This is a genomic window from Streptococcus sp. HCA-5024 (assembly GCF_037890265.1).
Lineage (GTDB): Bacteria > Bacillota > Bacilli > Lactobacillales > Streptococcaceae > Streptococcus > Streptococcus lingualis.
Window position 1 is genome coordinate 343,093 of the sequence record NZ_JBBKBR010000001.1, and the last position, 57,671, is coordinate 400,763.

A 57,671-nucleotide genomic window follows, 5' to 3' on the forward strand; every position below is an offset into this window, starting at 1 on the left:
GAACAGGTGAAACACAATCCACAGCGACCTGCTAGTGTCATTTTAAAAGCTATGCACCACTAGCTCCTGATTTCCCGGAAAGTTCTTGGTTTTCAACCTCGAAACTTAGAGAATCAATCTCTGGACGACTTGTATTTTTAGACATAAGGTTGCCTCCTTCCTTCTTTTAGATGATCATCATTACAGTAACTAGTATAAACTCTAGTATTGGCTAAGTAATGAGTAAATCGTGCAAGTTTCTTATTTTCGAGAAAAATTTTTATAGTGCCCAATTAAAAAGTAGGTCAAGCATACCAGATAAAGCTTGGAGCTTTTATCACAAGAAAAAGACTCCGAAGAGTCTTCGCATTACTTATGCAATTCTTTATTACTCAATGTATGAAAAATCCCCCACAGAAGAATATTTACAATGATAAACAGCAATATTTCCACTAAATTAAAGTCAATCAAATTCCGTGACCGCATTGCCACCATAGCTTGGGAGTAGGGATAGATTAAAGATAATTTATCTGATACAAAAATCATCATAAATCCTATGAAAGTACCAATAGCACCAATTCCCACAGATTTACTGAAAACACGAGTTTTAGCTGTTACAAAAAACTGCACTGCCATCATACTAATTGTTCCAAAAATCCCCAATAAATCCCACTTGAGATAGGTGAACAAATTAGAAATTTCTAAATGAGCTAGGTGAGCACTGACATAAAAAATACCAAACAAGAACAACTGTAAAACAGCAATAAACAAGATAATTACTATTTCTTTTGCCAATAATAATTTCCCAAGACTGACATTATTAGCTCTGAGAAATTCAATATTTTTTCTATCAAACTCTTTTCCTAACATCATGGCTACATAAAGGCTGACCAAAATCGGAAAGAAAAGCTGGCTATAATAGAAGGTCAATTGTCCCCATAAAACAGGCACTTTTTCACTTTCTGCAACCATAGAATAAGCTGCACCTAAGTAAATACCAAGACCAATCAGGCTACAAAAAGCTAAGAAGAAAATACCAATCATCAACATGGAAAATTTTTGGGTTTTCCGCCATTCTACTGATAGATAAGACATCATAGCTTGCCTCCTTTCTTTTCAACTAGATAGAGAGATAAGAAGAGATAGATTAGGGCTATTGGCAAATATGTAAAGAGTTTAAATCCTAGGTTTGTCGCCAAAACATAACTCACTTGACTGGCGACTTTCTGGTAATCCACCAGAGACAGATATGCTATACCACCAAATGGGAAAATCAGCTGTAGAAAAGCTGTTGCATGACCAAATCCAACTCCAAGAAATCCTCCGAAAATCCCTAATGCCATTATCAATGCCTGCTTTTTCAGTAAAAACTGCAAAGTCAAAAACAGACAGGTTAAGACAAAAGAGGCTAGCAAGAAAATGACGATTTGCCAGAGGATTAGGCTAACAGGCATTTCTAGACCAGATAAGATTGCAATCAACTGGACTACTACTCCCTCCAAAAAAGCGAGAAAGGTCAAAACGAACATAGTCAGGCCAAGCTTACTCAGAAAGATATGACGTACATTTTCACCATTTGCCAAAAGCAGTTTGAAAGTGTTGCCCTCCTTCTCGTTCTTGACAATCCGCGATACAAAGAGAGCAATCACAATAGGAAGAATCAAGCCATTTACTTCTTTTATCATATAGAAAATTAGGCTAATCTGGTGCATGTTTGGGTTACTTAGGTAGCGTGTAGCGGCTGCGATTGCCCAAGCAAATCCGACTCCCATAACTAGTATGCTAATGAGGAAGGATTTGGTTCGTTTTGCCTTGAGCAATTCAATAGACAAATTATTCAACATAAGACTCACTCCTTGGTTAAGTTAAGGAAGATAGATTCCAAGGTTTCTTGTTCTTGCTTCACTTCATAAATTGGAACTTTCTCGACTATTAAATCTCGTAACAAACTAGAAATCTGCTGATCGGCAAGGTTAGTCAGCTTGAGTTTATCCTCTTGTATCTCTAACATCTTGCACGGATAACCAAATAACACTTGGCTAATGACTTCACGTCGATCTCTAAAATCCCCACGCACTTCCAGCCATTTATTGGACTGAATTTTACGAATTTCTCCCTCGTAAACCAGTTGACCATGATTGATAATCCCCACACGGTCAGCGATATGCTCAACTTCAGAAAGGATATGGGTAGAGATGAAGACAGTAATGCCCTGTTCTTTTGCCAACTTGATAATCAGTTCCCGAATTTCATGAATCCCTGCTGGGTCTAGCCCGTTTGTTGGCTCATCCAGTATCAACAAACGTGGTTTCTTGACTAAGGCAAAGGCTAAAGCCAAACGCTGTTTCATACCCAGGGAATAATCTTTAACCAATTTTTTCTTGTTTTTTGGTTGATCTAACCCCACAATTTTCAAGGTTTCCTGAATATTTTTCTTATCAAATCCAAGGATTTTTTGGAAGACCAAGAGATTTTCATAGCCTGTCAAATTAGGATAATAAGACGGTTCTTCAATCATAGAGCCAATCTGATTAAGATACTGCTTGTCCGTACCTATGGGTTGACCGAACACTTCAATCTCCCCAGCTGTACGAGAAATCAAAGACAAAATCATCTTCATGGTGGTTGTTTTCCCAGCTCCATTTGGACCTAGAAAACCATAAATCTCACCTTGTTGAACCGATAAGGAACTAAGGTTAACTACCTGAGTGTCCTTAAATCCCTTTTGTAAGTTTTTTATCTGTAAAACATTACTAATCATTATGAACTTCCTCCTCAACGAGATTCATTTGTTGTTTAGCCATTTGGAAATACCTCACTGATTAAAATTTATTTGAGAAGTATCTCTATCTAGGTTATGTCTTTATTATAGACATGCTAGATTAATTTTAAACTAAGCTAACCTTAATTTTACATTAAGATTAAAGCATCTTTCTTTTTTCACTCTTTTAAATGGTATAATATAGATAAGCGAGGTAAGATTATGAATTTCGAACAACAGCTTCTGAATAAGCACATCCTTATCATTGATGACGATAAAATTTTAAACTCTTCCATAAGAGATATTCTCACTGCCTACGGATTTTCCAATCTAACATCAGCCTATGATATAGAATCTAGTTTGGACATGATTGAAACAGAGCAGTTCGACCTTTTCCTTTTGGACGTTATGCTCCCCGATGGTGATGGCTACACATTAGCAAAACATATCCGAAAAAAAGGCGATACACCTATCCTCTTTCTGACTGCCAAAAATAATCCTGAAGATGAGGTAGCTGGTTTCAATGCTGGTGGTGATGATTATGTCATGAAACCCTTCATTCCAAAAAATCTTATCTATCGTATTATGGCTCTGCTCCGGAGAAGCTATAAATCAGAACAGGAAGCAATACAAATTGGACAGACTTTGGTGAGTTTTCGGAATGCAACAGTACAAAAAAATGGAGCAGAAATTTCTATTACGCCAATTGAAATTCAGATTTTGAAAAAACTTTACGATAATAAAAATTACATCGTTTCAACCGAATCTCTCTGTGATACGATTTGGGGAGTGGATAGCTTTGGTTATGAAAACACTTTGACTGTACATATTCGGAAAATTCGAGAAAAAATAGAAGAAAATCCTTCAAAACCTCAATATTTAAAGACAGCTAAAGGGCTGGGATATAAATTGTTATCATGATTATGAACCAAACCAAAATTTTAAGGTATTCACTAAAGAAATTTATCTTTTTTTCCATCATTATCTTTATTACCAATATTCTTCTAATTGCCAGTTTTGTTTTCTACATTAAGGAAAAGCAAACTGCTACTGAGACTGTGAAAATAATTTCTGAACACATTACCATAACAAAAAATAACGTCCACATACCTAGAAATGATATTTCTAGTCTAAAAGAACAAAAGTTATGGCTCATGGTATTGGATAAGCAGACTGGAAAACAAGTGTACGAACAGTATAAACCTACAGAAGTTCCTTCGCAATTTGACTATGGGGACATTTTACAGTTTTCTCGCTATTATCTTTCAGATTATCCTGTTTTTAGTCAGATAAAAGGTGACTACATCATTGTTGTTGGTTTTCCAAAAGATAAAATCGCTCGTTATAGTTATAATTACTTAGATATAGATAGTATTCGCTTGATTCCACTAGTAGCATTTGGAGTATTGCTTTTCAACTGCCTTTATTTCGCTTTTCTTTACTACTATGGTGTGACGCATATCAATCGTAAAATTGCGCCTCTTGTAACTGCTATTCAGAATCTCCCGGATGGTCTGAAAAATCCAATAAATTCTATATCAGAACTAGAATATCTTACAACTGCAATTAATCAAACCGATACTCTACTCAAAGAGAATGAAGTCTTTAAAGAGCAATGGATTTCAGGTATTGCACACGATATCAAAACACCTCTTTCTGTCATCATTTCTAACGCGTCCTTGTTAAATGATTCTGAACTAGATGCACAGTCTAAAAAACATATTCCCCCAATATTGACGGAATCCTATTACATCCAAAATATTTTAAATGATCTAAATATAGTAGCTCGCCTTTCATCCGGTCATCTTCAATTAAATCAGACTGAAACAAAAATTATCCCCTTCTTCAAAGACATTCTCATCCATATTTTAAATCAAGAAATCTGGAATGATTTTGAATTTGAATTTGATTACGATGATTCACTTGTTAATCAATCTATCATGATTGAGCAATTTTTAATCACAAGAGTTATCCATAATATCATCTACAACTCTGTTTTACATAACGAAAAGGGTTGCACAATAAGAATCCACTTATTCAAAAAAGATACAAATGTAATTGTCGAAATCAAAGATAATGGACAGGGAGCTTCACCAGAAAAAATTGCTGAACTTAATGAATTATCTTTTAAAAGCATTGATATTTCTAAAATTAGAACGACTGGAATTGGGCTAAAAATTTCAAAACAAATTGTTGATTTGCATCAGGGCTCTATTTCATTTGCTAGTGTCCAAAATGAATTCTTTGAAAGTATCATTTCACTTCCGATTTTCAACATTACCAATTAGATAAAAAAATGGAGAAGAACCATTAGAGTTTTCTCCATTTTTTTCATCTTATCTTCCACTTATACCCTACCCAGCCTGCCAAGACAAGCAAAGCAAGGTTAAAGAGGATAAAGAAAGACGTAAAACCAAATAATCCATTCTGTGCCAAATCTTCTGTGTTGGAATTCTGTCAATATTTTGGACACATTTTGGGAGGAAAATTTGAAGGCTAGCGCCCTTCGGTTGCTGGACCCCTTCTACGACCAATTCTCTGTACTCTACAGGGGACTGGTCATTCAATTTTTGTTGAATTCTAGTTTCATTATAAAATATGATGTAATTTTTGACAATATCTGTTAAACTATCTCCAATTATGTTTCTTCACTTATGGGGAGAGAAGGTTTCAGACTTGAGAACAGAGTGAAACCATTCGATACAGGCATTATCTGCTATTTCGCCTCTTTTCTGAGAATTCTTACACTCCTGTTTCCAGCGATAAAGGTGGAGCGTTTGACGCCGAAACATTCTAAAATAATCGATACAGGGCACGTTTTCTTATACTCTTCTACTAGCTTGATAAGACTTACTTTGTCGATTCTCTTATCAAGTTCTGATACTTTTTTAGTAATTCTACCTGCAAACGTAACTGTTCTACTTCAGATAATTGTTTCATCCCTTTACCATAAGTATATTGTTTCCCCACAGGTTGGTGGAAACGGTACAATTCATCATTCTGATACCATTGCCACCAAGTCTTGGCCTGACTAACATTTTTGATACCGAGGGTATCCATGATAACTTTATTTGATTTGCCTGCCTTCTTCATTTCGATACAGGCTAGCTTAGTTTCTACTGAATATGCTTTTTGACCATAACAAAACACCCCTGTTTCTAGTTTACCAGAATTCAACAGGAGTGTTTTCTTGTGTCTCATTTTATGGGTGCAGTGCCGACCTTAGGGATTCTTTCGTTCTCATATATACGTCATTAGTATAGGTTAATTTGATTTAAATTCCAAGAGAAATCACATTTTACATAAAAATCAGTGGGTATTTTACAATTTTTGCATATAATAGAGCTAAAAAACAACTGGTTTTAAGAATTCTTATCTGAAACATTCGGAAATTCCCCTTAACCGTAGCGGAAAGTTGTTTTCTTCTCCTATTTATAATAGACTATCACTAACATTAGATGAAAAGGTGACTCTATGACTATAAATCAACTGCTTCAAAAGCTGGAGCCTACTAGCCCTATCCTTCAAGCTAACTTTGGAATTGAACGAGAAAGTCTTCGTGTCGATAGACAGGGAAAATTAGCACATACGCCTCACCCTTCCTGCCTAGGAGCTCGAAGTTTCCACCCTTATATTCAAACAGATTTTTGTGAGTTTCAGATGGAACTCATCACACCAGTTGCTAAATCTACCACTGAGGCTCGTCGATTTCTTGGAGCCATTACCGATGTAGCTGGACGTTCCATCAGTAAAGATGAACTTCTCTGGCCCTTGTCCATGCCTCCTCGTATCAACGCCCAAGAAATCCAAGTTGCCCAACTGGAAAATGAATTTGAACGCCATTATCGTAACTACCTGGCCGAAAAATACGGAACTAAACTACAAGCTATCTCAGGTATCCACTATAATATGGAACTAGGGAAAGATTTGGTTGAAGCCCTATTCCAAGAAAGTGACCAGATTGATATAATTGCTTTCAAAAACGTCCTCTATCTTAAGCTGGCTCAGAACTATTTGCGCTATCGTTGGGTGATTACCTATCTCTTTGGTGCTGCACCTGTTGCTGAGCAAGGCTTCTTCGACCAAGAAGTGCCAGAACTCGTGCGTTCCTTCCGAAACAGCGACCATGGTTATGTCAATAAGGAAGAAATACAAGTATCTTTTGCAAGCCTAGAAGACTATGTCTCTGCCATCGAAAACTATATCGAACAAGGTGATTTGATTGCGGAAAAGGAATTTTACTCGGCTGTTCGTTTCCGTGGACAAAAGGTTAATCGCTCCTTCCTTGACAAGGGAATCACCTACCTAGAATTCCGTAACTTCGACCTCAACCCCTTTGAGCGTATCGGTATTAGCCAAACTACCATGGATACCGTACACCTACTCCTTCTAGCCTTCCTCTGGCTGGATGCCCCTGAAAATGTTGATCAGGCTCTGGCTCAAGGTCACGCGCTGAATGAAAAAATTGCCCTCTCTCATCCTTTAGAACCTCTACCTTCTGAAGCTGAAACTCAGAACATTACGACAGCTCTAGACCAACTGGTGCAACATTTTGGGCTTGGTGACTATCATCAAGGTCTGGTCAAACAAGTTAAAGATGCCTTTGCAGATCCCAGTCAGACACTAGCTGCTCAACTTCTTCCTCATATCAAAGACAAGTCCCTTTCTGACTTTGCCCTTGACAAGGCGCTTGCCTATCATGAATTCGACTGGACTGCCCACTATGCCCTTAAGGGTTATGAGGAGATGGAACTTTCTACCCAGATGCTGCTCTTTGATGCCATTCAAAAAGGGCTTCATTTTGAAATCCTAGATGAGCAGGATCAATTCCTTAAACTCTGGCATAAAGATCATGTTGAGTACGTCAAAAATGGTAACATGACCTCAAAAGACAACTATGTAGTTCCTCTTGCCATGGCTAATAAAACCGTGACCAAAAAAATCCTGGCTGATGCTGGCTTCCCTGTCCCTGCCGGCGACGAATTTACCAGTCTAGAACAAGGTCTAGCCTACTATCCTCTTATCAAGGGCAAGCAAATTGTGGTTAAACCAAAATCAACCAACTTCGGTCTGGGCATTTCCATTTTCCAAGAGCCTGCCAGCCTTGATAACTATAAGAAAGCTCTCGAGATTGCCTTTGCAGAAGATACAGCTGTTCTTGTTGAAGAATTTATCCCAGGAACCGAATACCGTTTCTTCATTCTGGACGGGCGTTGTGAGGCTGTCCTCCTTCGTGTCGCTGCTAATGTTGTCGGTGATGGCAAACACACCATTCGTGAATTAGTCGCTCAGAAAAATGCCAATCCATTGCGAGGCCGTGACCACCGCTCACCTCTGGAAATCATTAAGCTAGGAGACATCGAACAATTGATGTTGACTCAGCAAGGTTATGCACCTGATGATATTCTCCCAGAAGGGAAAAAGGTCAATCTCCGCCGTAACTCCAACATCTCTACGGGTGGTGACTCTATTGATGTCACTGAGACAATGGATTCCTCTTACCAAGAATTGGCAGCAGCTATGGCAACTAGCATGGGGGCCTGGGCTAGCGGGGTTGACCTCATCATTCCAGATAAAACTCAGCCTGCTAGCAAGGAAACACCTCATTACACTTGTATAGAGCTCAACTTCAATCCCGCTATGTATATTCACACCTATTGTGCTGAAGGTCCTGGACAAGCTATCACTCCAAAAATCCTAGACAAGCTTTTTCCAGAAGTTGCCACGAGTCAAACCTAAAACCTCATTCTTAGGAACAAACAAATCACCTTTATCTCGATGATATGATACCTCTTAAGTAGACAAGGTAAATACCTAAAATCTACGGCTCTTTGTCAACTGTAGTGGGTTGAAGAAAAGCTAAGCTCGAGAAAGGACAAATTTCGTCCTTTCTTTTTTGATATTCAGAGCGATGAAAATTCGCTTCTTGAAGTTTTCAAAGTTCCGAAAACCAAAGGCATTGCGTTTGATAAGTTTGATGAGATTATTAGTCGCTTCCAATTTTGCGTTGGAATAGGATAACTGAAGGTCATTGATGATTTTCCCTTTGTCCTTTAGAAATGTTTTAAAGACAGTCTGAAAAAGAGAATGAACCTTCTTTATATTGTCTTCAATGAGTCCCAAAAATTTCTCTGGTTCCCTATTCTAAAAGTGAAAAAGCAAGAGCTGATAGAGATTATAGTGGTATTTCAAGTCTTCTGAATAGCTCAAAAGCTTGTCTAGGATTTCTTTATTGCCTAAATTGTCAAATTAAGTTAGACTTTTCAAGTAACTCAGAAAAACTTGGTAGGGTGATTGAAATAGTTCTAATGGTAAGTCATAAACTACTCGCTGTTCAGCTATTCCTCCTTCATCAGTAACAAAAAAATATTTCTCATGATGTCGCCAAACATGTTGGCCATAACCTTTTATTTCCTCAAACTTACTAACATCTTCCCAGCCTAGTTTATTATATTCCATGAACATTCTCCTCACTTTGTATTAATATCTTTCATTACACCTTCAGGAATATCTCCTGTTGATCATTGTAACTATCTAGTTGACTGTTATACCAAACCCAGACTGTTAAATGGAATAGCTAGAGGAGAGATCTTACAGGATAGAGTTTTTCAACTCTTCCCGTACTTGCATTAAGAGAAGGCCTAGCTTGTTCTTTCCAGAGCCATCTCCCCCATCAGCCCAGTAGTTATCATTTCGTGTATGTTCGATGAGGATGGCATCTCCTGTTGCGACCAATCCCTTTGCAATTTCTGGATTTTGGCTAAATTTCATTCGAAGGGCCTGAAGCATCACCTTATCTTTGACCTCTTCCCAATCCGTTCTCAAGGGATTTTGTCGATTGCGTCCCTCTAAAGCAGCATCCATTGGAGAAACTATCTGACGAATTTTCTCTTGAATTAGGGGCACTAAAAACTTTTGCGCTTGAAAATAATGCTCTGATGTTGGCCAGTTTTTGCTTCCATCTGAAAAAGGATAGGGAGCAAAATTGGACATAAAACCGTAATCATCATTTACTTTATAAAATTTAATTTCTTTCACCTTTAACCTCGATTCCAAAATCTCCTAATGATTTTTGCTTTTCTTTTAATAATTGTTTCACATAGCCAGGCTCTATCTTTAAGAATAGCTTCAAGGTATCATGAATTCGCCAATAATTATCCTCAGATTTGTCCAAGATGGTTGCAAGGAAGTGTTTCAAGTAGGGGATGTATTCAGAAAAACCATTACCCTCAACTAAGTAGTAAAAATATGAAATATCATAATAACTGTTTCCAGCCTGCTCTATAATTTGACAGACATAAGGAAATATATCTTTCCTCGCTTGATCGCCATTACCTCTATCTGACTGATTAGCCCAATAGCTAATAAGAGCATCTAATATGATCCGATTGGTATCATCATAACCATACAGACGATGCGAAATCATCCATTCTAATTGCCCTTGACTGAACATCTGTGTCAAGACATCAAAGCCTTCTCTGATTCCCCAAATGGTTAACAATCGAGAGACTTGAAAGCGTATATAGTCATCATCACTGTCCAATAATGAAGTCAACTTTTGAATGGTTTCTTCAGGAACATCCTCTAGATCAACATCTTCCAATATATCTGCATAATCAACCCCTTCAGGGACTTTATAAAATAAATCTTCAAATTCTTTATTGTTCATCACTTCTCCATTATTTGGGGAATTATTTTCAACGTCAATCCTCTAAAGTCACCGGAAAAATATCTGCCCCTCTGTGCATTTTATTTTCCATTTCTTTCCACTCTAAAACTAATTTATACAGTTCTTTTGTAGGAATAAAGCATGGATCGCCTAATATTTCTTCCTCAAATTGGAAGTAAACTTCTGTTATTTCTTTTCCAATTTCAATCCCTAACAAATTACCATCAAAAGCATATTCTTCCATATTCCCAGAAATTACATTTTCCAAAGCTTCTCTGACATAAAGATAAAAATCCGTGACTTCTGTAATCATAAAGGTTGTTATAATTTCATAATCTTCTCTATCATACAATACCGTAAGTGCTATTTTGTCGTCGACACTCTTAAATAATTTATATTCTCTTTTTATCATTTGTGCTAGCCTATTTCTAATCCTCAAGAATTGAAAAATTATATTTGCTTTTATAACGCTGATTGAAGCGGATAATTACATTTATAGGGTCTTTTTTGGTTAATCCATTATCAAATGTTATACTTTTCGTTAACTCTTCCCGAAATTTTTGTATCCCAGTTGCTATTGCAGCTACTAATTTTGTAGTATCAACTTTAAAAGTGGCAATACCCTTATCTTCCATAAAGAGTATTGAATCGAAAAATAATATTGAAATATACAAATCCGTAGCTGAGCTTTTTGTCATTTTAATTAAAGAGTTCTCCAATAATAATTGAATGTTTTTGATATCACTTTGATTATAAAAATAATCAAACAGCACCTTATTAGTATCTGTAGGGAAAACATCTGGAATAAAAGTTGGAGGTTCAATTCGAAACTTTTGTCTTCCGCGAAGTATATCTTCAACGTTTCCTTCTTTTACTATAATTTTTACTTCTTCCTTCAATTTAGTTTATTCTTCTTCCTTCTTCTCTCCATATTTAGGATCAATTATATTAAATAAGCGAATTTGTTCCTCTTGAAAAAACTTGTCATAGAGCTCAATGTCCCCACTAGCTTTATTCCAAGCATCCTGTGAGGCTATTTTAGTAACATATGATTGTAAAAGATAATAAAGAATATCTTCCTTATTATCAAATTTTTTCTCAGAATTTATTTTGCCACGTTCGACACTAACAATGTAGTAATGATCGCTCTCTAAATAAATAGTACGTCCTTCTGGTAAGAATAGAGATGGTTTTTCCTCTGTAAATAAATCCGACTGATTCAGATTTGACTCCCCTATTTTTAATAGTAACTTCGCTAATTCTTGCTTTAAATGCATTATTTTCACCTCGTTCAATGCCGTTTAGATAACTACGCTCTCACCATCCATTCTCATGATAAAATTTATCAACTATTTCCCAATCGTAATCAGAAATAGCTGAATGATTATCAAGTTTCCTTACGTCAATTCCTAATTTTCTTAATGCAGCTAAAGACATATGCCCCAAACAAATTGGACCTAAAACTGAATCATTGACAGACAGTCTGACAGAAATTTCTATTAATTTATGAATCACGTCAATCTCATTGATCTTACTGTTAACAATTTCTTTAATAATATTGTAGGAGACTATAGGATTTAAATCTATATTATTTATTAAGTCCTCTTTTTGATATGTTTTATCTTCAATTTTTTTAAGAATATTCACCCTATACTCCTGCTATCATAATGACGTGTTCATCCATTTCACTATTTTTCTTAAATCCTATTCTACCAAAATATGCCCATGAATTCATACCAAAACAAAAAGAGAGCAGCAAACTGAGCTGCTCTCCATTTGGTTTATTTTTCTACCATTCCGCCTTTGATAAGACTGTCTTTCGTTACTGAATAACTAACTGTTTTGTCATCTAGGGGATTAAATCCTGGGACGATTTCTTTTAATTTATTAAAATCGATTTTTGTGTAATCAATGGTATTGCGGATATAAAAGATTCCGTCTTTGTATTCTGATGTTAGTTCAAATCCATGTCCCATCAGATCTTTGAATTTTTCTTGGCTCTTAGCGACGGCTTCTTTCATGGTTTCAAGAGGGTTCTCACCAGGCACTTTTGAGACGTCGTAATCATCAACTTTTTCTTGTAATAACAAGGTATCTCCCTTGTAATACAAGGTGATAGTTGACTTACCTGCTTCATCACTCGTTTCGAGAACAGTCTTTTGTGCACCTGCTAGTGCATCTTCTTTTTTGCTTTCATCAGTTGATGACTCTTTTGTCTTCTCTTTGGCGGATGATTTGCTTGTTGCTTTACTGGTCGCTTTAGTAGACGATGGACTAGTAGATTTTGTAGTCTCTTTTTGTGTGCAACCAGCTAAAAGAAGACCCGCTGTCAAGAAGACGGCTAACATTTTTGTGGTTTTATTCATTTTGAATACCTCACTTTTTATGATGGTTAAGGAAATGACTGACGTTTGAAACGAGTCATTTAGCAAGATCAACTGTCGTTTTAAATGTTATTAAAAAAGTCTCAAAAATGATGTTCGCAGTCCCTCCTTATCGATCATTGTAGCCATCTGGGTGGCTGGAATGCCAAGCCCAGGCTGTTTGGATGATGGTTTCGATATTGTCAAATTTTGGTTGCCAACCGAGGATGGCACGCGCCTTCTCAGATGATGCGATCAGGGTATCTGGATCTCCTGGTCTGCGATCGGCTATCTCAAGTGGGATCGGATGTCCTGTAACCTTGCGGGCTGCTTCAACGATTTGAAGATTGGAGAATCCAGTCGATGAGCCCAGGTTAAAGGCGGTAGATGGGTTGCCGTTTCGGAGATACTCCACTGCTAAAAGATGGGCATCTGCCAAGTCAAATGGATGGACATAGTCCCGAACATTGGTCCCATCTGGTGTCTGGTAGTCATCTCCAAAAATAGAGATCTTTTCGCGTTTGCCTTGGGCTACTTGCAAGACGATCGGCAAGAGATGGGTCTCTGGTCCATGGTCTTCTCCGATGGATCCATCTGGCTTGGCACCCGCTACATTAAAGTAACGAAGGGGCACATACTTGATCCCGTAGGCTTGATCGGCCCAGCGCATAATGGTTTCCATCATGAGCTTGCTTTCGCCATAAGGGTTGATTGGTTTTTGCGGAGTGGTTTCAAGAATCGGAATTTCTTCTGGAATGCCGTAAGTGGCAGCAGTTGAAGAAAAGACGATGTAGTGCACCCCACATTCATGCATGACTTCCAAGAGTTTGACCATGCCTGCTGTATTATTGTCAAAATATTTCAATGGATCGGCCATGGATTCAGCGACCAGTGAGTAAGCCGCAAAGTGGATGACCGCATCGATATCTGCATGTTCCTTAAAAACAGTGCGCATAAAGTCTTGATCCGCCAGGTCTCCTTGGTAAAAGACGGCATCTGGATGCACCGCTGCACGGTGGCCTGTGACCAGGCTATCGACCACGACGACTTTTTCCTGTCCTTCATTGACCAAACGGTCCACCATGTGGGAACCGATATAGCCAGCTCCTCCGAGTACGAGTATTGCCATTTGTTTTCCTTTCGCTTCTTGTCTTCTCTCTTATTGTACCAAATTTCTGCCTCTTCTCCACACTTAAAGTGTCGCAACAAAGCGTCTAAAGGCAGCTTGTCCTTCTGCGGTTCGCTTGTAGACTCCGGCATCTTCGAGCACGCGCGCAAAGATCTGACCGACTGATTCACGGACAAGGGCCTCTGCCTCTGCTTCGTCTGTAATAGCTGGGTGAGTAGCTTTCAAATCATCTGCCCAAGGCTGGTGGTAAGTTGCCACTGTGCTCTCACGTCCAAGCAAATAGTCTTGAACCTGCTTGAGCTCTTCCTTGAGGCGAGGTGGCAAAATGGCCAAGCCCATGACTTCGATCAGGCCGATATTTTCTTTTTTGATGTGTTGCACATCTGCATGTGGGTGATAAATGCCATCGGGATGCTCTGGTGAGGTTTGGTTGTCACGAAGCACCAAGTCCAGTTCATAATGCCCATCACGAATCCGGGCAATGGGGGTAATGGTATGGTGGGGCTGACCGTCGGATGCCGCTAAGACCTGAACAGCTGGATCCGAGTAGCCTCGCCAGGCTGTTAGGATATGGTCTGCCAGGGCAATCAATTGCGCCTTGTCATCTGAATTCAAACGAAGAACTGACATGGGCCAGTTGACAATTCCTACCGATACAGCCTCAAATCCCTTAATGGTAAAGCTTTCCTCCACAGGAGCCAGCTCCATAGGGAAGGTGTGGCGTCCGCCTTGGTAATGGTCATGAGTCAGGATGGATCCCCCTACAATGGGCAGGTCTGCATTGGAGCCCGCAAAATAGCCTGGAAAAGTCTCGACAATGGTCAAGAGTCGCTCAAAGGTCTTGCGACTAATGGCCATGGGAACATGCTGGCTATCGAGGAAAATGCAGTGTTCATTGAAGTAGGCATAAGGGGAATATTGAAAGCCCCAATCATGCCCGTCCATGTCAAAGCGGATAATCCGATGATTGGCACGGGCAGGATGGTCTAGGCGACCTTGATAGCCTTCATTTTCAAAGCACAGTTGGCAGGCTGGATAATGACTAGCTTTAGCCAGCTTCGCCGCTGCGATGTCTTTAGGATCTTTTTCAGGTTTTGACAGATTGATGGTGATTTCAAGGGAGCCATATGGAGTTTCTGCCTCAAAAGCGATATTTTGCGCAATCGCCTTGACCTTGATGTAATCATTGCGCTTGGAGAGGGCATAGAAATCAGCAATCGCGTCTTCCTTGGACTGACGATAGGTCTCCCAGAAACGATGGTTGACCTGACTAGGACTAGGGGTGACCCAAGCCATCAATTCCGCACCCAAACTGTCTTTTGCGGCCATGCTGTCCTGGATCTTATTATTCGCAACAGCGATTTCCACCAGCTGATCTTTGAGTGCGATCAAGTCAGCTTGATGAGCTGGGGCGTCTAGCCCTTCTTCTCCAATGCGACTCATAACGCGGTTTTTTAGATAAATCCGATCCATCTCTTCATAGTCACTTGCCGCAATGACGGCTGTGACAAATGCATCTAATACCAGTTCTGTCATCCTATCTCCTTTTTAATCAAGCACCCGTGTCCCTGCCGCAACCTCTGCAATGTAGAAACTTGGCGCATAGCCAATGATTTCCTCATAGCGTTTGCCAACAGCTTCTTTAAATGGTTCAACCTTATCTTTGTTGACAAGGGCGATAGCGCAACCACCAAAGCCTGCTCCCGTCATACGAGCACCAAGCACTCCTTCTTGTTCCCAGGCTGTATGCACCAAGGTATCCAATTCTAGACCAGTCACTTGGTAGTCATGCTCTAAGGATACGTGGGAAGCATTCATGAGACGGCCAAAGCCTTCCAAATCACCTGCTTCAAGCGCCTTGCGTGCTTGGAGGGTCCGTTGGTTCTCAAGTACAGCATGACGAGCCCGTTTGATGCGATTTTCATCCTTAATCAAGTAGCTGTAAGCATCAAAAGCCCAGAGATCCAATTCCCCTAAGGTTTGGATGTCTAGTTTTTCTTGGAGTTCAGAGACGGCGGTTTCACATTCTGCACGGCGTTCATTGTATTTGGAATCCGCTAATTCCCGGCGTTTGTTGGTATTCATGATGACTACGACATTGTCTTTGAGGTCCAGCGGTACCAGATCATACTCTAGGGTGTTGGTATCGAGATAAATAGCCCGTTGATCAGCTCCCATACCGATGGCAAATTGGTCCATGATCCCAGAGTTGACTCCGATAAAGTGATTTTCAGTTTGTTTGCCGATCTTGACCAGATCTAGACGATCTAACTGAAGATCATATAGTTTCTCAGCGATGACGCCAATCAAGAGCTCAAGCGATGCTGAAGAAGAAAGACCGGATCCATTTGGAATATTGCCATAGACATAGACGTCCATTCCGCTATCAATGACATGACCAGCTTCTTGTAAGAAATGGAGCACGCCTTTTGGATAGTTGGTCCAGTTGTGCTCTTTTTCAAAGTGGAGATTTTCAAGTGGAACTTCAATGATCCCCTTGTCTTCAAAGTTTCCTGAGAAGAAACGCAAGACCTTATCCTCGCGCTTTCTTGCCGCTCCGTAGGTACCAAGTGTGATGGCTGCTGGGAAGACATGCCCACCATTATAGTCAGTGTGTTCACCGATCAGATTAATCCGTCCTGGTGAAAAGAAAGTGTGGTCAGCCTTTTCCCCAAAGACAGCCTGGAATTTTGCTTGTAAATCTTGAGATGTGATTGTTGTCGTCATGAGAAACTCCTTTAGTTTTGTAAACGTTTTTATACTTGTATTATATCTGATCGCAAGTAAAACTTCAAGTGTTTTTAGTAAAATTTTATTAATTTTTTATTTTATGCCCAGAAAGGCGATAACAAAGGGTTTTCCTCCGATTACAACTTCTATTCCATCATTGCCATCTCGAGTTAATTTTAGTAAACTTTTACCAAAAAATCTCAATTGGGAAATCACCCAATTGAGATTCTGAATCCTTTAGTGTTTCTTTCTTGGATAGACAAAAGATCCAAGGAAAGTTAAGAGGCTGATGCCCATGAGGGAGAGGAGGTTCCCTGTTTGACCGGTTTTTGGCAATACCGATGATGCAGGACTTGCTGAAACACTTGCAGGAGCCTGATCAGTGGCTTGTTTCACAGCGATCGGAGTAACTTGTGGACCATCAAGAGTGCTAGCTTTTTCTTGCTTGCTAACAAGGACCTGTGTTCCCGTGTGACCAACCTCTACTGGTTGTGTCTGATGGGTTGGTTCTTGGACTGGTGAAGTTGGATCTTGGACTTCTGGTGTTGGCAATGGAGCAGGTGCTGGATAGAAAAGACCATGACCAATGCGGTAGGCATACTCTGTTTCCGACATTTTTCCGTCTACAATTTTTGGAATATCAACCGGTAAGGTACCTAGATGTTCCTTGCCATTGAAGATGACTTCCACTCCTGCAGGAATATTAGGACCAAATGCATTGTCTGGTTTGAGGGATTCTGTTGGATCCATTCCCTTATTTCCATAGACTGCCAAAATGGCTTTTGCTGCTGGATAGTTGGCTACATCATAAGGTTTAGAGATAGAAAGGACAGCTGCCTTCTTATGGGTGGTATTGGCATAATTGACGATTTCTGTTGGGATCTTGGTCCGCCAGAAATCTTTATCCAGTTGCCCTTCATAACCGATCTCTGAAATCACTACGATGTGAGTTGCTTTCTCTAGGTCTTCTTTTAGACTATCAAGGGTAGATTCTTTAGTGAAGTTCTTGGCCACAAAGGAGGTATCTTTTGGAAGCACTCCGTCAGCAATTAAGCGACGCATACCCAAATTTAGTCCAGGAACTTCGTTTTCAAAAGCTCCTAAGAGTAAGACATGGTCCCCTGTTTGCACCTTAAATGGCAAGGTATTGTCTTCATTTTTTACAACCGTCACCGCTGCTGCAGCAATCTTACGTTCCAAGTCACGATTGAGGGTAGATCCAACTGCTTCTTCTGCTTTTTCAGCTGTCCGAGCACTTGGATCAAAATTCAAGACCCCACGTTTTTCTTTGAGGGTCAGAATCCGGCGAACCGACTCATTTAAGCGTTCTTCTGAGATGTCACCGGTTTGGACCGCATCTACCACCGCATTGACAATGGTATCAATCTTGGTCAAATCGGCTTTGCTGCGAAGGGTCGTTGGCATCAAGACCAGGTCAACTCCGGCTTTGATGGCCATCTTCACAGCTTCCACCTCACCGAAGTTCTTAGCGATAGCATCCATTCCCATGGCATCGGAGACAATCACGCCCTTATAGCCGTATTTCTTTCGTACCAAGCCCGTTAAAATATCATCAGAGAGCGTCGCTGGAACATAGATTTTCTCACCCGTTTCTTTTGACACGACCTGATCTTTTTCAATCTGCGGGTATTGGATATGAGCCGTCATCAAGAGGTCTACCCCTTCATCCATAGCTTTTTTGAATGGAAGGAGTTCTAATTTTTCAAGTTCGGCAAGAGATTTATCCACCAATGGGAGACCTGTATGGGAATCGACCGCTGTATCCCCGTGGCCTGGGAAATGCTTAGCAGCTACAGCGACATTGTAGTCTTGAATCCCTTTCATCATCGGAATACCTAAGTAAGCAACCCGGTTTGGATCAGAGGAGAAGGAACGAAGCCCAATGACAGGATTTTGTGGATTGTTATTTGTATCCAATACAGGTGCGAAATCCACATTCAAACCTAGTGCAGAAAGCTCTCGACCAATAATTTGTCCAGCTTCTGTCGCTAACTTGGGATCATTGGTTGCTCCAATGGCCATATTTCCGGGGAGAGCTGTACCGCTACCCAATCGATAGACGATGCCCCCTTCTTGATCAATCGCTAACAATAGCGGAATCTTCCCGTTATTGGCCTTGTTTTCAATAGCCGCCTTTTGCATATCTTGGGTCAGAGCTAGGGTTTGCTTGGTTTCTTTAACGTTTTCAGCGAAAAGAATGACACCTCCAAAGTCATACTTATCAATAGCTTCTGCCACTTCAGCATTGACCTTGGTGAGATCTTGTGGTGACTCCTGACCTGCCTCCTGCCACTTACGGAAGTCCGGCATGATCATTTGCGTAACCTTTTGCTTGAGAGGCATGTCTTCAAGCAGTTTTTCCACTTGAGGAGATACCGTCTCCGTTGTTGTTTCCGTTGGGGAGGTTGTAGGGGTTACTGCACGGTCTGTTGAAGTTGGCGTTTCGGCCACTTCTCCCTGATTTTCTGTGGTGGTTTCTGGCGTTGGAGAAGCCACCACCTCTTCTACTGTTGCTGCCGGTTCATTGGCTTGATCCGACGCTTGAGCTGTGTCTGCTTTTGCTGTTTGGACGGACAATAGAGCAAAAGCCGCTAATAGGGCCGCAGATGGATACATGATTTTTTTCATAAAGCGACCTCCTTTCTTTCAATAGATATTGTACCATTGTTTTATAGTTTTGTAAACGGTTGCAATATCTGAAATAAAAAATAGGATAAGCGATTTTTCACTTATCCTTTCGTTCATTCATATTTTTTTAAAACTCAATGTCTTGACCATTTTCTGTCACTTGGTAAGTCCCGTCAGCAAGATTGATTCGGGCTACTGCTGTGGCGGTCTGGTCTTTGTTTTGGCGCGTGATGACAATGGTATGTTCATCTGGTGTTTCCACTTCAATGCTTCCTTCTAGATCAAAAGCTTGCGAGTTGTTCCGGAAACTAAAGAGCTTGAGAAGGGATTGCACAACTGGACGCTCTACTTCTTGAGCAATTTCTTCATTGCTATAGTAATGACGGTTGATATTGCGGCCTTCTTTGGTGTTTTCTAAGAGTTCCAAATCATTCTTCCCAGCTAGAAATCCAACATAATAGACTTGTGGAATACCTGGCGCAAAGGCTTGAATCAAGCGAGCTAAGAAATACTTGCCATCGTCATCTCCAAGCGCTGAATAGTAGGTCGAATTGATTTGGTAGATGTCCAAGTTGTTGTACTCTGCTGTTGAATATTTGCGTTTCACATTTGCTCCTACCTTGTAGAGCTCATTTGATGCATAGTCAATTTCTTCATCTGTCAAGATATCCTTGACATCAACCACCCCAATCCCATCATGGGTGTCGAGTGTCGTGAATTGCTTCATCGGACTCATCTTCAACCACTTAGCAAGGCGCTCCACTTTTGAACTATAGAGGCTATAGAGGGTCACCATTGGAAGCGCGAAGTCATAGACATAATAGTCATGATCGGCAATCTTAAATTGGATGGAATAGTGTTCATGAATCTCTGGCAAGAGCTCAGCACCGTAGCCTGCCGCCATATCGCGTACCTTATCCAACAAATCCCAAATGTCTGGCTCCACGAAGAAATCATTGGTGTCCAATTTCTTCACCGCATAGGCAAAAGCATCTAAACGAATGAGATCACAACCATTGCTCGCCAAATGTTCGATGGTCTTGCGAATAAAGTCCATGGTCACTTCCTTGGTCACGTCTAGGTCAATTTGCTCTTCCCCGAAAGTATTCCAGAGATGCTCAGTTGTCCCATCCGCAAAGGTAATTTCTTGCTTGGGAGCTCGATCTTTGCGCTTATAAATCAAGTCCACATCCGCTTGAGTTGGACGATTCTCCGGCCAGAACTTGTCCCAGTTTAGGAAAAGATCCTTGTAAGCACTTTGGTCGTGCTTTTCTTGGTAGTCCTTGTAGTATTTAGACTGACGGGAAATGTGATTGATCATAAAGTCAAACATAAGATAATACTTGTCGCCCAAGCGTTTGACATCTTCCCAATCTCCAAAGGCTGGATCCACTTGGTCATAGTCGACAGGCGCAAAGCCACGGTCACCAGTTGATGGGAAAAATGGCAAGAGGTGAACCCCACCTACTGCATCCCCAAAGTGCTTCTCAAGATTTTCATAGAGATCCTTGAGGTTATTTCCTAAGCTATCTGAGTAAGTAATTAACATGGTTTTATTTTGAATTGGCATAATGGTTTCCTTTTCTTTTTTTGAAAGCCAAGTCTTAGGAGACCTGGCTTTCTTGAGTTTTTCTATTTTAGAATTGCTTCCTAGGATACGATTGAAATCAGCAAGCTGAATCGTTACTTTGTATCTTAATTGAACACGCCCTAAGCTCTGTGTGAAAAAGATGAATCTTCCAAGAAGCCAAGGCTTCTTATTCAGATTCCCTATATTTCCACAGCCGTTACTACTTCATTAGTCTACGGATGTGGATGCCCTAGGGTGCACTGTGAGCTTTTGACGGGCTTTGTATCTTGTTATTTCACTGCGCCGTTGCTCATTCCTGCGATGATATGGCGTTGGAAGAAGAGATAGACAATGGTGATACTGATAATGCCGACAACGTAGGAAGCAAAGCTTGGTCCGTAGTCATTGAAATATTGGCCTGCGTAGTTGTATTGGAACAAAGGCAGGGTCCACATTTTAGAATCTCGGTTCAAGACAAGGAGTGGCAACATGAAGTCATTCCAGAACCAAAGGGCATTGATGATCATGGTTGTCGCATGCATGGGTTTCATCATTGGGAAGATGATGCGGAAATAGGTTGTAAATTTACCAGCACCATCGATTTCTGCTGCTTCATCCAAACTTTCTGGAATAGAGATTTTGATATACCCTACATAGAGAAAGAGGGTCTGTGGAATCGCATAGGTCAAGTAGAGCAAGATCAAACCAAAGGTGTTAGCTAAACCGAGTTTACTCATCATAACCGTAATCGGAATCATGATGACTTGGAAAGGTACGAAAATCCCAAGAATCAAGAGGGTGTACATGATGGTAAAGGCTTTTCTCTTACTCATATTACGTGCGATGGAGTAGGCTGCCATGGGGATAAAGATCATTACTGCAAGTAAAGACAAGACAGTGATGACGACAGAGTTCCAATAATAGCCTCCGATCCCATCAGCCAAGAGACGGCTGAAGTTGTCCCATGTGAAGTTGGTTGGAAATCCAAAGAAATTGTCTACGATATCCTTGGTTGGTTTGAAGGAACTAAAGAGGGTGGCAAGGAGTGGCACTAAAATCAGAACCGATCCTAGAATCAATAGAATGTATTTGCCAATCAAGGCTTTTCTTTCATCTTGTTTCATCGTGCTTCTCCTCTTAAATTTCAAATTTCTTAGATACTCTCAATTGGATGATCGAAATCACTACAATCAAGAAGAACAAGATTACGGCAATGGCATTGGCATAACCGAATTGGTTATTTTTAAAGGCATAGTTATAAACCAAGAGTCCAAGTGAGGTTGTGGCATTGTTTGGACCCCCACCAGTCATGGCAAAGACTTGGTCAAAGGCGGTAAGCCCACCTTTTAGGGCTAGGATAAAGACCATAGAGACACTTGGTAGTAAGTAAGGCAATTCAACATTCCAGAAGACTTGCTTGCTCGTCGCACCATCGATTCTTGCTGCTTCTGTAATTTCAGATGGGATAGATTGCAGACCAGCTAGGAAGATAATGATGGGCATAGCTACTCCTTGCCAAAGAAGGACAAAGACAGCCGCGAAGATCGCTCCCCACTTAGTCCCTAAAAGACTGGTTTGAAGAAACTCGATATGAAGGGCATTCCCAATTGCTGGAAGACCGTAGTTGAAGACTTGTTTGAAAATCAGAGCCACTGTCAAACCAGACAAAACTGCTGGGAAGAAGAACCAAGCACGAAAGAAGGTTTGGCCTTTGATCTTAGAGTTCAAGACACGCGCAATGAAGATCCCAAGGGCAATCTCACCAACTACCATAGCAATCGTGATGATTGCAGTAAAGCCAATAGCATTCATGAATTTTGGATCCATAAAGAGGAGCTTAAAGTTGTTCAAGCCGACAAACTTGTAGTTATAGGTCAAACCTGTCCAGTTGGTAAAACTGTAAAAGGCTCCTTGGAACATTGGCACATAGAAGAAAATTGCTTGTAATAAGAGGGGAATGACCACAAAAGCCCATGCCCAATATTTTTGTAATACTTTTTTCATTGTCTCTCTACTCCTAATCCACATCCGCTTTCATCGGGTTAAAGAAGGCATTCAAATCATTGACCATTCCTTGTTTATCACCTGTCAAGACATAGTTCATGGTCAAGGTATGGAAGTCTGCTTCACTGGTCCAGTATTGTTGCAACCACACCAAGTGACGATCCGTAAAGGCATATTTAGTCATCCCAGCAAGCGGTGAATCCTCTCCTGCTTGTTTGACTCCTTCGATCGCTGTTGGAGATCCGTCCACATCATAGTACTTTTGCATGACTTCTGGACGGGTCATGTATTCCACAAAGGCATTGGCTTCTTTTGGATGTTTGGTAGTAGCAGAGATAGACCATGCTAAGTCTCCCGCACCAACGGTTAAGCTTTGTCCTTTTTCTTTCCCTGGAATCATGAAGGTCCCAATCTTAAAATTCGGTTTTTGTTCATTGATCGCGGTGATAGCCCAAGATCCATTTGGTGTCATGAGGACATCCCCACGCGCGAAGGCTCCGATAACGTCTGTATAACCTGCACCTTCCCAGTTCTTTTGCTTCGAACCTTTAATGCGAAGGATATCCATGACCTTGATGTCATCCTTCATAATCGGATCAGACAATTTAATGGAATTTGGCTTAGAATAACGAAGGTATTGGTTGGCTTCTTTTCCTCCACCTGCTGCTGTCGCAAAGGCCAATTGATTGTAACCATTGAGGGTCCAAGCTTCTGCTCCTGCAATCCCAAATGGGGTTTGTCCTTTGGCAACGATGTCTTTTACCAACTGTTCAAATTCGTCCCAAGTTTCAGGAACCTTCAAGCCCAATTCTTCGAATTTATCTTTGTTGTAGTAGATTCCGTAAGCATTGGCTGTGAAAGGAACGTTGTAGACTTTTCCATTTACGGCATATTTTTCAGCGTAGCCGTTTTTCACGCGTTTGAGATAGTCTTTATTGCTTAAATCTTCGAAGACACCCGCTTTTGCCCATTCTTGCAATTCGATGGACTGTGGGTAAATATTGACCACATCTGGCACATCTCCTGCGAGGATACGTGTCTTCAACACCTCACCAGCGTTTGGTACATTGACAACTTTGACCTTGACCTTTGGATTTTCCTTTTCAAAATCACGCGCGATTTCTTCCAAGGTTTTGGTCATTTCTTTTTTCTGGTTGAAATACTCGATGGTCACTGTACCATCCGCAGATTTTCCATCGTTGGAGCAAGCACCGAGCCCAAACAAGGCTAGTCCTGTAGTCGCAAGAAGTCCGATTTTTTTATACCATTTCATTTGGCTGTCTCCTTTTATTTTTTGACAAAAACATATTGTTTGCTGAGGAAATCTCCCTGAGGAAGAACGACGGTTAAGCCGGCATACATGAGCTCAGCTCCTGAATAGACTTGGTCCGTCCCTTCTAAGCGATAGAGCGCATCTTCTTCCAATCCTTTGAGTTTCAGGGTCGGCTCGATCTCCTCAACCGTTGATAAGACCCGTACATAAGTTACCACCGTGCGATCTTGATAAGTGAACTGGACGGCTGCTTGATTGCTACCTTGGCTTGGATTGATCAAGCGGTAGTGTTTTCCGAATTGAACAAGTGGTCGAATCGTTTTGTAATGTGTGACTTGAGCTGCGATCCGATCCAACTCTTCTTGTGGAAGACTGGTTAGATCCAATTCATAGCCCAGATTTCCCATCATGGCTACATGACCACGCGTTTCAAGTGGTGTCATCCGTCCCATCTGGTGATTTGGCACTGCTGATACGTGAGCCCCCATAGAAATGGTAGGATAGAGGTAGCTAGAACCGTACTGGATCGGAAGTCTGGCAATGGCATCCGTATTGTCACTCGCCCATACCTGCGGGAAGTAACGCATCATACCGAGGTCATTGCGGCCACCACCTCCGGAGCAGGACTCAAAGAGGATGTTCTCGTACTTCTCTGTCAAGTAAGAAACCACTTCATAGAGACCTAAGATATAAGCATGGGATTGCATCTTGGTTTCAAGGTAGGTTTTCCCATTTCCAAGTTTGGTGATATTGCGGTTCATGTCCCATTTGATATAGTCGATCTCATGATTTCCAAGTAAGTCATCCAAGACCTGCTTGATATAAGCCACTACTTCTTTATTTGAGAAATCAAGCACTAGTTGATTCCGTGAATAGGTGTGTTCGTAGCCTGGGACTTGAATAGCCCAGTCCGGATGAGCCCGATAGAGGTCGCTATCAACAGAAATCATTTCTGGCTCCACCCAAAGGCCAAATTGAAGTCCCTTGTCATGGATGCCTTGGATCAGTTCTGCTAGGCTTCCTCCTAATTTTTCTTCATTGACAGTCCAGTCACCGAGAGCCCGATTGTCATCATAGCGATTGCCAAACCAGCCATCATCAAGAACAAAGAGTTCGATTCCCACTTTTTGGGCCTCATCCGCTAACTCCAATAATTTGTCTTTCTTAAAGTCAAAGTAGGTCGCTTCCCAGTTGTTGATAAGAATTGGACGTTCTTTATAGGCAAACTGGCTAGGAATGATATGGTCTTGGACAAATGCTTGGCTCTCTTGACTGAGACCGGTCAATCCCTCATGTGAGTAGCTAATCATGGCCACTGGGGTATCAAAGCTCTGATTCGGTGCCAACTCCCAGGAGAAGTTTTCTGGATTGATTCCCAATCCAACGCGAACTTCATTGAGTTGATTCTTTTGAACAAATCCTTCAAAATTCCCACTGTAGAGCAGTTGGAAGGCAAGGGCAGAACCAGCATCTTCGGTCACTTCATGGTCAGCAAGAATGAGGGCTGGGGTCTGCGCGTGTCCAGAAGCACCACGGTTGGAGCTGATGGAGAAGATTCCTTGTTCCACTTGTTGACGGCGGACTGTTTTTTCTCTCGCATAGGCCCCTTGAAGGGTGATGACATCATAGTCACTGGCCGGGACATCGGCCAACACACTAAGGGCCTTATGGATCACGACGGTTTCATCACTGCAGTTTTCAATCTTTGAAAAGCTGGTGATGGTTGCCCGATCCTCGTAGGCTGTGTAATAGAGGGTCAAACGCAGGGCCGCTTGATCATCTTCAAAGACCAAGGCCAAGGTTTCAGTACTATCTACTGTATGTGGATTGGGAAGACCAGTTGCCTCGACACTGCCAGAGTAGATATTGGCTCCGACATAGAGGAAATCCGTCACCTCTGTGGCGCCGTGCTGGATTTGAATAGACGGCTTTCGAAAATCTCCAAGCCCGTGCTGTCCTAAAATCTGACGCTGGGTATCCAAGCTGAAGGTTCGATTGTCAGGTGTTGGATTTCCAGAGAAAGCATGATCCTTCTCATGCACGGTATTGGAAAAATGATAAGACGGGATCGGACGCCCCAGATGCTTAAGCATCAGGTAGCCATCTCGATTTTCAAGGATCAGGCTCAGTCCCTTACTTTCTACATAGAACAAATTCTGTTCAATACGAATTGCCATATCTTCCTCCATTGGACCCGAAAATATCACTATGTATTTTTAAATTCAGTTCCAATAACTTTCTTTTTTAGCATGTCTTTATTTTACTCATTGTAAACGCTTCCGAAAATAGAATTTTGTTGCACATATATGGTAAAATGTTAGGTAGGAGGTTCAACCATGTCAGTCTTTTCTGAATACCAAACCGACACTATTGACCTAGCCCTTGATTTTTATGGCTACGAAGATTGTCCGAAGAATTATGAATTTGGTCCTAGCGTCCGAGATAATTTTGTCCTGCATTTTGTTACCAAGGGAAAGGGAGTCTTCCACTTTGAAAAAAAAGAAATCCACCTAGAAGCTGGGGATCTCTTTCTTCTTCCAAAAAATAAGGTGACCTACTACCAGGCAGACGCTGAAGAGCCTTGGTCCTACTACTGGATTGGCATCAGTGGCACCAAGGTAAGTGATTTCATGCGCTTTTCAACCCTACATGCAAAAGGCTATCTAAAGAAAACAGAGGTGGACACAGAGCGGATTGGCCTGTTTATGGAGCAACTCGTCCACAAAGCAGAGGCTTCAAAGATGACTTCGCACTACCAACTCCACCTTCTCTCTCAGATCTATGAACTGCTATTTCTTATCAGTGAAGTGGCTCCCGATATCCATCGGAGCCATCCATCTCCCACCTATCAGCTCTATCTGACCTGCAAGCATATGATTGAGACGCATTACAATAAAGATCATCTAAGTATTCAAGAGATCGCCGATGACCTCAATGTCCATCGGTCTTACCTAACAACTGTTTTTAAGGAGTTTCACCAGATCTCTCCCAAAGAATTCCTGCACTCGGTCCGCATGCAGCGAGCCCAGCAATTGCTGGCCAACACAGACGAGAGCATCAAGATTGTAGCTTACTCAGTGGGCTTTTCAGATCCCCTCTATTTTTCAAAGGCTTTTAAGGCCTATAGCCAACTGACTCCTAGCCAATATCGTAGCAAACATAAAATTTAGTAAAATTTTATTTCTTTTTACTAGTTTTTAGAGTATACTGGAAGTAGAAATCAATAAAGGATGAACTATGGCAACGATTAAAGACATTGCGGAAAAAGCAGGCGTTTCTCAGGCAACGGTCTCTCGCGTCCTCAACCAGGATGCGACCTTATCGGTCAGTGAAGACACGCGCAGTCGGATTCTTCGCATCGCTGAGGACCTGCATTACCAAAAGAAGAGCCGCAAAACAGCGCCTCAACCAGTTGAGGATTTTCATAAAATCATCATCTTTGAATGGTACACACGCGAAGAAGAATTAGATGACCTCTACTACTATGCCATTCGGATGGGGTTAGAAAAACAAGCCCAGGAATTAGGCTATGAGATCTTTCGTATCTTCAATAATGACGATTGGTCCTTGATTCAAGAGGCAGACGGCATCATCGCTCTTGGAAAATTCAGTCCCAAGACCATTCGAGATCTAGAAAGCTACGGCAAACCCCTGATCTTTGTCGATAGCAATACCCTCTATTTAGGGCATTCCTGTGTGACGACCGATTTAGAAGATTCTGTCATCACTGCTCTCGAGTACTTTCTTGAGCAGGGCCACAAGGAGATCGGGCTCTTGGTCGGGCAGGAAGAGACGGCAGATGCGACACCGCTACAGATGGATCCCCGTCAACGGAGCTTTCAACAGTTTCTCACGGAAAAAGGACTTTATGAGGAGCGCTTTGTCTCTGTTGGTCAATTCTCAACTGAGTCAGGTTATCAGATGATGGAGCAGCTGATTCAAGACTTGGGCGACGTCTTGCCAACTGCCTTTTTCATGGCTAGTGATGCCTTAGCTGTTGGAGCCCTGCGGTCTCTTCAGGAGCACCAAATCGCAGTTCCTGATCGCGTCAGTCTCATTTCCTTCAATGATACATCGATTGCTAAGTATGTTTTTCCCGCTCTCTCTACAGTAACCGTCTACACAGAAGAAATGGGCAAGCAAGCTATTCAGATGTTGCGGCAGACCTTTCAAGGGGCTCAACCAAGTGTTCCCTATATGGTCAAATTAGCCACCAAACTCACGATTCGAGACAGCAGTCGCTAGGAGGTCTTATGAAAACACACGAAATCCTCTTTCAAACCCTTTCTCAGGCAGATGATTATGTCAACGGGGAGCAGCTGGCGCAAGAACTAGGTGTTTCCCGCACCTCTATCTGGAAGGCTATCCAACGTCTAGAAAAAGATGGGGTCGTTATCGAATCCCTCAAAAAGAAGGGCTACAAACTGGTCTCAGGCGATATTCTGCTACCTGAGGTCATCGCAAAAAATACCCAATTGACCGTTTCCTTAAATGAACAATGTAGCTCCACCCAATTGGATGCCAAATTAGGCATAGAAGCCCATCAAGAAGGCAAGGCGCTCTACCTAGCCAATTCGCAATCCGCTGGAAAGGGCCGCTTTGGTCGTGACTACTACTGCCCCGATCAAGGGGGCATCTACATGTCCCTTCATCTCAAGCCACAACTGCCCCCTGCGGAGCTCCCCCCATATACCCTCATGGTCGCTGGGGCTATCTACAAGGCTATTAAAAACCTGACCCTGATCGATATCAATATCAAGTGGGTCAATGATATTTACTACCGCCATAAAAAAATTGGGGGAATCTTAACTGAAGCCATCACGTCAATCGAGACTGGTCTTGTCACGGATGTCATTATCGGAGTCGGTCTCAATTTAGCCATCCCTACTTTCCCAGAAGAGCTAGAAAGTAAGGCTGGTTCCTTATTTGAAGGGCCTTGTCCCATCACCCGCAATGACCTTATCAGCGAGATCTGGAAGGAATTCTTCCAAACGGATATTGATGAACTGGTCTACCTCTATAAAGAGCGCTCCCTGGTCCTAGGACGAACTGTCACTTTTGAGCAGAACCAACAGACCTATCAAGGACTCGCCAAAGACATCTCTGATACCGGCCAACTCTTGGTCCAATTAGACAATCAAGAAGAAATCTGGCTCAATAGCGGAGAAATCTCCTTGACGAAATGGTGAAAATAAGTATAGAAAAAGCCACCCGAGGGTGGTTTTTTTGATCTATTTTGAAAGCTCCTTCTACCCAAAAACTACGGAACTTCATTCTTTTTAAGATATCCATAACTAGTTACGGCTTTAACTCTTGCTCCATTTTTTTACAAAGCGATTTAATGCTGTTTGCACTTTTTCTAGGAGCTCTGTTTGCTGAGAATCACTGACTCCAACTCGGTTAGTGGTCCCATCTTTCTCCGTATGGAAATAACTAGCATGTAGTAATACCCACTCTTTATCTAATGAAAAGGCTACATCTATTTTTTCACCCTCAATGATCGTTGAAGAGGTAATCAAGATTTTATTGTCATCTGGACTAGGAACTCGTACCATCCATTTCCAGTTGGTCTATGCCACCCACACGTCTGATCTCCGCGTCTGAAGGAATCCCATAGCCAGCTTCTCTAATGGTATTGGCATTACGACGATCAAGTATTCTTGCCAGCAATTCAATTTTATTTTTAGATGAAAAATTTGGAGCTGGTTGTTCATCCGGAACAAAGAGATGCCAAGCTACTAACACAGTCATTCCTAACAATAGAAAGATCAATCCCTTTTTTATCACAGATATCCTCCTCTCCTCACGTCTTTTCTAGCTCCGCTTCGATGTATGTCTAGTATAGAACAAACCACAGCGAGGGTGGTTCGTTATTATCATAATTAAAAACACCCCAAAAGTTAGAAATATCCAACTTTTGAGGTTTTAATCAATTAAGGCTCATTATTGATAACAGAACCATCAATACCAAATGTATAAGAAACACCATCAATAACTAACGTTTTATTTGATGCAAATGCACCACCATCGTTAGGATCCGCATAATATTTTCTTCCATTTAATTCTAGCCACCCCGTCTTTAAATCACAATTAGCTGGGTCAAAATAATAAGTTTTTCCATCTTGAAACGTAACCTGACCAGCAAATGCCTTACCAAATTCGTCAAAGCAATACGTTTTCCCATCTATAGTTTGCCAACCTGACACTTGTGCTCCACTTTCTGGGTCGTAATAATACCACTCTAGACCACGCTGTCCTTGTTTAGATATCCAGCCCGTTTTCATATCGGAATTAACTGGATCGAAATAATAACTTTTATCACCTATCTTTTGGAAACCTTTTAACGCATGATGGAGAAAGTAATACCATTTCCCATCTATATTTCTCCAACCGGTAGCTTTTTCTCCACTTACAGGGTCGTAATAATTCCATTCCGTACCAGTATATCCTGGATTAGATATCCAACCAGTTTTCATATCACCATTAACTGGATCAAAATAATAAAGTTTTCCATCTAAATTTTGTTCACCCATACGTGCCCCATCTGTCGTAAGGTAATACCATTTCCCATCTATGTTTTGCCATCCAAGTTTTTTATCCCCATTCACTGGATCAAAATAAGACCAGTTTTTGTATATATCCCCATTAACATACCTACCCTCACGTAGATACCAGCCGGTCATCATATAACCTCTTTCATCAAATTTATACCACTTCCCGTTAATCTGAGCTTCTGTATCTTTATAATAGGAACCATAATATGTTTGATACCACCAACCAACATTATCTCGATGCCAATCAGCCTTTACTTGAGATACTGGAGTTAAAAGTAATATACCTAATACAATACCTAGCAAAAACTTAGTTGCTTTTTTCATTTTTATTTCCTCCTTATATTTTGTATACGCTTTCATTGTAACATGTTTATTTCTCTAAATCAAATGATGTATGGATATAGAGAGGTCGCTGTCAACGAATTCAATTATAAAGCACTCTCTTTTTATTTATCCTTTTAAAGGCTATCAGTATCCACTTTTAGATAAAATTATATAAGATATTATCTAAAAGTAATTAAAGAAATAACCTGCTCTATTATTAAATTTTTAGCAACTGACTTTATCAATGATTATAAATGAAGCTTATTAACTACCTAATAACTCACTCTGGTTATATTATAAAATTCTTTATCATCATAGTTAAAAACACCTTGACAGTTAGAAAAAAATCTAACTTTCAAGGTGCTGATCAATTAAGGTACATTGTTAATAAGAGTACCTCCATAATCGAATGTGTATGAAACACCGTCTATTATTAAAGTTTTATTTGATGCAAATGCACCACCATCATTTGGATCTGCATAATATTTATATTTACCTAACTCTAACCATCCTATTTTCAATTCACAAGTATCTGAATCAAAATAATATTGTTTTCCTTCTATATATATACGACCACTGGATGCCCCATACTCACCAAAGTAATACCTTTTCCCATCTATGTCTTGCCAACCTGATAGCTGTTCCCCACTTTCTAGGTCGTAATAATATTTTCTTGTAGCAGAGGCCTTTTCTCTGGTTACCCAACCCGTTTGCATATCGCAGTTAACCGGGTCGAAATAATAATTTTTTCCATCTAAATTCTGGGAACCTTTTAACGCACTATGTTGAAAGTAATACCATTTACCGTCTATATTTTGCCAACCCTTTACTAATGCTCCACTTACGGGGTCATAATAATACCAATTTGTATCTGAATTCTCTTGTTTGGAAATCCAACCAGTTTTCATATCAGCATTAACTGGGTCAAAATAATAATGTTTTCCACCTATATATTGTTTACCCATAAGTGCCCCATCTCTAGTAAGGTAATACCACTTTCCATCTATATTTTGCCAGCCAATCTTTTGATCACCATTTACTGGATCAAAATAAGACCAGTTTTTTATTATCCCCCACCTACTATCATTACGCTCCCATATGAGCTGCCAGCCGGTCATCATATAACCTCTGTCATCAAATTTATACCACTTCCCGTTTATTTTAGCTTCTGTGTTTTTATAATAAGAACCATTATTTAGTGAATACCACCAACCAACATTATCTTGATGCCAATCAGCCTTAGCTTGAGATACTGGAATTAAAAGCAATATTCCTAATACTCCACCTAGCAAAAACTTAGTTGTTTTTTTCATTTTCATGTCCTCCTTATATTTTTGTATACGCTTTCATTGTAGCATGTTTATTTCTCTAAATCAAATAATGTGTGAATATAAGGAGGCTATTATCAATGTATTCAAGGGTAAACAAAAAAATTTGCACAATTTGCTTATAATAAAAGAGGCACTTACTCCTCTACTTATTTTCTTCCAAAATATTGCCAATGTCCATTTAATGTCAAATACAATGTGACTTATCCATCAATTGTTTATTTATCGATTGCGAAATCCCCTAAAAGCAGTAATTTGAAAAATAACAAAATTTTAAAAATCTTAAATTGAGTCTTGAATATTCATCATAGCAAACTCTCAACTTTCCGGAAAACGTTTCTTTTTTTAGAAAAATATAATTTCATTATTTATCATTCAATAATTTTTGATTCCTTCATACTCCCCAAACACCATCCCCCTATTATCCCCCCACTTGTGGTATGATGGTAGAGTATGTTTAGGTGCCGTCAACCCTGCTCGAGCACCTCCGTGCTAAAAGGAGAACGAATATGAAAATCGCATGGAATGAAATTAAATACCAACCCAAGAAGTTTATCCTGATTGAACTCCTCATTACCATCCTTATGTTTATGGTGGTATTCTTGTCCGGTCTGACAAATGGACTGGGCCGGTCGGTATCAGCCCAAATCGATAACTATGGGTCGCTGCACTACATCCTTTCGACGGATTCAGAAGGGATTATCCCCTTTTCAACTATTAAGGTGAAGGATTTAGATGAGGTCCAAAAGATAGAGGGGATGGACTATTCGGGCTTGTCCATCCAGCGGGCGACCGTCTCAAAAACAGAGGATTCCAATACTCTGGATATCACCTACTTCGCGACCGATCACAATGAAGAAGAAATCCTCAACCCAATCATAGAAGATACAGACCTCAAGATCTCCGACTTAAAGAAAAACGAGATCATTTTGGACAGTTCTTTCAAAGAGGATGAAGGGATCCAAGTCGGCGATCACGTGATCGATAAAACCTCTAAGCAAAAACTCAAGGTCGTGGCCTTCGCGAAAAATGCCAAATACGGCTACAGCGAGATTGGTTTTATCAGCTCGGATACCTACACAGGCATGCGACAAAAAACAGATCCAAGCTATCAATGGCAAGCCCAAACCCTTGTGACCAAGAAAAGCATCCCTTCTAGCGATCTAGCCAGCAACTTAATGGTGGCGGATAAGAAGCAAGTGATCGATAAAATCCCTGGCTACAAGGCTCAAAACCTGACGCTACGGATGATCACGTGGGTGCTCTTACTCGCTTCTTCTGCTATCCTTGGGGTTTTCTTCTATATCCTCACCCTGCAGAAGTTGAAACAGTTCGGTGTCTTGAAGGCTATTGGCATGTCCATGAGCCAGATTACCTATGTCCAACTATCCCAGCTCACCATTATCTCCCTCATCGGAGTGCTGCTAGGGCTTGGCTTGACAACTATGATGGCGCCATTTTTACCCAATAGCGTCCCTTCCTTTATGACCCTTAAAGACAACCTCACCATTTCGGTTAGCTTTATCCTGACCTCTATCTTGTGTGGTGCCTTGTCCCTTGTCAAAATCAAAAAAGTAGATCCAATCGAAGTCATTGGTGGAAATGGAGAATAAGATGGCCATTATTGCATTAGAAAATATCAGAAAATCCTACGCCGATGGCAACCAGATGCACCATGTCCTCAACCAGCTTAATTTAAGCGTCGAACCCAACGAATTCGTCGCCATCTTGGGCCCTTCAGGATCTGGTAAATCCACTCTCTTAGCCATCGCTGGCTTGCTTTTGTCAGCGGATGAGGGGCGGATTCGCATCGCTGGCCAAGACTTGACTGGTCTCAACCAAGGCCAGTGGACGCAAAAACGGCTGGAATTACTCGGCTTTATCTTTCAGGATCACCAGCTCCTCTCCTATATGAAAATCGGTGACCAGTTAGAACTGGTGGCCAAATTAAAAGGGGATAAGGACAAGAAAAAACGCCAAGAGGAAGTCAAAGCCTTGCTGGCAGATCTTGGCATCGAAGCCTGTTACCACCAATATCCGAATCAGATGTCCGGTGGACAAAAGCAACGGGCAGCCATTGCTCGAGCCTTCATCGGAAATCCACAGGTCATTTTAGCCGATGAACCAACGGCTAGCCTAGACCCAGATCGAGGGAAAGAAATCGCCCAGTTGATCCAGAAAGAAGTCAAATCTAAAAACAAGAGCGCCATCATGGTGACCCATGACCGCTCCATCCTGACCTATGTGGATACCATTTATGAATTAAAACACGGCCAATTGCATAAGGTAGAAAAGGTTGATTAAATACAAGAGAGTGGGACAGAAATCGGTAATTCGTTAGAATTCGATTTCGTCGTCCCACCTCCGCACAGTTGAGTAGGGCTGTAAAAGCTGATGAAATCAGCGTAGTAGAGCCCACTCAACCACTGCGTCTTGCTCAACAATCCAAAAATAATTGAGAGGCTAGGACTTTTGTCCCAGCCTCTTTTTATTCTTGTGGATCTTTGGGCAGTTCCATACGGAAGCGTAAGCCCATAGCCGTTTTATCAAATTGGTAGGCCAGTTCTTCATGGTCTAGCAAGTGTTGGACCACGAAGAGTCCCAAGCCACCTTCCTTCTTCTGTTGGCTAGCGGTCATTGGCATCTCAGCGGTCTCTACCATTTCCTGGCTGGTATTTTCAACAGCCAAGTGCGTCCCTTCCTCTTCAAGACGGAGCTGAATCTCTCCACCGGCATCCGAATGCTTAACGGCATTACTGATGACATTTGAGAGGACCAATTTCAGAATCGCTGGGTCCATATAGACTGGTTTGACTGGGATCTGATTGTCAATCGTGAGCGAGCGGGATTGAACCAAGACCTTGTACTGGTCAAGGATCTGCTCTACGACCTGATCCAGCTGGATCCACTCCTTGTCTCCGGCCAATTCTTGGACAGAAGAAAGGGACAGGATTTCTAAGACGATCTGGTTCATCTCATCGACGATATCGAGGGAGACCGACAGGTAGTGGTCCCGATCCTTGTAGCGGCCGATCTTATCCCGCATATTTTCAAGGATAATCTTCAAGCTGGCCAGAGGGGTCTTGAGCTCGTGCGAGGCCCCCCGTAGGAATTCGACCTTCATCTGCTCCAACTTCAGATTTTCCTGTTTCTGCTGCTCTAGATTGTCGATCACCTCTAGGAGATGGTGATAGAGATCGTTGATCTGTTGCTTGAGGACGCCGATCTCATCCTGTGAATGAATGGGAAGACTGGCTGTCCGATCCAAGCGCTTCATCCGCTTGGTCATCTGCTTGATCTCAAGGATTGGAGCAGAAATCATTCGGGCATAGAGATAGGAGGCAATCAGCGACAGAACAAAGGAAGCCAGAAGACTATATGGAAGAAATCCCAGACTGATGTCCCGCGCTTCCTTTTGGGAATCGACAGTTGCTAAGAATTGCAAGGTCAAGTCCTTCCCCTCTTTGGTATGGATCTTTCGCTCTTCAATGACCAGAGAATTGTTCTGGCTGTCAGGGTTCACGAGCAGATCATCCTTGACCTCTAGGGCATTTTGTTTTTCCTTGCCCTTGATCGAGACCTTGATATCATTGGTATTGGAATAAAGGTCGATGACCGACTCAATGGTCCCTTCTTCCTGGCCTTGGAAACTCTTGGCTAGGGCCTGGGATTTCTTCAAAATCGTCTGGCGCTGGGACTCGATATAGGTCGATGGGAAAATAAAGTAAACCGAAGCGTGTAAAAGGATGACTAAGCTACTAAATAGGGCAAAGGTGATCAGAAAGATCTTTGCAAAGATACTCCGTTTGGTCATGGTCTCTCCAATTTATAGCCGACATTGCGTACCGTAACGATACAGTCCAGCTCTAGTTTTTTTCGTAGTTCCTTGATATAGACATCAATCACCCGGTCAAAAGGAATCTCCTCCGTCTCCTTCCAGACGGCATCGAGGATCTGAGAGCGGGTCCGGGCCTTGCCTTCATGCTGGAGCAAGTATTCCAAGATTTCCAACTCCTTGGCATTCATGGAGATGGCTTGCCCAGCTAGGCTGGCTGTGTAGCTCTCAAAATCCACCCGTGCCTCTCCATAGGTGAAGACCCGGGAAGGCTGAAGCTTTTTAAAAATAGCTTCGATACGGACCTTCAAGAGGGACAAGGAAAAGGGTTTTTCCAGGTAGCCATCTGCCAACTCTCCAAAGGCCGTCAACTTATAGTCCTCGTCATGGAAGGCCGTCAACATGAGGACAGGGACTGAGCTGGTCTTCCGGATCGTCTTGAGCACTTCCAAGCCATTGAGGATAGGGAGCTGGATATCCAGCAAGACCAGATCCGGCGTCTCTCTGTGAAAGAGGTCCAGGGCCTCCTGCCCATCGCCTGCTTCAAAGACCTCATAGCCACATTCCATGAGATAGTCGCTCATCCCTTCGCGGATCAGGACTTCATCTTCTACGATTAGTATCTTCATACACTTTCCTTTATCTAAGAACTTCTTCTACCTCCTATTATACCCTATTTCTATTTTAGGAAACAATCTCTTATTCGACATCCACCAAGAGTTCCTTTGGTTTCTTATGCAAGAGCCATTGTGAAGAAAGGATAGATACCAGAATCAAGAGAAGGCCACCGACCAAGACAATCACCAACAATTGGTTCGGTTGGATGTCCATATGGAGGTCCGTCAGGGTCTTACTGAAGCTTTCTGCCTCAGCTCCTCCACCAAGGTTGGCTGCAGAAGATTCTTGAGCCATTTGTTTGGCAATGCCACTGGTTACATTCTTGAGTACCGTATCTCCGACTGCTTTGGCAAGAAGTCCTGCAACTCCATAGGAAAGGAGGAAGGCTGGGATGGAAATCATGACTAATTCTGCCACGAATTGTCCCGCAATTTGCACCTTGGAGAGTCCCAGAGCCAGCAAGATCCCTACTTCTCTGCGACGGGCATTGAGCCACAAGACAAGGAGAAGGGTGAGAAGCAAGCTAGCAAAGATGAGGCTACCGATAAACAAGTAGTCTGCCACTTGGAACATGCTGCTGATCGATTTTTGCAAGGCTGGGTAGTTGGAAGAGCTCTTAACCAAGTCAAAGTAATTCCATGGGATATCCAAGGCTTTGATTTTTTCGATTAATTTATCGAGGTCTTGATCCCCTTTGGCAAAGAAGGTCGCATCCTCATAGGTAGCTGTTTGAACAGTATTGCCATAGAGCTTGGCAGCTGTATCTAGGTCAGAAATGAGGGTATCTTCATACAATTCTTGGGCGTAAGTTAGAGGAGCTTGGTTCTTCCCTGAGAACAGACCTTTAATGGTTACTTCGACAGTTTCATTGGCCCCTTTTTCATTGTCAGCGTCGTAGAGATTGGACTTGAGACGCACCTTATCGCCCACCTTGAGACCATTCTTTTTCGCCAAATCTTCGTGCATGAGGATTTGGTTTTTGTCCTTGTCTGTCAGGTGCTCCCCTTGGACCAGCTTGTAGGCTCCAGAGACAAACTTATCTTCTTTAGAAGAGTCATTGACCCCTGTCACCATCAAGGTATTCTTAAAGTGCTTGGCCCGCTCTGGAGATTGATTTTGCAGGGTTTCTTCAGTCTCAATGATCTCGTGGTCTAGGATATCTGCGATGGCATTGATCCGCTTGATGGAGGAGGTGATCCCCTCTACCTGGCTGATTTTTTCGATATCTTCTCCTCTGAGATTCCCAGCTCCCCGAGGGGTTCCTGGATTGGTCCTGCGGTTGATCTGCATGGAGAAGCTATTGGTGATGGATCCCAGGCTTTCCGATGAAGCTTTCTGGGTCGCTCCCTTCATGGAGAGTCCGATCAAGCTCAAGGTCACCATGAGGAGAATGATGGCAAAGAGCAAGAGAGACTTGGGCCATTTACGTGTGATATAAGCAAAAGCATTTCGCAACATAGCATTCCCTCCTTACTTGCTCTTCTCAACAAGGCTACGGCGACTCAATTCCAAGACCACATCGGAGGCCTCTGCCACTTCCTTACTGTGGGTGACGACAATGACACATTTTTGGCGTTCCTTGGCCAACTTCTTCAAAATGGCAATGATGTCACCAGCTGTCTGTTCATCTAAGTTTCCTGTCGGCTCATCTGCTAAGATGACAGGTGCTTCTGAAACAAGCGCACGCGCAATAGCCACCCGTTGTTGCTGCCCGCCGGATAGTTGCAGGACATTGCGTTTGATTTGCGTTTCGTCCAGCCCCAATTCCAAGAGAATGTCTTTCCCAGCTTGTTTGTTGACCAGGCGGACATTTTCCAGTGGCGTCAAATAATCAATCAAATTGTAATTCTGAAAGACCAGGGAAACATGGTGCTTGCGGTGGTAGCTAGACCCTTTGGTCTGGATGTCCTCCCCATCAAAGAGAACCTGCCCCTTCTTGGGATTGTCCAGTCCAGCCAAGAGCGAGAGGAGGGTTGATTTCCCTGCTCCCGATTGACCGATAATGCTGTAAAAAGTCCCATTTGCGAACTGATAGTTCACGTCTGAGAAGATCTCTTCTTGGTAGCTTTGGTAACTATAGGATACATGTTTGAGTTCTAACATAGATGTCATTTCTCCTTAACTCATTTTTGTTAATATTTCTTTTGGGCTCTTGCGCCAGATCATGCTGGTCGTTACACCGAGTGACAGAAGGATCAAGCACAAGAGGCTAGCATAGGCGATTCCCAAGGAAAGGCCTTGCGGGATTTGGTTGAGTAATTCTAGGGTCTGCTGTTGACCGGTCTGTCCGACAAACTGCTCTAAGAAACGATGGCTGACCATCCGCCCGATGAGAAAGGCCGGGATCAGTGCTAGTAAGGATACCAGCACCACTTCTAAGAGGAACTGTCCAAAAATCCGGCCCTTGCTCTTCCCAATGGATAAGAGGACGCCGATTTCATGGATCCGCTCCCGTGTCCAGAGACTGAGTAAGAGAGATAGGGCACCGGCTCCCGTCACCAGAAGGACGATCATCATGATCCGTACCAGGCCTTCTAAGGTCTGAGAGGATTCTTTCATCTGGTCAAAGGCTTTGCGATCTTCGACCACGCGCAGAGACTGCCAATCCAGATCCAAGCTTTTGACTTGCTTCAAGATGGCATCGATTTTCTCAGGATCTTTGACCCCAAAGGTGACCTGGGTCACTTCTTGCTGACTGAGCCCTAAGAGCTTAGCCGCATCCTCATAAGGGAGGTAGACTTGGTTTTCACTCAGATCAGAGGTCATCCCTGTGAATTTTTCCTGTTTCTTACCCGAAAAGATCCCAACGATTTTAAAGGTTTGCTCTTTGGCAGGAGTCTCTCCCATCTGAAAGCTGGATAAGGTCAAGAAATCTCCGACCTTTAGCTTATTCTTCTTAGCCAACTCTTGGTGAATCAAGATCTGCCCGCGAGCCTTATCGGATAAGTGCTTGCCTTGCACCAGTTGGAAACTACCACTGCGGAAATCCAGGTGCTGGTCTGTTTTCTGGGTGAAGACAGCACCTAGCGCTTGCTTAGCTTCCTGACCCAAATCGTCTCGCTCCACCGACTGCTGTCCCGTCATCGCTTCTTTTCCAAGAATGCGAACGGGACTTTCATATTGGGGAACCATGGCTCCCACCCCAGAAAGCTCTTTCACCTTTTCAGCCTCCTTCAGAGCAAAGGGAGTAGCCCCCTGCTTACTGGTCAAGGCAAAACTGGTCCCAGTCGACTGTTTGATATGTTCCTCCAGCCTTCCTCCCACTTGCATCAGTGAAAAACAGAAATACAAGCAAGAGAGGATTAAGAGCAGAATCAGAAAGAGGACCAGATTCCTCGTTCTTTTTCGAGAAATATAGGCGATTGCCTGTTGTAAGAGCATGATCTCACCCTCCATTTCAAGGTCCACAGCGATACAATGTGGACGCTTTCATCATTTGTTATAGTAATTATATAAAAGAAATGTGAAATGTTTATGAAATAGAAAGAGAGTGGGACAGAAATCGGTCATTCGTTAGAATTCGATTTCGTCGTCCCACCTCCGCACAGTTGAGTAGGGCTGTAAAAGCTGATGAAATCAGCATAGTAGAGCCCACTCAACCACTGCGTCTTGCTCGACAATCCAAAAACAATTGAGAGGCTAGGACTTTTGTCCCAGCCTCTATTTGATTTAAATAATATTCAGTAAAACATACGTCCCACTTGCTTGACTTCATTTTTCAAAGATTTATCCTTCTTGGATCCTTGAAAAGATCTGATCGGTCAGTCGAACATTCAAGAAGCTCCACAAGGCGAAACCACCAAAGGTAAAGAGATAAATAGCTGTCAGTAACCGTTCAGGACTACTAAGACTGATATAAACTACTGCCAGATTGAAGAAGATAAGAAAGATGGTTTGAATTGGATTTAAAAGAGCAATGAGGAAACTATTTAGACAGACCTTTCTTGTAGGATCTTCAAAGAGGCCGATATAAGGGAAGATCAAGGTCATCCCTCCACATAGAAGGACGATAAAGGGAAGCAAGATCCAAATCCCATACTCACTTAAGAAGTCCGTATTTGAAAAAAGACAGTAATCCAGATAAAGAAGGGCAGATAGTCCTAGACAAGTCAGCCAAATCACCGTCGCTTGCTTGAAATTAGCGCGAAAGAGACGGAAAAAATGAAAAACGATATCCGTATCTTCCCCTTTCAACAAGCGGTGCCACATAGTTGCTAAAGCCGTAAGCGATGCACCGATCGTGAGAATCGGAAGGCAGCAAACGATAAACAAGGTATTCAAGATAATGATGTCTGTCAACCGGGTCAAAGTCTTGACCAAGCGTCCATCCAATGAAAATAATTTTTGCATCTTCTTCTCCTTGTTCTTCATCTCAATTTCTGCTACTTCCTCTAGGGAAGCACTCAGGGGCTCTACGCCCCTGAGTTACTTACTTGAATCCATTTAGACCCCTATTACTTCACTTCTTTTTGGTAACGATCATAGGCATCCTGTTGAATCTTCATAAAGTCATCAATGCCCATCTTCTTCAAGGTTGCTTTGTAATCGTCCCAATCCTTTTCGACGCCCCCTTCGACTACCCATTTAGAAGCTTGTTGGGTAACATAAGAGTTGATATCTACATAAATAGAGGATAATTTGTTCAATTCTTCTTGAGAGTAGATGACATTTGGATATGCTGGCAAAGCGTATTGTTTCAATTCTTTGTCCATCTTCAATTTGAGGCCATCACCCTGTGTTTGGTCGATGTCGACATGGCTATTGATATCATCTGACACATATTTTGGTCCAAAGTCACGAAGGGAATTAATCCAAGCCCATTCATCGGCTGATTTACCATCTTTTGGAGCCAAAACCTTGTACTTGTCACCATCTTTTTCAGTCGCAATGCCAAAGGAGCCATAGAAGTTTTGGATGCTGGCATCATCCGTGTAGAATTTATCCAACCATTTGAGCAATTTTGCAGGGTCCTTGCACTTATTCGTGATCAAGATTTCATTGCGTCCATAGTTCAAATGATCTGGGTCAGAAATGACATATTGTTTGCCATCAGGGCCTTTCAATGCTGGAAGAGGAGCATATTCGCTGGCATGTTGGCCAAAGGTTGCATCTGCTGTCCAACCACTTGACACACCGACACGCGCCACGCCCTTGTCCATCCGTTTAGCAACAGACATAGAAGTATCTTCTGTAAAGAGTTCAGGGTCGATCAAGCCTTTCTTGTAGGCTTCATGCATCGCCGCTATCCCTTGTTTATAACTTTCTTCCGTCCGGAGGTAGACCGGTTTGCCATCTTTGACGGACATTTCATAGGTATTATCTCCACCCAGACGGTTGTTGAATGGCAAGATATAAGAGAAGGTCGGATCAAAGTTACCAGAACCAAATGGAATTTCATCATTGACATCGCCATTGCCATTGGCATCCTTATCCTTGAAGGCTTGTAAAACAGTCACCAATTCATCATAGGTTTCCGGCATCTTCAAGCCAAGGTTATCCAACCATTTCTTATTAATAAAGAGCTGGTTGCCGACGATTGGCCGCATTGGCAATTTCTTAGGCAGACTGTAAATATGACCATCTGGGTTGGTCACCATGGCTTTTAATTTTGGTTCTTTTTCAAAGGCCTTGTTCAAGTTTGGCATATTATCCTTGATCAAGTCTTCCAATGGAATGAACATGTTTTGGTTCTGAGCGATTTCAGAATCCGTGAAGGCATTGGATCCCAAGAAAGCGTCTGGTAAATCTCCACTGGCAACAAGAACGGATTTCTTATCAGACCAGTCTGCAGCCACCATGGTATCCCATTTGATCTTGATACCTGATTCCTTGGCTGAATCATCTAGAAAACCTTTGTGATAGTCTTCCCCCCAATCCGACCAACGAACGGTCGTGATCTTGAAGGTATTTCCATCATTCTTGTCATTGCTTGATTTATTTGTGGAAGCTCCACAAGCCGTCAAGCCAGCTAAAGCAGCTGCTCCAAGGAGCAGATAGGCAAATTTCCTGTTTTTCATGATCTTCTCCTATTCTTTCAAGGCCCCTATCATGACACCTTGATTAAAGTATTTTTGGACGAATGGATACAGCATCATAATCGGTGCTGTTGAGATAACGATGGCTGCATATTTCATCATATCAGCCTTAATACGGAGGTCAGAAGCTACCTCCCCTGTTGCTTGCGATTGCAACATTTGATTACTAATTAAGAGACGGCGCAGGATCAGTTGTAGGGGTTGGAGATTTTCATTGGTCAAATAAATCAAGGCATTGAACCAAGAATTCCAGATCCCTACTGCTGTCCAAAGTCCAATAACGGCAATAATAGCCTTGGACAAGGGGAGCACGATCTTTCTGAAGTAATGAATGGTTCCACAACCATCGATCTGGGCGGCTTCCCACATCCCTTCTGGAATACTATTGTTAAAGAAAGTTCGAGCTACAACGATATTGTAAGGAGAAACTGCAAATGGTACGACCATTACCCAGAAGGTGTCGACCAAACCCAATTGTTTGACTGTCAAATAAATGGGAATCAAGCCTCCAGAGACAAACATGGGAACGATAAAGAAGACACTGACCCATTTCTTAGCAAAGAGGTCCTTTCGCGACAAGGCGTAACCAGCCGGGATATTAATGACCAGGGCAACGATGGTCCCTACAACTGTGTAGAGGATGGTGTTGAGATAGCTCTTTAGAAACAAAGGCTGCTCAATCAAGCGTTGATAGCCGTCTAGTCGCCATTCCCTCGGGATAAACCAAACCTTACCAGTTGCTACATCAGACGGATTACTGAAGGAGGCAATAATGACAAACCACAAAGGGTAGACAATCAACAGAATCAAGCAAATCGCTAGACCATAGATAAAAATATCAAAGAGGATTTCTGACTTGGTCTTTCTCGCATGTTGAAACAATTTCACAATTTCTCCTCCTTTCTAGAATAATCCCGTCTTGGTATAGCGTTTCGCAAACCAGTTGACCGACAGTAAGATGATCAAGTTAACCAAGGTATTAAAGAGACCGATCGCTGTCGAGTAACTATATTGAAAATTAATCATCCCCACTTTGTAGACATAGGTCGAAATGATTTCACTTCCTGCCAGATTGAGTGGATTTTGCAAGAGCAAGACCTTTTCAAAACCAACACTGAGTAGGCTTCCTGCTCTGAGAATCAAGAGAATCATCGCCGTTGGTAACAGTAAGGGTAAGTCAATATGACGGATTTTTTGCAATCGACTCGCTCCGTCCATGGTCGCTGCCTCATAAAAGGTCGGATCAATGGCCGATAGAGCGGCTAGATAGATGATACTATCCCAACCGATATGTTGCCAGACATCGCTCCAGACATAGACACCTGCAAAGCTACCCGGTTTGGATAAGAGAGCAGGCATCTTTAAGCCGACCAATTTGAGGACATTGGCTAACAGTCCACTACTTGGAGAGAGAAAAAGAATAATCATCCCACACATGACCATGGTCGAGATAAAATGAGGCAAATAAGTCGTTACTTGAAAGATTTTTTTGAACTTGCCCACACGAATCTGGTTGCAAATAATGGCTAGAACAATCGGCAAGGGAAAACCAACCAGAATACTGTAAATAGAAATTTTCAAGGTATTCTTCATGGTTGTCGCAAATTGGAAGGATGAGAAGAACTGGTTAAAATACTTGAGACCAGCCCAAGGACTTCCAAATATCCCAGTAGCGGGAGAGTAATCTTTAAAAGCGATGACTAGACCCGCCATAGGGATATAGGCAAATAAAATTAATAAAATAATCGATGGCAGGAGCAGCACATATAAAGGAATATTTTTCTTAAATTTGCTCTGCTTCGCATTCACTTCGCTTTTCATAAGGCCCTCCTTTTCTTTCTCCTTTATTTTATAGGAATCTTTTCCATCTTTATAGAACTTTTTCGTGCATCTTCATTCACTTTTCCGTTTTCTCCACACAAAAACATGCACTATCCCGATTTTTTTTACTTTAATATCGGTTTTGTTCATGAATCCGTTTTCAAATAGTGCTATAATATATGTGAGGTGCTCATTATGAAAGCTATTCACAGAAGTACACGAGATCACTCGATCCAATTTTTTTCGCGCCTACTCTTTCTCCTCTTAGTCGTCAATACCTTGATCAACCTTTTGATTGGTGGGATTAGCCGAAATTTTATTAAACACCAAAATATGCTCCATTTAGAGGACTCGATTCATATCTATGCAGATTCCTTAAACACAGAGCTTCACTCCGTTGAGCGTTTTATGTACAGTACCATTAGTCACAATGACTATTTGACAGAGCTCAATACCCCACTTGATTTCACGGATTTTCATGAAAATCTAAAAAAATTGCGGATCGATTTCACGGAGTTTCAGTACCAGATGGATAGCCCCATCACCTTTTTCATAGAGACAAGAGATATCCCTCATTTTTTCAATGCCTCCAGTCTTCAACTGCCCTACCTGGACTATGTACAATTGAAAGATCATCTTAAAACTTATGACAAAGAAACAGACAAGGCCCGTCAAAAATGGCAACGAATCAGCCTGAACCAGCATGATTATCTCTTAAAATCCCTCCATTACAAGGGCAAGGCTATCTATGCCATCATTTCTACCCAGGATATTTTAAAACCCTTGCAAAAGCTCAATATCGGGAAAAAAGGGCGCTTATCCATCGATCGCCCCAACCAGATCCATGCTACAGATTCCGTCATTCAAGCCGGTAGCAATCAAACCCACCTGCCTTTTGATCTGTATGTGACGGTCGATTACGGGGACGTTTTCCGTACAAATATCGTACTGGAAACCCTTCTCTCCTTGGTCCCTTTGATCATCGCCGTTCTCTCTACCATTCTGATCCTTTACATTCGTCAGCGGATGATCCAACCGATGAAACGACTCACCCAGCGTCTTTCTCAGCTAGATGCCGCTTCTACCAAGCTAGATGTGATCGAAGACCAAGGGATCTTAGAGATCGATCAGGCCAATCACAAACTCAATCAGGTCCTGATCCACATGAAGGACCTTCAAATTCGAGCCTACCACGCGAAACTAAACCTCAAAAAGGTCGAACTCAATTACCTCAAAAATCAAGTCCGACCCCATTTTTACCTCAACATGCTTTCCATGATTCACAGCATGCTCCAGACCAAGGACTATAAGGAAATCGAGGAGTTGACCAAGGTGACTTCCAACTACTTGCGTCACCTCTTTCAAGCCAACCAAGATTTCAATCGCTTAGCAGATGAAATCCAACATATCCGAAATTACCTAGAGATCCAGAAAATCCGCTATGGGGACAGCATCCACTTTGACCTGGACTGGGATCCTGGTCTGAAAGATGCGGCCATTCCACCCCTACTTCTACAAACCTTTGTGGAAAATGCCATCAAACACGGCTTTTCTTTCCAAGATTTCTTCCACATCCAGCTTTCCATTCATGAAGAAGCAAACCAACAGCTTGTCATTTCCCTTCAGGATAATGGACCCGGTTTTAGCTCCGCTATCTTACAAGATCTAGCTGAGAAAAAATCCTTAGTAACAGAAGATGGCCACCACATTGGTTTGACCAATGCACGGGAACGACTAGATCTCCTCTATCCAGATCACTACACGCTTCAATTTTCAAATGGATCCCAAGGAGGTGCCCGTATCCAACTGAGCCTTCCTTATGAACCCTACAAAGGAGACACACATGAATATCCTACTCGTTGACGATGATCGTTTTATCATTAAAGCCCTGCAGGAAACCATCCATTGGGAAGCCTTGGGCATTGAGCAGGTATATACCGCCTCCAGTCTGAGCCAAGCCCAAGCCATCATTCAAAGCCACCCAATCGCCCTCATGATCAGTGATATCGAGATGCCACAAGGCAGTGGGCTAGATCTCCTAGCCTGGGTCCGGTCAGAAAAATATGACATTCAAACGATCTTCCTCACCAATTATGCTGATTTCAATTATGCCCAAAAAGCCATTGAACTCCAAAGTTTTGAATACTACCTCAAACCGATTGACCCCGACCGCTTAGAATTTATCATTCAAAAAGCCCTCAATAAGATCAAGCGCCACAAGAGTGCAGCACAATTAGCCCAGCAAGGACAAAAAGAAGCTGAATTTTGGCATGACTACTTGCGAAAACCGCGTCCATCTCAAGCAGAACAGCTGCTTCAAGAAGTAACAAAACGGGGCTATAGCCCTAAACCACATGAAGACTACCTCTTGGTCCTCATCACTCTCCACTTAGTTGAAGAAGACTTTCACCCCAGCGTCCCTTCTTGGCGCTTGCAGCTCCGCCATTGTATCAAGGATCTCTCCCTGGATTTCCCTGTCCACTACTGCGCCCTCAGTAAAATCGAAAGCCAGACCGATCGCTACCTCTGCCTCTTCAAAAAGAATCAGACTACAGAGTGTGCAGACTTCCTAAAGGCTATCCAGCAGAAGATCCAGCAAGACTTAGACCGATCCTCTATCCTTCTCTATTCAGATGCTATTTCCCTTGAGACGCTCTTGATGAAGGCTCTGCAACTCTGCCAATACAGTGAAGAACAAGTCTTCCATTGGAACAGTATCCACTCCTATGCTTCTTTGGGTCCACAACCTCAAAAGCCCGCTCATCGGACATCGCTTACTTTTACAAATCAACTAGAGACGGAACAGCTTCTCCAAATCATCCATAGCTTAGAGACTCAAGATCGCATCCCGCTCTCAGATCTGAGTGAACTCCAGCTAGACTGGACCCAGCAAATTGGGATTTATCTGGACAAGAACGGCATTCTCGCCCACAAGTTATTTCAAAACAAACACCATCAATTTCTCTTCGAACGGCGTTTTCATGCCATCGAAGCTTTTGAAGCCTATATTGGGGATTACTGGAGCTCTGCTCGCCATTATGTGATCGATCTAGAACACCAATCCAATCTCATCCAGCGGATCACTGACTACATCGACCACCATTACAAGGAGGATATCAGTCGCACCAAGCTGGCCGAAATGGTTTTTCTTAGTCCAGATCATCTAGCACGGATTTTTAAGCGCGATACGGGCAATACCCTGATGAAATACATCACTGATAAACGAATGGCCGCTGCAAAAGAAATGCTCTCACAAAGCGATACCCCTATTTATCAAGTTGCTCTCCAAGTTGGCTACGACAACTACTCTTACTTTACAAAGGCCTTTAAACAAAAAGTTGGTCTCTCCCCAGGAGATTACCGCAAACAATGCCAAGAGGTCTATTAAATACAAAAAAGCCTTTTACAAAATGGATGTCCATCTTGTAAAAGGTTTTATTTTCTTTTCTTCTTCATTTCTTTTTCAATGGCATTAGCAATTTTCTCCACCATATAGACCGTTTGGAGATTGCGCAGGATCAAGAGGGCCCAAAAGAATGCAAAGAGCATCTGACCCGCCATGGTCGCTTCATTGAAAAAATAAGTCTCCATAGCAGTAAAGACTGCTAGCACTGCAAATTGTTTTCTATTCATATCCTCATTTTACCATGAATCAGTAAAAAATTCATGTATTAATCGTTTTGGAGGGTAATTTTATCGGATAAGAAGGTAAATTCCTCCGGGATGATGCTTTCCTCTTCTTCCACCACTTCCGCTTTTTGCCCACGTGTCTTAGCTGAAAATTCTGCCCGGATTTGAGTCCACTCCTCTAGAGAAACAGCTAAAATCTCTGGAGAAAAGCCTGCTGCATTGCTGAGGATATTCCCAAACATGGTATTGAGGTTGTCCCGCTTCATGGTCTGTTCGGCATTAAAGGCAGACTCAAAAGCTAAAATGGCGTGATTTTCATTAGCAGCGACCGGCTGGGATCCGATTAAGAGAGCCTTATCCGCACCTGCCAAACTCTCGATGATTTCCCCCCAAGCGTTCTGAAGACGGATCAAGTTGGTCCGTGCCAACTCTGGGTTTTCAACCGCCTCTTGTAAAATGGCATTGACCTTGTTTCGATCCGCACGGTAGCCCTTGTTCGACTTGGTTGGACGAGTTACTGCTGGTTTTGAGGCAGGAAGACTGCTACCCGATTGCGCTAACTGTTGCTTGAGCTGAGCGACTTCCTTCTTCAAGTCTTCCAGCTGAGCTAGTACATTGGAAGGAACCTCCACAGCTGCTGAGTTAGAAACTTGGCCTGTGCTTTCAGCCAATTTAATGGTCATCATTTCAGTGTAGATGCGCGGTTGCAGGTTATTTTTGATATCCGCTAGACTGGTCGTCGCCTGGTCAATCAGGGCAAAAAGACGGGCTTGATCGGCTTCAAGATTAACGGCAAACAAGTCACTATTGTGGGTATTTTCTCCACCTGTCTGGACAATCAAAAGATCCCGCAAGTATTGAAGTAAGTCCGTGACGAAACGGGCCATATTCTTCCCATTATCAAAGATAATCGCCAGCTGATCCAGCGCCGCTGTCGCATCATGAGCCAGGATGGCAGCTACGTACTGATCAAGCGCAGCTAGGCTGATAGAGCCGGTAATCTCTTCAGCGATCGCTGTCGTCAACTCACTACCCGCAGTCAGACTCAGGGCTTGGTCCAAAATGGACAAGGCATCCCGCATCCCACCTTCAGCGCGCCGGGCGATGATCTGAACAGCATCTGCTTCATAGGCAATGCCTTCTGTAGCTAAGATGCTTTCCAAATGGTGAACGATATCTGGCAGTTTGATAGATTTGAATTCAAAGCGTTGCACCCGTGACAGAATAGTAGCTGGAATCTTGTGCAACTCCGTTGTTGCAAGAATAAAGACCACGTTTTCCGTTGGCTCTTCCAGTGTCTTCAACAAGGCATTAAAGGCCCCTGTCGAGAGCATGTGGACCTCATCGATAATGTAGACCTTGTGCTTGGCTAGACTGGGAGCATAGGTCGACTTATCGCGAATATCCCGAATTTCATCGACCCCATTGTTGGAGGCCGCGTCGATCTCGATGACATCTTCTAGGCTCCCATTGGTAATGGATTCACAGATATAGCAGTCGTTACAAGGCTCCCCATTGACTTGATTGGGACAGTTCATAGCCTTAGCAAAAATCTTGGCCACACTGGTTTTCCCAGTTCCACGAGGACCCGAAAAGAGATAGGCATGGCTGATCTTCTCCTGCTCAACGGCCTGTCTCAATGTCCGTGCTACCACTTGCTGGCCGACCAATTGGCCAAAGGTCTGGCTACGGTATTTCCGATATAAAGCTTGATACATTAGTTCTTAACCCCAAACATCTTAAAGTCCCAGTTTGTCTTTTCGATCAAGAGAGCGACAAACTTTTCTAAATACTCCTGATCCAGCTGATCGTAGTCAGAGACACACTCCGAATCCAGGTCTAAAACCCCAAGGAGTTGACCGTCCTTGACCATAGGCACCACAATCTCACTCATAGCCCGACTATCACAGGAAATATAGTTGGCATGCTGGCGCACATCATCGACAATGATGGTTTCCTGCTTTTGAGCTGCTTCTCCACAGACACCCTTTCCAAGAGCGATATGGACACAAGAAACACCTCCCTGAAAAGGTCCCAAGATCAATTCCGTTTGGTCATACAAATAAAAACCTGCAAAGACCGAACGAGGCAGGGCTTGATTTAAGAGAGCACTGGCATTGGACAAATTAGCCAAGGCATTGCTTTCTCCTGTTAAGAGAGCGTCTAACTGAGCCAGCAAGAGCTGGTATTGTGATTCTTTTTCCGAATGTTTCATACCTTCCATTATACCAAATCTTTGCCCAAAAATTAAGCTTCAAACAGCGAAAGAAAAGAGAGTGGGACAGAAATCGGTAATTCGTTAGAATTCGATTTCGTCGTCCCACCTCTGCACAGTTGAGTAGGGCTGTAAAAGCTGATGAAATCAGCGTAGTAGAGCCCACTCAACCACTGCGTCTTGCTTGACAATCCAAAAACAATTGAGAGGCTAGGACTTTTGTCCCAGCCTCTGGAATATAGATAAACTAATTTTTAGTAAAATAAGTTAAGCGATTCTGCAAAGAGATAAAAACGAGCTCTCATTAATTTAAATTGATCAAGAATTACTAAACTTTCCGATGTGAGAAAAGTGCCTGAAGCTTAACTGCTTCAGGCACACGGAATTATTGAGACCTTAGGCTCAATAATTAGTCATGGAACTTCTTCGAAGAAGTTCGCTGACGTCCGCACTCACCTAAGGAAAGTTTTTTATGATACCTTTATCTAGTCATGTCGCCGATTGAAGTGAAAGACCTCAAAATACTGAATAGCACGATAGATTAAAAAGATGGTCAAGATGATGGCCACCAGCCAAATCGTCTTTAGTCCATAAAACTGGATCAAGTAGGTCGAAAAAATGGCCCCACAGACGAAACTCCCGATCAAGCAGGTCATAAAGATGGCTTCCCAGAGGAATTTCATCTCCCTGTCTCTAACAAAATTTCCATAAGCTACCATGGTTTTCTTGAGATTTCCGGTCATAAAAGAGTGGTTGTAGGCATAGCTACCTACTTCTCCAAATGAGGTCGCTACGATTCCCAAACTCAGGCCAAAAAAAGGCACGATGAAGACATTTTTTACCGATGCTGGCAAAAATCCCGTCACCAAAGTTGTGAGGATATAGGGCACTAGGGTACTCAAGCGCCAGACTGAATTATCAATCAAGCGACGCAAGACCGTCATTAAAAAGATCCCCAGCATAAAGGCCAGCATCGTGGCTAACTTCACTTCTACATCTGAGATCTGCTGGCCGATCAAACCAACCGATAGAAAGACCACATTTCCCGTCTGGCCTGCCGCCAAGGTCCCACCCCGACAAATAAAGGTATAAGCATCTGAAAAACCAGCACACATGGTCAATAAACAAGCGAACGCCTTGGTCCGCGAATGAAACTCCCTTTTCATTTCCATTCTCCCTAGGAAAAAGAGGGAGTGGTACAGAATGTTACATAACATTTCTCGTACCACCCCCGCAAAGTTGATTGAGAACTCTTTCGAGTCTTTTAGCGAATGAAGAGTCTCACCAACTACTGCGACATTCCGTAATTCCAACTATTGTTATTGGATTGGAGATAGATTTCCCTCTTTCTCCCTATTTTTATTTTCCCTCACGCGCTTCGTTGAGGATTTTTTCAATCTTGGTTGTGATCAAGTCAATCGCAACTGTGTTGGTCACGCCCTCAGGAATGATCACGTCCGCATAACGCTTGGTTGGCTCGATGAACTGGTGGTACATCGGTTTTACTACACCAAGGTATTGCTCAATGACACTATCCAGACTCCGGCCACGCTCTTCCATATCTCGCTTGATCCGGCGAATGATCCGCACATCATCATCCGTATCAACGAAAATCTTGATGTCCATCAAGTCCCGAAGACGCTTGTCTTCAAGAACTAAGATTCCTTCCACGATGAAAACATCTTGTGGTTCCTGACGATAGGTCTTGCTGCTGCGCGTATGTTCAGCATAGTCATAAGTTGGAATATCTACCGGACGACCCTCCAAGAGTTCATTGATCTGCGCAATCATCAAGTCCGTATCAAAGGCAAAAGGATGGTCATAGTTAGTCTTGATCCGCTCCTCAAAGGTCAAATGACTTTGGTCCTTGTAATAAGAATCATGCTCAATCATGGCAATCTTTTCATTCGGAAAATTGGCCAAAATGGCACGAGACACACTGGTCTTTCCACCACCAGAACCACCAGTAACACCAATAATAATAGGTCTATTTTGCATTTTCTACTCCATTACCTGTAGTCGTCTGAGAAGAAATAGACATCTCAGATACATCTTATCCATTTTACCATATTTTTGCCTAGACATGAATAGTTTTTCAGTCAGAAATTTGGAAACAAAAAGGACCTTGCGGTCCTTTCATTATTTCACTTTTTCTAATTTTGCGGCAAATTCATTACCACCACGTAAGACAAGTATATTTTTTCCACCGTTGACAGGTACGAAACAATAATTTGAATTAGCTTGTATATAGACTTCCTTAGCGCTCTTCACTTGATAGCCTTCTGATTTCACCGCTTCTTGAATGACTTCAAATGTGTGTTCAATTTCTTCTTTAGAAGTCGTGTCTCCATCATACTTTTCTGAATCAGCTAGAGAATAGAATGCGTAAGCCTTGCTATCGTAATACTTATCACTAATAATTCCATGATCTGAAATCTGAACAGTTGTATTATCTCCTTCTGTCACATTCTTCCATTTTCCAACCATGGCCTTTGGTGTTTCAACCTTGTGATAGACCAAATTATCTTCAAAGTTTCCTTTGTATGACTTATAAGTTTTCAAGTCGAATAAATCATTTCTTAAAATAATATTGCTTCCGTCTTTTTGGAGCAAGTTATAGCGTGTGTTCCCACCAGACTTAATAACAACAATTTCTGTTGTCTTCAGGTTAAATTTCTTATCGACATCCGCAAGTGAATGCAAGTCTGTCGAATTTAACAAAGAAAGTGCGGTATTAAATTCTTTTTTCGCTTCATTGCCCTTGAAAACCTTTTTGATGGTCTCGCTACTATTGACTTTTTGTTTCTTTCCACTTAGTTCATAAGTGATCGGACTAGAATCCGTATTTCTCAACCAAACACCATCTAGACTTGGCCCACCTGAAAAGAAAAAGAACCAAGCAAAGGCAATCACTGCGACAAGTCCCGCAACTGCAGCCCCAATTTGGGTTTGTTTATTAAAAGAAAATGTCAATTTTTTCGGTCTTGGAACAGGTTGTAAGGTTTTCGCCGATGGCTGCGGTTGGACAACAGCTGTTCGCTCTTGTGAAAGAGGTGCGCTAGGTGTAACAGGTGCTTCCTGAGCATGAGCCTGCGCTTCAGTGGCTGGAGCTGGTGCCTCAGTTGTTGGAGTCGGCGCTTCTTTTCGCTCTACGACAAACTCCCCTTTTTCACGCGCTTCTTGAAATTCTTGCATACTTGGCTTTCGACCATTGACCGCTTCAAAGTATTCAACCCAATCTTTTTGATTCATAACATCCCCCTTATTGATTTATCCTAAAAACTAATCATATTATACCACAAATCCATGGTTAATTTTATGATTTTCAGAAAATAAAAGAAAAGTCCAAGTAGTTTTTCTACTTGGACTTTCTTCCTTATTTCAAAACTTCTTGTGTCTTCGCGTAGTTGGCTTCTACAGCTTCTTTTTCAGCTTTCCACCAGTCTTGGTGATCTGTGTACCACTTGATGGTATCTTCCAAACCTGCTTCGAAGTTTGTGAATTGTGGTTCCCAACCTAATTCTTCACGCAATTTTGTTGAATCGATGGCATAACGCAAATCGTGACCCGCACGGTCTGTTACACGATCGTAAGCATCTTTTGGTTGTCCCATTTTTTCAAGGATGAGCTCAAGCACTTCTTTGTTGTTCTTTTCACCGTCAGCACCGATCAAGTAAGTTTCACCGATACGGCCCTTAGTAAGAATCGCCCAAACACCTGTTGAGTGGTCGTTGGTGTGGATCCAGTCACGGACGTTCTTCCCTTCACCATAAAGTTTTGGCTTGATGCCAGACAAGATATTGGTGATTTGACGTGGGATGAATTTTTCGATGTGTTGGTATGGCCCGTAGTTGTTTGAACAGTTTGAAATGGTTGCCTTAACACCAAATGAACGTACCCAAGCTTTCACAATCAAGTCTGAAGCAGCCTTAGTTGATGAATAAGGTGATGATGGGTTGTATTTGGTTTCAGCAGTGAATTTTTCACCAGGACCTTCCCCATGTCCAGGAAGATCTTCGCGCAATGGAAGGTCTCCATACACTTCGTCTGTTGACACGTGGTGGAAACGAATGTCGTATTTACGAGCCGCTTCCAAGAGTGTGTATGTTCCAACAAAGTTTGTGTAGATAAATGGAGATGGATCTTTGAGGGAGTTATCATTGTGGCTTTCAGCCGCATAGTGGACAATGGCATCAGCCTTGGCAGCCAATTTGTCAACTAATTCAGCATCAGCGATGTCCCCCACAACCAACTCGACACGATCTCCAAGGATTTCTTCGATATTGGCACGGTTTCCAGCATAAGTAAGTTTATCAAGGACAGTCACATGCACGTCTGGATGGTTATTGTAGACATAGTGTACGAAGTTTGAACCGATGAAACCAGCTCCACCGGTTACGATGATATGTTTATATTCTGACATTTTTTCTCCAAATAGTTTTTAGTTTTGATTGTTCCTTTAGCTAGTGAGGGACGCCAGCAACCTTTCGGTTTCATGGCTAAATCCGAAGCCAAAGTCTCCGGATTTCCTTACAAGATTCCCTGAGGGAATCTTGTTTTCACTAGGACAGGAACAATCTTATAACGCTCCTTGCAGTCGCGATACTGCTATGCAAGGTTCATTCTTACAAATCTTCTGCTTTTAGGGGTTTAACATCTTTGAGCAATGGGTGATTTTTGTCTGCTTCTGAGACTTCTGCTTCTTCCAAGTTTTCCCATTGGATGTCTAGGCTTGGGTCTGCGTAGTTGACAAAAGCATATTTTGGTTTGAGTTCCAGTGCCCAGTAATCATTGACTAAGTATGTATAAGCAACTTTGTCTGTCAAAACTTGGAACCCATTGGCTACACCACGAGGGACGAAGATGCCTTTTGAAGCATCGATCACGGTTTGGTAGGTGTTTCCAAAGCTATCGCCTTCACGAAGGTCTACCCAAGTTCCAAGAACCTTTCCTTCATCTGCTACAGAGATGTACTTGTCCCAAGGCTCTGCATGCAAGCCACGCAAAACATTCTTACGAGAGAATGAAATATTGTTTTGCAACTTGCCTTCTGCAAAGAAGCTTTCAGGGAATCCAAGGGGAAGCATTTTCTCTTTTTGGAAGTTTTCTTTAAACCAACCACGGTTATCCCCGCGCACTGGAATATCAAACTCCATCAAGCCTGGGATGGCTTCAATTTTGCGGGCTGCTAATTCTTTATCAAAAAATTGTTCCGTCATTATGCTTCTCCAATCAAACGGAGCAAGTATTGTCCGTATTCGTTTTTCTTCAATGATTGCGCTAATTCATGGACTTGTTCTTTAGTGATATAACCCATGCGATAGGCAATTTCCTCAAGGTTAGCCACTTGGACATTTTGCAAGCGTTGAACAGTTTCGATATATTGAGATGCTTGCAAGAGACTTTCGTGAGTTCCAGTATCCAACCATGCAAAGCCACGGCCCATGAGCTCAACAGAGAGATCTCCACGCTCCAAATAGGCCTTGTTAACATCAGTGATTTCAAGCTCTCCACGAGGGCTTGGTTTGATGTTTTTGGCAATTTCTACCACATCATTGTCATAGAAGTAAAGTCCGGTCACTGCAAAGTTGGATTTTGGATGTTCTGGTTTTTCTTCGATAGAGATAGCGTTCATATCCGCGTCAAACTCTACCACACCAAAGCGTTCTGGATCTTTGACTTGGTAACCAAAGACAGTCGCTCCTTTTTCTTTGGCTTCTGCCCGTTGCAACATCTTGGTTAAGCCATTTCCGTGGAAGATATTGTCCCCAAGGATGAGGGCAACGTGATCGTCCCCAATAAAGTCTTCTCCAATGATAAAGGCTTGCGCCAAACCATCTGGACTTGGTTGCTCTGCATAAGAGAGAGAAATTCCTAGCTCAGAGCCATCTCCAAGAAGCTCTTCAAAACGAGGAAGGTCTTGAGGAGTCGAGATGATCAGGATATCTTTGATCCCAGCCAACATAAGGGTTGACAGCGGATAGTAGATCATTGGTTTGTCATAAATGGGCATCAACTGCTTAGAAGCCGCACGTGTCAATGGATACAAGCGAGTTCCTGAGCCCCCTGCTAAAATAATACCTTTCATAATGTTAGGCCTTTCTACGTAGTCATTACCCTTATTTTATCATGTTTATATAAAAAAGTCACCTTGCATTTGTGTTACAAGGTGATGACAGGAGATGAGAGTTGTAGAATTGTTAGCATTGGTCTTACTCATGATTCAAATAGATTACTGCTCCTTGACTGAGCCGTCTGAAAATCTTACCTTGTAGTAGAGCCCACTCAACCACTGCATCTTGCTCGACAATCCAAAAATAATTGAGAGGCTAGGACTTTTGTCCCAGCCTACTTCTTCACATACTGTTCAACTGGATAATCTGCTGGATCTAAGCGCAGGTTTCCTCCTACCACGAGTTGGGCTAGGTGCCAACCAATGAGGGGACCGGTTGTGAGGCCAGATGATCCTAGGCCACTGGCGACATAGAGGCCTTCTCGATCAGGAACAGCTCCCCAAAATGGTGAAAAATCACTGGTGTAGGCACGAGTTCCCACGCGCTCCCCGACAACTTCCGCTTGAGCTAGTTCTGGATAGTAAGACAGAGCTTCTGTTTCCATCTGATTCAACAAAGCCTGATCCACTGTCAGGTCAAAGCCCATCTCATTTTCATGGGTGGCTCCCATACTGATCTTGCCCTGCTGAAATGGAATGATATCCAGCTCTCCTTCAGGCATGACTACAGGATAATCATCAGTATCTAGGTCTAGCTGATAATCCCGCAATTGCCCCTTTTGCGGACGGACATCGACTTGGTAGCCAAGTGGTTCGAGTACCGGCCCCAACCAGGCTCCTGTTGCCAGGATAACTTGGTCATAGCATTCACCAGCAATCTGATAGCCATCACTTGAGACTGAGAGAGCAACCTCTTCCTTGATAACTCTTGAACCGCTGGCTTTAAGGAGAGTCTCCGTCAGAAGGGCTCCTTCTACATGAGCACCACCTGAGGCATAAAGGAGCTTCTCAAAGCCTTGTAGATCAGGAAATTGCTGGGCTACTTCTTCCTTAGTCAAAATTGCCAAGTCCCCGATTAAGGGAGATTCTTCTCGTCGACTCAGCGCCAACTGATAGAGTTTGTCTAATTTTTCTTCCTTTTTCTTGAGGAGATAGACGCCGGTCTGCTGGT

Annotated in this window: 54 protein-coding genes and 3 pseudogenes (1 of these 57 running past the window's edge); 10 read left to right on the top strand and 47 right to left on the bottom strand. The window is 42.5% G+C overall.

Annotation, left to right across the window (positions count from 1 at the left end):
• Nucleotides 1-348: 348 nt before the first annotated feature.
• The 3 genes from WKT08_RS01815 to WKT08_RS01825 are packed head-to-tail and all read right to left on the bottom strand — an operon-like array spanning nt 349 to nt 2,740.
• The gene (locus tag WKT08_RS01815; protein WP_070594966.1) at nt 349-1,077 is read right to left on the bottom strand and encodes an ABC transporter permease; all 729 of its coding nucleotides are present in this window, start codon (nt 1,075-1,077) and stop codon (nt 349-351) included.
• The gene (locus WKT08_RS01820; protein ID WP_195227174.1) at nt 1,074-1,823 is read right to left on the bottom strand and encodes an ABC transporter permease; all 750 of its coding nucleotides are present in this window, start codon (nt 1,821-1,823) and stop codon (nt 1,074-1,076) included. The genes WKT08_RS01815 and WKT08_RS01820 overlap by 4 nt, the downstream gene beginning before the upstream one ends.
• 5 nt (nt 1,824-1,828) lie before the next feature.
• Nucleotides 1,829-2,740, bottom strand: a complete 912-nt coding sequence (locus tag WKT08_RS01825) for an ABC transporter ATP-binding protein (RefSeq protein ID WP_008534392.1) — start codon at nt 2,738-2,740, stop codon at nt 1,829-1,831.
• 222 nt (nt 2,741-2,962) lie between these two features.
• Between WKT08_RS01825 and WKT08_RS01830 the strand changes: the two genes are divergently transcribed.
• Together WKT08_RS01830 and WKT08_RS01835 are read left to right on the top strand one after the other, a co-directional pair.
• Nucleotides 2,963-3,661, top strand: coding sequence for a response regulator transcription factor (locus WKT08_RS01830; protein WP_195227173.1), 699 nt, complete (start codon nt 2,963-2,965; stop codon nt 3,659-3,661).
• Nucleotides 3,658-5,028, top strand: a complete 1,371-nt coding sequence (locus WKT08_RS01835; protein ID WP_023918433.1) for a sensor histidine kinase — start codon at nt 3,658-3,660, stop codon at nt 5,026-5,028. Before WKT08_RS01830 ends, WKT08_RS01835 begins: the two co-directional genes overlap by 4 nt.
• Before the next feature lie 43 nt (nt 5,029-5,071).
• On the opposite strand, the gene WKT08_RS10475 is transcribed toward WKT08_RS01835, so the two are convergent.
• The 3 genes and pseudogenes from WKT08_RS10475 to WKT08_RS01840 form a co-directional block, all read right to left on the bottom strand.
• Nucleotides 5,072-5,176 (bottom strand): hypothetical protein, encoded by a 105-nt coding sequence (locus WKT08_RS10475; RefSeq protein WP_229040342.1) that lies wholly within the window; start codon nt 5,174-5,176, stop codon nt 5,072-5,074.
• Between the two features lie 110 nt (nt 5,177-5,286).
• Nucleotides 5,287-5,382: pseudogene (locus WKT08_RS10480) on the bottom strand (IS3 family transposase); the annotation flags it as partial.
• A 244-nt stretch (nt 5,383-5,626) separates the two neighbouring features.
• Nucleotides 5,627-5,833 (bottom strand): annotated as a pseudogene (locus WKT08_RS01840) (IS3-like element ISBt2 family transposase); the annotation flags it as partial.
• A gap of 381 nt (nt 5,834-6,214) precedes the next feature.
• Here WKT08_RS01840 and gshAB point away from each other — a divergent pair.
• Nucleotides 6,215-8,479: a bifunctional glutamate--cysteine ligase GshA/glutathione synthetase GshB gene (gene gshAB / locus WKT08_RS01845; protein ID WP_340279665.1), complete on the top strand. Its 2,265-nt coding sequence runs from the start codon at nt 6,215-6,217 to the stop codon at nt 8,477-8,479.
• Nucleotides 8,480-8,599: 120 nt separating this feature from the next.
• Here the strand turns inward: gshAB and WKT08_RS01850 are convergent.
• The 18 genes and pseudogenes from WKT08_RS01850 to WKT08_RS01935 all read right to left on the bottom strand — a co-directional run.
• Nucleotides 8,600-8,983: pseudogene (locus tag WKT08_RS01850) on the bottom strand (transposase); the annotation flags it as partial.
• A 6-nt stretch (nt 8,984-8,989) separates the two neighbouring features.
• Complete coding sequence (locus WKT08_RS01855) at nt 8,990-9,199, bottom strand: hypothetical protein (RefSeq protein WP_340280111.1); 210 nt, start codon at nt 9,197-9,199, stop codon at nt 8,990-8,992.
• Between the two features lie 132 nt (nt 9,200-9,331).
• Complete coding sequence (locus WKT08_RS01860; protein ID WP_340279666.1) at nt 9,332-9,778, bottom strand: NADAR family protein; 447 nt, start codon at nt 9,776-9,778, stop codon at nt 9,332-9,334.
• A complete protein-coding gene (locus WKT08_RS01865; RefSeq protein ID WP_340279667.1) occupies nt 9,765-10,409 on the bottom strand; it encodes a hypothetical protein in 645 nt (214 codons plus the stop codon). The genes WKT08_RS01860 and WKT08_RS01865 overlap by 14 nt, the downstream gene beginning before the upstream one ends.
• 34 nt (nt 10,410-10,443) lie before the next feature.
• A complete protein-coding gene (locus WKT08_RS01870; protein WP_195227169.1) occupies nt 10,444-10,821 on the bottom strand; it encodes a hypothetical protein in 378 nt (125 codons plus the stop codon).
• Between the two features lie 16 nt (nt 10,822-10,837).
• Nucleotides 10,838-11,308: a hypothetical protein gene (locus WKT08_RS01875; protein ID WP_195227168.1), complete on the bottom strand. Its 471-nt coding sequence runs from the start codon at nt 11,306-11,308 to the stop codon at nt 10,838-10,840.
• A gap of 6 nt (nt 11,309-11,314) precedes the next feature.
• On the bottom strand, nt 11,315-11,704 hold the full coding sequence (locus WKT08_RS01880; RefSeq protein WP_195227167.1) for an Imm63 family immunity protein: 390 nt from the start codon (nt 11,702-11,704) through the stop codon (nt 11,315-11,317).
• Between the two features lie 22 nt (nt 11,705-11,726).
• Nucleotides 11,727-12,056: a hypothetical protein gene (locus WKT08_RS01885; protein WP_195227166.1), complete on the bottom strand. Its 330-nt coding sequence runs from the start codon at nt 12,054-12,056 to the stop codon at nt 11,727-11,729.
• 134 nt (nt 12,057-12,190) lie between these two features.
• Nucleotides 12,191-12,775 (bottom strand): DUF1307 domain-containing protein, encoded by a 585-nt coding sequence (locus WKT08_RS01890; protein WP_049473976.1) that lies wholly within the window; start codon nt 12,773-12,775, stop codon nt 12,191-12,193.
• Between the two features lie 127 nt (nt 12,776-12,902).
• The gene (galE, locus tag WKT08_RS01895; RefSeq protein ID WP_049472575.1) at nt 12,903-13,901 is read right to left on the bottom strand and encodes a UDP-glucose 4-epimerase GalE; all 999 of its coding nucleotides are present in this window, start codon (nt 13,899-13,901) and stop codon (nt 12,903-12,905) included.
• A gap of 63 nt (nt 13,902-13,964) precedes the next feature.
• The gene (gene galT, locus WKT08_RS01900) at nt 13,965-15,437 is read right to left on the bottom strand and encodes a UDP-glucose--hexose-1-phosphate uridylyltransferase (protein WP_049472576.1); all 1,473 of its coding nucleotides are present in this window, start codon (nt 15,435-15,437) and stop codon (nt 13,965-13,967) included.
• A 12-nt stretch (nt 15,438-15,449) separates the two neighbouring features.
• Nucleotides 15,450-16,628: a galactokinase gene (locus tag WKT08_RS01905; RefSeq protein WP_414716481.1), complete on the bottom strand. Its 1,179-nt coding sequence runs from the start codon at nt 16,626-16,628 to the stop codon at nt 15,450-15,452.
• Nucleotides 16,629-16,868: 240 nt separating this feature from the next.
• Nucleotides 16,869-19,280, bottom strand: coding sequence for a glycoside hydrolase family 3 N-terminal domain-containing protein (locus tag WKT08_RS01910; RefSeq protein WP_340279668.1), 2,412 nt, complete (start codon nt 19,278-19,280; stop codon nt 16,869-16,871).
• A gap of 127 nt (nt 19,281-19,407) precedes the next feature.
• On the bottom strand, nt 19,408-20,850 hold the full coding sequence (gtfA, locus tag WKT08_RS01915) for a sucrose phosphorylase (RefSeq protein WP_340279669.1): 1,443 nt from the start codon (nt 20,848-20,850) through the stop codon (nt 19,408-19,410).
• A 290-nt stretch (nt 20,851-21,140) separates the two neighbouring features.
• The gene (locus WKT08_RS01920; RefSeq protein ID WP_195915616.1) at nt 21,141-21,974 is read right to left on the bottom strand and encodes a carbohydrate ABC transporter permease; all 834 of its coding nucleotides are present in this window, start codon (nt 21,972-21,974) and stop codon (nt 21,141-21,143) included.
• Nucleotides 21,975-21,987: 13 nt separating this feature from the next.
• Nucleotides 21,988-22,854 carry a carbohydrate ABC transporter permease gene (locus WKT08_RS01925; RefSeq protein WP_021153464.1) on the bottom strand — a complete coding sequence of 289 codons (867 nt, stop codon included), beginning with the start codon at nt 22,852-22,854 and terminating at the stop codon, nt 21,988-21,990.
• Nucleotides 22,855-22,867: 13 nt separating this feature from the next.
• Nucleotides 22,868-24,127, bottom strand: coding sequence for an extracellular solute-binding protein (locus tag WKT08_RS01930; RefSeq protein ID WP_150906301.1), 1,260 nt, complete (start codon nt 24,125-24,127; stop codon nt 22,868-22,870).
• A gap of 14 nt (nt 24,128-24,141) precedes the next feature.
• Nucleotides 24,142-26,304 (bottom strand): alpha-galactosidase, encoded by a 2,163-nt coding sequence (locus tag WKT08_RS01935; RefSeq protein WP_340279670.1) that lies wholly within the window; start codon nt 26,302-26,304, stop codon nt 24,142-24,144.
• Between the two features lie 159 nt (nt 26,305-26,463).
• Between WKT08_RS01935 and WKT08_RS01940 the strand changes: the two genes are divergently transcribed.
• The 3 genes from WKT08_RS01940 to birA all read left to right on the top strand — a co-directional run bounded on the left by WKT08_RS01940 (nt 26,464) and on the right by birA (nt 29,316).
• Nucleotides 26,464-27,297 (top strand): AraC family transcriptional regulator, encoded by an 834-nt coding sequence (locus tag WKT08_RS01940; RefSeq protein ID WP_195529351.1) that lies wholly within the window; start codon nt 26,464-26,466, stop codon nt 27,295-27,297.
• A gap of 67 nt (nt 27,298-27,364) precedes the next feature.
• Nucleotides 27,365-28,372, top strand: a complete 1,008-nt coding sequence (locus WKT08_RS01945) for a LacI family DNA-binding transcriptional regulator (protein ID WP_340279671.1) — start codon at nt 27,365-27,367, stop codon at nt 28,370-28,372.
• An 8-nt stretch (nt 28,373-28,380) separates the two neighbouring features.
• The gene (birA, locus tag WKT08_RS01950) at nt 28,381-29,316 is read left to right on the top strand and encodes a bifunctional biotin--[acetyl-CoA-carboxylase] ligase/biotin operon repressor BirA (protein ID WP_340279672.1); all 936 of its coding nucleotides are present in this window, start codon (nt 28,381-28,383) and stop codon (nt 29,314-29,316) included.
• 117 nt (nt 29,317-29,433) lie between these two features.
• Here birA and WKT08_RS01955 read toward each other — a convergent pair whose 3' ends face one another.
• The 4 genes from WKT08_RS01955 to WKT08_RS01970 all read right to left on the bottom strand — a co-directional run bounded on the left by WKT08_RS01955 (nt 29,434) and on the right by WKT08_RS01970 (nt 32,318).
• On the bottom strand, nt 29,434-29,682 hold the full coding sequence (locus WKT08_RS01955) for a hypothetical protein (RefSeq protein ID WP_340279673.1): 249 nt from the start codon (nt 29,680-29,682) through the stop codon (nt 29,434-29,436).
• Nucleotides 29,666-29,914: a hypothetical protein gene (locus WKT08_RS01960; protein WP_223345523.1), complete on the bottom strand. Its 249-nt coding sequence runs from the start codon at nt 29,912-29,914 to the stop codon at nt 29,666-29,668. Before WKT08_RS01960 ends, WKT08_RS01955 begins: the two co-directional genes overlap by 17 nt.
• Nucleotides 29,915-30,060: 146 nt before the next feature.
• Nucleotides 30,061-31,005: a cell wall-binding protein gene (locus WKT08_RS01965; RefSeq protein ID WP_320909946.1), complete on the bottom strand. Its 945-nt coding sequence runs from the start codon at nt 31,003-31,005 to the stop codon at nt 30,061-30,063.
• Between the two features lie 371 nt (nt 31,006-31,376).
• Entirely contained in the window at nt 31,377-32,318 is a 942-nt protein-coding gene (locus WKT08_RS01970) for a cell wall-binding protein (RefSeq protein ID WP_340279674.1), read from the bottom strand.
• 524 nt (nt 32,319-32,842) lie between these two features.
• Here WKT08_RS01970 and WKT08_RS01975 point away from each other — a divergent pair.
• Together WKT08_RS01975 and WKT08_RS01980 are read left to right on the top strand one after the other, a co-directional pair.
• The gene (locus WKT08_RS01975) at nt 32,843-33,946 is read left to right on the top strand and encodes an ABC transporter permease (protein ID WP_340279676.1); all 1,104 of its coding nucleotides are present in this window, start codon (nt 32,843-32,845) and stop codon (nt 33,944-33,946) included.
• 1 nt (nt 33,947) lies between these two features.
• Nucleotides 33,948-34,637 (top strand): ABC transporter ATP-binding protein, encoded by a 690-nt coding sequence (locus WKT08_RS01980; protein WP_340279677.1) that lies wholly within the window; start codon nt 33,948-33,950, stop codon nt 34,635-34,637.
• Between the two features lie 184 nt (nt 34,638-34,821).
• On the opposite strand, the gene WKT08_RS01985 is transcribed toward WKT08_RS01980, so the two are convergent.
• The 9 genes from WKT08_RS01985 to WKT08_RS02025 all read right to left on the bottom strand — a co-directional run bounded on the left by WKT08_RS01985 (nt 34,822) and on the right by WKT08_RS02025 (nt 44,642).
• Nucleotides 34,822-36,147, bottom strand: coding sequence for a sensor histidine kinase (locus tag WKT08_RS01985; RefSeq protein ID WP_340279678.1), 1,326 nt, complete (start codon nt 36,145-36,147; stop codon nt 34,822-34,824).
• On the bottom strand, nt 36,144-36,797 hold the full coding sequence (locus WKT08_RS01990; protein ID WP_048790036.1) for a response regulator transcription factor: 654 nt from the start codon (nt 36,795-36,797) through the stop codon (nt 36,144-36,146). The genes WKT08_RS01985 and WKT08_RS01990 overlap by 4 nt, the downstream gene beginning before the upstream one ends.
• A gap of 70 nt (nt 36,798-36,867) precedes the next feature.
• Nucleotides 36,868-38,244 carry an ABC transporter permease gene (locus WKT08_RS01995; RefSeq protein WP_340279679.1) on the bottom strand — a complete coding sequence of 459 codons (1,377 nt, stop codon included), beginning with the start codon at nt 38,242-38,244 and terminating at the stop codon, nt 36,868-36,870.
• A gap of 12 nt (nt 38,245-38,256) precedes the next feature.
• Nucleotides 38,257-38,898 carry an ABC transporter ATP-binding protein gene (locus WKT08_RS02000; protein WP_340279680.1) on the bottom strand — a complete coding sequence of 214 codons (642 nt, stop codon included), beginning with the start codon at nt 38,896-38,898 and terminating at the stop codon, nt 38,257-38,259.
• A gap of 6 nt (nt 38,899-38,904) precedes the next feature.
• Nucleotides 38,905-40,167, bottom strand: a complete 1,263-nt coding sequence (locus tag WKT08_RS02005; protein ID WP_340279681.1) for an ABC transporter permease — start codon at nt 40,165-40,167, stop codon at nt 38,905-38,907.
• 345 nt (nt 40,168-40,512) lie between these two features.
• On the bottom strand, nt 40,513-41,136 hold the full coding sequence (locus tag WKT08_RS02010; RefSeq protein WP_340279682.1) for a YesL family protein: 624 nt from the start codon (nt 41,134-41,136) through the stop codon (nt 40,513-40,515).
• A gap of 104 nt (nt 41,137-41,240) precedes the next feature.
• Nucleotides 41,241-42,803 carry an extracellular solute-binding protein gene (locus tag WKT08_RS02015; protein WP_031575601.1) on the bottom strand — a complete coding sequence of 521 codons (1,563 nt, stop codon included), beginning with the start codon at nt 42,801-42,803 and terminating at the stop codon, nt 41,241-41,243.
• Nucleotides 42,804-42,812: 9 nt separating this feature from the next.
• Nucleotides 42,813-43,709, bottom strand: a complete 897-nt coding sequence (locus WKT08_RS02020; RefSeq protein WP_014713543.1) for a carbohydrate ABC transporter permease — start codon at nt 43,707-43,709, stop codon at nt 42,813-42,815.
• Nucleotides 43,710-43,724: 15 nt separating this feature from the next.
• Nucleotides 43,725-44,642 (bottom strand): ABC transporter permease, encoded by a 918-nt coding sequence (locus WKT08_RS02025; RefSeq protein WP_021153492.1) that lies wholly within the window; start codon nt 44,640-44,642, stop codon nt 43,725-43,727.
• A gap of 195 nt (nt 44,643-44,837) precedes the next feature.
• Between WKT08_RS02025 and WKT08_RS02030 the strand changes: the two genes are divergently transcribed.
• Nucleotides 44,838-46,505, top strand: coding sequence for a sensor histidine kinase (locus tag WKT08_RS02030; protein WP_340279684.1), 1,668 nt, complete (start codon nt 44,838-44,840; stop codon nt 46,503-46,505).
• The gene (locus WKT08_RS02035; protein WP_340279685.1) at nt 46,486-48,030 is read left to right on the top strand and encodes a helix-turn-helix domain-containing protein; all 1,545 of its coding nucleotides are present in this window, start codon (nt 46,486-46,488) and stop codon (nt 48,028-48,030) included. Before WKT08_RS02030 ends, WKT08_RS02035 begins: the two co-directional genes overlap by 20 nt.
• A 47-nt stretch (nt 48,031-48,077) precedes the next feature.
• Here WKT08_RS02035 and WKT08_RS02040 read toward each other — a convergent pair whose 3' ends face one another.
• From WKT08_RS02040 to WKT08_RS02085, 10 genes are all read right to left on the bottom strand, one after another.
• Nucleotides 48,078-48,275 carry a DUF3272 family protein gene (locus WKT08_RS02040; RefSeq protein WP_340279686.1) on the bottom strand — a complete coding sequence of 66 codons (198 nt, stop codon included), beginning with the start codon at nt 48,273-48,275 and terminating at the stop codon, nt 48,078-48,080.
• 38 nt (nt 48,276-48,313) lie between these two features.
• On the bottom strand, nt 48,314-49,990 hold the full coding sequence (gene dnaX / locus WKT08_RS02045; protein ID WP_340279688.1) for a DNA polymerase III subunit gamma/tau: 1,677 nt from the start codon (nt 49,988-49,990) through the stop codon (nt 48,314-48,316).
• Nucleotides 49,990-50,487 carry a GAF domain-containing protein gene (locus WKT08_RS02050; protein ID WP_129824110.1) on the bottom strand — a complete coding sequence of 166 codons (498 nt, stop codon included), beginning with the start codon at nt 50,485-50,487 and terminating at the stop codon, nt 49,990-49,992. The genes dnaX and WKT08_RS02050 overlap by 1 nt, the downstream gene beginning before the upstream one ends.
• A gap of 485 nt (nt 50,488-50,972) precedes the next feature.
• Nucleotides 50,973-51,653: a YoaK family protein gene (locus tag WKT08_RS02055; RefSeq protein ID WP_227223820.1), complete on the bottom strand. Its 681-nt coding sequence runs from the start codon at nt 51,651-51,653 to the stop codon at nt 50,973-50,975.
• A 193-nt stretch (nt 51,654-51,846) separates the two neighbouring features.
• Nucleotides 51,847-52,485: a uridine kinase gene (gene udk, locus WKT08_RS02060; RefSeq protein WP_003002524.1), complete on the bottom strand. Its 639-nt coding sequence runs from the start codon at nt 52,483-52,485 to the stop codon at nt 51,847-51,849.
• Nucleotides 52,486-52,626: 141 nt separating this feature from the next.
• On the bottom strand, nt 52,627-53,739 hold the full coding sequence (locus WKT08_RS02065) for a hypothetical protein (protein WP_340279689.1): 1,113 nt from the start codon (nt 53,737-53,739) through the stop codon (nt 52,627-52,629).
• A gap of 124 nt (nt 53,740-53,863) precedes the next feature.
• Nucleotides 53,864-54,910 carry a dTDP-glucose 4,6-dehydratase gene (gene rfbB / locus WKT08_RS02070; RefSeq protein ID WP_340279690.1) on the bottom strand — a complete coding sequence of 349 codons (1,047 nt, stop codon included), beginning with the start codon at nt 54,908-54,910 and terminating at the stop codon, nt 53,864-53,866.
• Between the two features lie 202 nt (nt 54,911-55,112).
• A complete protein-coding gene (locus WKT08_RS02075; RefSeq protein WP_023918495.1) occupies nt 55,113-55,706 on the bottom strand; it encodes a dTDP-4-dehydrorhamnose 3,5-epimerase family protein in 594 nt (197 codons plus the stop codon).
• Entirely contained in the window at nt 55,706-56,575 is an 870-nt protein-coding gene (rfbA, locus tag WKT08_RS02080; protein ID WP_003002772.1) for a glucose-1-phosphate thymidylyltransferase RfbA, read from the bottom strand. The genes WKT08_RS02075 and rfbA overlap by 1 nt, the downstream gene beginning before the upstream one ends.
• A 260-nt stretch (nt 56,576-56,835) precedes the next feature.
• Nucleotides 56,836-57,671: the 3' portion of an NAD(P)/FAD-dependent oxidoreductase gene (locus WKT08_RS02085; protein WP_340279691.1), read on the bottom strand. 256 nt of this gene lie beyond the right edge of the window; only the last 836 of its 1,092 coding nucleotides appear in the window; its start codon lies off the right edge, out of view; its stop codon occupies nt 56,836-56,838.

Bases quoted from the DNA above. Each gene is read 5' to 3' on its own strand.
- WKT08_RS01815 (WP_070594966.1), bottom strand. From the start codon at position 1,077: ATGATGTCTTATCTATCAGTAGAATGGCGGAAAACCCAAAAATTTTCC.
- WKT08_RS01820 (WP_195227174.1), bottom strand. From the start codon at position 1,823: ATGTTGAATAATTTGTCTATTGAATTGCTCAAGGCAAAACGAACCAAA.
- WKT08_RS01825 (WP_008534392.1), bottom strand. From the start codon at position 2,740: ATGATTAGTAATGTTTTACAGATAAAAAACTTACAAAAGGGATTTAAG.
- WKT08_RS01830 (WP_195227173.1), top strand. From the start codon at position 2,963: ATGAATTTCGAACAACAGCTTCTGAATAAGCACATCCTTATCATTGAT.
- WKT08_RS01835 (WP_023918433.1), top strand. From the start codon at position 3,658: ATGATTATGAACCAAACCAAAATTTTAAGGTATTCACTAAAGAAATTT.
- gshAB (WP_340279665.1), top strand. From the start codon at position 6,215: ATGACTATAAATCAACTGCTTCAAAAGCTGGAGCCTACTAGCCCTATC.
- WKT08_RS01855 (WP_340280111.1), bottom strand. From the start codon at position 9,199: ATGGAATATAATAAACTAGGCTGGGAAGATGTTAGTAAGTTTGAGGAA.
- WKT08_RS01865 (WP_340279667.1), bottom strand. From the start codon at position 10,409: ATGAACAATAAAGAATTTGAAGATTTATTTTATAAAGTCCCTGAAGGG.
- WKT08_RS01870 (WP_195227169.1), bottom strand. From the start codon at position 10,821: ATGATAAAAAGAGAATATAAATTATTTAAGAGTGTCGACGACAAAATA.
- WKT08_RS01890 (WP_049473976.1), bottom strand. From the start codon at position 12,775: ATGAATAAAACCACAAAAATGTTAGCCGTCTTCTTGACAGCGGGTCTT.
- galE (WP_049472575.1), bottom strand. From the start codon at position 13,901: ATGGCAATACTCGTACTCGGAGGAGCTGGCTATATCGGTTCCCACATG.
- galT (WP_049472576.1), bottom strand. From the start codon at position 15,437: ATGACAGAACTGGTATTAGATGCATTTGTCACAGCCGTCATTGCGGCA.
- WKT08_RS01905 (WP_414716481.1), bottom strand. From the start codon at position 16,628: ATGACGACAACAATCACATCTCAAGATTTACAAGCAAAATTCCAGGCT.
- WKT08_RS01910 (WP_340279668.1), bottom strand. From the start codon at position 19,280: ATGAAAAAAATCATGTATCCATCTGCGGCCCTATTAGCGGCTTTTGCT.
- gtfA (WP_340279669.1), bottom strand. From the start codon at position 20,850: ATGCCAATTCAAAATAAAACCATGTTAATTACTTACTCAGATAGCTTA.
- WKT08_RS01920 (WP_195915616.1), bottom strand. From the start codon at position 21,974: ATGAAACAAGATGAAAGAAAAGCCTTGATTGGCAAATACATTCTATTG.
- WKT08_RS01925 (WP_021153464.1), bottom strand. From the start codon at position 22,854: ATGAAAAAAGTATTACAAAAATATTGGGCATGGGCTTTTGTGGTCATT.
- WKT08_RS01930 (WP_150906301.1), bottom strand. From the start codon at position 24,127: ATGAAATGGTATAAAAAAATCGGACTTCTTGCGACTACAGGACTAGCC.
- WKT08_RS01935 (WP_340279670.1), bottom strand. From the start codon at position 26,304: ATGGCAATTCGTATTGAACAGAATTTGTTCTATGTAGAAAGTAAGGGA.
- WKT08_RS01940 (WP_195529351.1), top strand. From the start codon at position 26,464: ATGTCAGTCTTTTCTGAATACCAAACCGACACTATTGACCTAGCCCTT.
- WKT08_RS01945 (WP_340279671.1), top strand. From the start codon at position 27,365: ATGGCAACGATTAAAGACATTGCGGAAAAAGCAGGCGTTTCTCAGGCA.
- birA (WP_340279672.1), top strand. From the start codon at position 28,381: ATGAAAACACACGAAATCCTCTTTCAAACCCTTTCTCAGGCAGATGAT.
- WKT08_RS01955 (WP_340279673.1), bottom strand. From the start codon at position 29,682: ATGGTACGAGTTCCTAGTCCAGATGACAATAAAATCTTGATTACCTCT.
- WKT08_RS01965 (WP_320909946.1), bottom strand. From the start codon at position 31,005: ATGAAAAAAGCAACTAAGTTTTTGCTAGGTATTGTATTAGGTATATTA.
- WKT08_RS01970 (WP_340279674.1), bottom strand. From the start codon at position 32,318: ATGAAAAAAACAACTAAGTTTTTGCTAGGTGGAGTATTAGGAATATTG.
- WKT08_RS01975 (WP_340279676.1), top strand. From the start codon at position 32,843: ATGAAAATCGCATGGAATGAAATTAAATACCAACCCAAGAAGTTTATC.
- WKT08_RS01980 (WP_340279677.1), top strand. From the start codon at position 33,948: ATGGCCATTATTGCATTAGAAAATATCAGAAAATCCTACGCCGATGGC.
- WKT08_RS01985 (WP_340279678.1), bottom strand. From the start codon at position 36,147: ATGACCAAACGGAGTATCTTTGCAAAGATCTTTCTGATCACCTTTGCC.
- WKT08_RS01990 (WP_048790036.1), bottom strand. From the start codon at position 36,797: ATGAAGATACTAATCGTAGAAGATGAAGTCCTGATCCGCGAAGGGATG.
- WKT08_RS01995 (WP_340279679.1), bottom strand. From the start codon at position 38,244: ATGTTGCGAAATGCTTTTGCTTATATCACACGTAAATGGCCCAAGTCT.
- WKT08_RS02000 (WP_340279680.1), bottom strand. From the start codon at position 38,898: ATGACATCTATGTTAGAACTCAAACATGTATCCTATAGTTACCAAAGC.
- WKT08_RS02005 (WP_340279681.1), bottom strand. From the start codon at position 40,167: ATGCTCTTACAACAGGCAATCGCCTATATTTCTCGAAAAAGAACGAGG.
- WKT08_RS02010 (WP_340279682.1), bottom strand. From the start codon at position 41,136: ATGCAAAAATTATTTTCATTGGATGGACGCTTGGTCAAGACTTTGACC.
- WKT08_RS02015 (WP_031575601.1), bottom strand. From the start codon at position 42,803: ATGAAAAACAGGAAATTTGCCTATCTGCTCCTTGGAGCAGCTGCTTTA.
- WKT08_RS02025 (WP_021153492.1), bottom strand. From the start codon at position 44,642: ATGAAAAGCGAAGTGAATGCGAAGCAGAGCAAATTTAAGAAAAATATT.
- WKT08_RS02030 (WP_340279684.1), top strand. From the start codon at position 44,838: ATGAAAGCTATTCACAGAAGTACACGAGATCACTCGATCCAATTTTTT.
- WKT08_RS02035 (WP_340279685.1), top strand. From the start codon at position 46,486: ATGAATATCCTACTCGTTGACGATGATCGTTTTATCATTAAAGCCCTG.
- WKT08_RS02040 (WP_340279686.1), bottom strand. From the start codon at position 48,275: ATGAATAGAAAACAATTTGCAGTGCTAGCAGTCTTTACTGCTATGGAG.
- dnaX (WP_340279688.1), bottom strand. From the start codon at position 49,990: ATGTATCAAGCTTTATATCGGAAATACCGTAGCCAGACCTTTGGCCAA.
- WKT08_RS02050 (WP_129824110.1), bottom strand. From the start codon at position 50,487: ATGAAACATTCGGAAAAAGAATCACAATACCAGCTCTTGCTGGCTCAG.
- WKT08_RS02055 (WP_227223820.1), bottom strand. From the start codon at position 51,653: ATGAAAAGGGAGTTTCATTCGCGGACCAAGGCGTTCGCTTGTTTATTG.
- udk (WP_003002524.1), bottom strand. From the start codon at position 52,485: ATGCAAAATAGACCTATTATTATTGGTGTTACTGGTGGTTCTGGTGGT.
- WKT08_RS02065 (WP_340279689.1), bottom strand. From the start codon at position 53,739: ATGAATCAAAAAGATTGGGTTGAATACTTTGAAGCGGTCAATGGTCGA.
- rfbB (WP_340279690.1), bottom strand. From the start codon at position 54,910: ATGTCAGAATATAAACATATCATCGTAACCGGTGGAGCTGGTTTCATC.
- WKT08_RS02075 (WP_023918495.1), bottom strand. From the start codon at position 55,706: ATGACGGAACAATTTTTTGATAAAGAATTAGCAGCCCGCAAAATTGAA.
- rfbA (WP_003002772.1), bottom strand. From the start codon at position 56,575: ATGAAAGGTATTATTTTAGCAGGGGGCTCAGGAACTCGCTTGTATCCA.